The following is a 40,780-nucleotide window of genomic DNA, read 5'->3' as shown; positions in this document are numbered from 1 at the left end:
TGGCTTCGGCAGCGAAGCCGGCGCCGGCGCGACGGCCGGCGCGCAAGCCCAGCGCAACGTGAAGTCGGGCTCGGCCGATGACGCCGCCTTCCTGATGGGCAATGCGGAGACGGTCATCATTGTGCCTGGCTACGGCCTGGCGGTCGCGCGCGCCCAGCATGCGCTCAAGGAGTTGACCGAGGCCCTCACGGAAAAGGGCGTAACCGTGAAATACGCGATCCATCCGGTGGCGGGCCGCATGCCGGGCCACATGAACGTGCTGCTGGCCGAGGCCGAGGTGCCGTACGATCAGGTCTTCGAGATGGAAGACATCAACAGCGAGTTCGGCCAGGCCGACGTGGTGCTGGTGCTGGGCGCCAACGACGTGGTCAACCCGGCGGCCAAGACCGACCCCAAGTCGCCGATCGCCGGCATGCCGATCCTGGAGGCGTACAAGGCCAAAACCATCATCGTCAACAAGCGCTCGATGGCCGCCGGCTACGCCGGTCTGGACAACGAGCTGTTCTATATGGACAAGACCATGATGGTGTTCGGCGACGCCAAGAAGGTGGTAGAGGACATGCTCAAGGCCGCCTGAGCCGCAGCATTCGCAGCAATACAGAGGAGACAAGCAAATGAACCAGCAAGGACGCGAGCTCGGCCTGTTTGCCGATCTGGACGGCAAGGTAGCGCTGGTAACCGGGGCCTTTGGCGGCCTGGGCCTGCACTTTGCGCAGACGCTGGCGCGCGCAGGCTGCAAGGTGGCACTGGCTGGCCGGCGCGTGGCCGAAGGCGAGGCCGTGCTGGCCGACCTGCGCAGGCAGGGCGGGCAAGGCTGCGTGGTGCCGCTCGACGTCAGGGATCCGGCATCGGTCGGTGCCGCGTTCGAGGCGGCGCACCAGCAGCTGGGACCGGTCCAGGTAGTCGTCAACAGCGCCGGCATCGCCACCACCGGGCCCGCCATGGAGGTAGAGGAGGGCGCCTGGCAAAGCGTGATCGACACCAACCTGAACGGCGCCTGGCGCGTGGCGCAGTGCGCGGCGCGGATGATGCGCGCAGCCGGCGGCGGCAGCATCGTCAATATCGCGTCGATCCTCGGCCTGCGCGTGGCACAACAGGTGCCCGCATACACCGCCGCGAAGGCAGGCCTGATCCACCTGACGCGCTCGCTGGCGCTGGAATGGGCGCGTTACGGCATCCGCGTCAACGCGCTGGCGCCGGGCTACTTCGAGACCGACATCAACCGCAGCTTCTTCGAGAGCGACAGCGGCCGGGCCATGATCGGGCGCATTCCGCAGCGCCGGCTCGGCCGGCCCGACCAGCTCGATGGCGCGCTGCTGTTGCTGGCCTCGGATGCGTCCGACTACATGACAGGCACGGTCCTGCCGGTTGACGGCGGCCATTCCATCAACTCGCTCTGAGACAAATGCCCATGTTCACTCCCTGTCCCACCGAACGCAGCCGGGCCATCGCCGATCGCGTCGAGTCCTTTGTGCGCAAAGTCGTCGCGCCCTACGAGCGCGACCCCCGTTACGGTGCCCATGGCCCGTCGGCGGACCTGGTCGACGAACTGCGCGCCAAGGCGCGCGAGGCGGGCGTCATGACGCCGCACATCCTCGATGATGGCAGCCACCTGACGCAGCTGGAGACCGCAGCCGTGCTCAAGCGCTCCGGGCTGTCGCCGCTGGGTCCTGTGGCCGTCAATACCATGGCCCCCGACGAGGGCAATATGTTCCTGCTCGGCAAAGTCGCCACCCCGGAACAAAAGCGGCGCTTCCTCGACCAGCTTGTCAGTGGCGCAGCCCGCTCGGCCTTCTTCATGACCGAGCCTGCCGAAGATGGCGGCGCCGGCTCGGATCCGTCAATGCTGCAGACCACCGCGGTGAAGCGAGGCGACGAGTGGGTCATCAACGGGCGCAAGATGTTCATCACTGGCGCGGAAGGTGCTTCGGTCGGCATTGTGATGGCGCGCACGGGCGAGGAGGGTAAGGTCCAGTCCACCATGTTCCTGGTGGACCTGCCCGATCCCGCCATTCGGATCGAGCGTGTGCTGGACACCATCGACAACTCGATGCCCGGCGGGCATGCCTTGATCGTCATCGACAACCTGCGGGTGCCGGCCAGCCAGGTGCTTGGCGAGATCAACGAAGGCTTCCGCTATGCCCAGGTCAGGTTGTCGCCAGCCCGCCTTTCGCATTGCATGCGCTGGCACGGCTGCGCCACGCGTGCGCATGAGATCGCCGCGGCCTACGCGACCACGCGCAAGGCATTTGGCAAGCTGCTGATCGACCATGAAGGCGTAGGATTCATGCTGGCCGAGAACCTGATCGACCTGCAGCAGGCGGCATTGATGATCGACTGGTGCGCCGGCGTGCTCGATGGCGGTGCCGTGGGAACCAACGAGAGCTCGATGACCAAGGTGGCGGTGTCCGAGGCGGTGTTCCGCGTGGCCGACCGTTGCGTGCAGATCATGGGCGGCTCGGGGGTCTCGCGCGACTCCATCGTCGAGCAGGTGTTCCGTGAAGTCCGCGCCTTCCGCATCTACGACGGCCCCACCGAGGTACACAAATGGTCGCTGGCAAAGATGATCAAGCGTAAGACCCTGAGCGGGGAGGCGAGCCATGGCTAGCGCGCAGGCGTTCGCCGGCACAGGGCCGGTGCGCGACCAGCATCGCTTCGAACAGGCTGCGCTGGAGCGCTGGATGGCGCGAAACGTGGCGGGATACGCCGGACCGCTGACGATCGACCAGTTCAAGGGCGGGCAGTCCAATCCTACCTATCGCCTGCGTACGCCCGGGCGCAGCTATGTGCTGCGACGCAAGCCCCCCGGCGAGCTGATCAAAGGCGCCCACGCCGTGGAACGCGAAGCAAGGGTGATGGCGGCGCTGGGCCAGGCGGGCTTTCCGGTACCCCGGATCCACGGGCTTTGCACCGACGACGCGGTGATCGGCAGTTGGTTCTTCGTCATGGATCTCGTTGAGGGCCGGATCTTCTGGGATGCCGGTTTTTCCGATGTGGCGCCGGGCGAACGTGCGGCCTACATGGACGCCATGAACGCAACCCTGGCCAGCCTCCACACCATCGATCCGGCAGCCATCGGCCTGGGTGACTACGGCAAGCCTGGCGGGTACGTAGCCCGTCAGGTCGCGCGCTGGTCGGCGCAGTACCGCAGCGACGAACTGGCCGGCCGGCATCCTGCGATGGACCAACTGGTCGACTGGTTGCCCCGGCATCTGCCCGCCGCCGATGAGGTTGCCATCACCCACGGCGATTTCCGCGCCGACAACCTGATCTTCCATCCCACTGAGCCGCGGGTGCTGGCGGTGCTGGACTGGGAACTGTCGACGCTGGGCGATCCGCTTGCCGACTTTGCCTATCACGCCATGATGTTCCGCATGCCGCCCGATATCCTGGGCGGCATCGCGGGGCGGGACCTGGCGGCGGCGGGATTGCCCGACGAGGCTGCCTATGTCGAAGCCTACTGCCGCCGTACCGGGCGCCAGGGCATTGGCAATCTGGATTTCTACATCGCTTTTAACATGTTCCGCTTTGCAGCGATTCTCCATGGCATCAAGGCCCGCGCCGCACGCGGCACGGCGTCCAGCGCCGACGCGCGTGCCATGGGCGAGCGCTTCGCGCGGGTGGCTGATCTCGCTTGGATGCAGGCGCAGCGGGTTATGGCTTGAGCAGGCGGCGTGAGAGCCTATGGTGGCTGCCGAACGGCTGGCAGCCACCTCCGGAATCTACTTGATTTGACATAACACTTATTATGCGAAAGTCCGCTGTTAGACCCAAATAGTAATGTCGTACTTGAGCCAAATAGAAATGTCGTACCCCCTTGCCAAGGCTGGCATGCTGGCGGCATTCCGTCCATCCGAGACCCCCCATCCTCAAAGACACTACAGCCGAACGATTACCGACTTCAACTGTGTATAGTGCGCAAGCGCCTCCATGCCCTGTTCGCGCCCATAGCCGCTCTGCTTGAAGCCACCGCATGGCGTCTGCACGAAGCCGCCGCTGTACTCGTTCACGACGATCCGGCCGGCGTCAAGGGCAGCGGCGACGCGATGGACGCGGCCGATGTCGCGGCTCCAGATACCGGCAGCCAGTCCATAGTCCGAATCGTTGGCAATGCGGATGGCGTCCGCCTCGTCCTCGAACTGGATGACACAGAGTACGGGTCCAAAGATTTCTTCGCGCGCTATCTCCATGTCATTGGTGACGCCCAGGTAGACGGTCGGCTCGATGAACCAGCCCTCCCCGGTCTGCGGCGCCTGCGCCATGCTGCCGCCAACGGCCGGTACAAGCCCGAGGCGGTGGGCCAGGTCAAAGCTTTGCTGGACCTTGTCAAACTGGGCGCGTGTAGTCATTGGCCCATAGGACGCTTCGGAGTCGGCCCCAACGCGCACGCCGGCGACTGCAGCCAGCAGCTTGTCGACAAAGGCGTCGTGGACCGACGACTGGACCAGCAAGCGCGTGCCTGCCGCGCACCACTGTCCGCCATTCCAGGTGAAGGCCGTAGTGCATCCCTTTGCCGCGGCATCCAGATCGGCGTCCGCGAAAACGATATTGGCCGATTTTCCGCCCAACTCGAGCGTCAGCGGCAGGATGCGGTCAGCGGCGATCCGGCCCAATTCCCGGCCCGCGCGCGTGCTGCCCGTGAATGAAATCTTGCGCACGTCGCGATGTCCGGCCATTGCCGGTCCGAGCGCTGGCCCGGTCCCGACCACGACGTTCAGGACGCCAGGCGGCAATCCGGCCGCTTCAGCCAGCTTCGCAAAGGCAATCAGCGAACCGGAAGTGAATTCCGATGGCTTGGCAACGACCGCGTTGCCAGTGGCAAGCGCGGGCGCGATGGCGCGGGCGGCCTGATGCAAGGGCGCATTCCAGGGGAGGATCACGCCGATCACGCCGAACGGATCGCGTCGTGTGTAGACATGATAGTCCGGTCCGGCGTTGATCACTTCACCGTCCATCGTATTGACGATGCCACCGTAGTACTCGAAGTACTGCGCGATCAGCGCCATCAGTTGCGGCATCTCGCGCCCTGGCTTGCCGGTCTCCGCGCTTTCGATGCCGCCCAGGGTGTCGATGCTGTTGCGCACCGCGCGGCCGATCTCGACCAGGATGCGGCCGCGCTCGGCGGGTCGCATTGCCCGCCAGCAAGGCAGCGCTGCCGTCGCCGCGGCAACGGCAGCGTCGACATCTGGTTCGCCGCTATCCGCCACCTCGGACAGCGCGATGCCAGTGCGCGGGTCTGTCTTCTCGATATACCGGCCGGTCGACGGCGGCACATCGTTTCCACTGATGTAGTTCAGCACTCTGTTCATATGCTTCCTCGATAAAGACTCAGGCGGTTGGTGTTGCGGTCGCTTCAGCGCTGCTCATGGCGGCCCTGGACCTTCCCGATGGTGGCGCCGGCCAGCTTCTCGAGCTGATGGACGACGCGGGTCATGTCGTCGCCCCCGGCACCGTCGGCAACGGCCGTATCAAAGAACTGCTTGACGACGGCGGACGCGAACATCGGCGCGCCTACGGCCTCGGCTTCGCCGAGCGCCAGCCGCAGGTCTTTGCGCATCAGGTCCATGCGAAAGCCGAAGTCGAACTTGCGCGACAGCACCTTGTCGGCAAGCAGGGTCTGGACCGCAAAGCCACGCGCCGTGGCGCTTTTGGAGAGGACTTCGAGGATGGTGTCCGCAGGGATGCCGGCCTTCACACCGAACAGCACGGCCTCGGCCGCCGTCACCAGCGCTGAGCCGGCGATCATGTTGTTGACCAGCTTGAGGGTCTGACCCAGCCCCGGCCGCGCGCCGAGATATGCGATGTCGCCCGCGAATGCCTCGAGCGCCGGCCGCGCAGTGGCGAAGGCGCTGGCATCGCCGGACACCATCACGCTCAGGGAGCCCGACTCAGCGCGTGCCACGCCACCGGCGAGCGGTGCATCCAATGCCTGGATGCCATGCTGCGCCATTGCGGCGGCGAGCCTGCGCGTGACGGTCGGTCCCGTGGTCGAATGGTCGACGAACACTTTCACGGCGCTTGCGCCCGCGACCCCACCTGCACCGGTTGCTACCCCTTCGACGATATCGGGCGTCGGCAAGCAAACCATCACCACCTCGGCGTGGTCGCCAACGTCGCGGGCGCTGACACCGCGCGCAGCGCCGATACGCACCAGTTCATCGACCGCCTGGACATTGCTGTCGAATACCGTCACGGGCAGTCCGTGTTGCACCAGGTGCCGCGCCATGTGCCTTCCCATGGCACCCAGGCCGATAAAACCGAACGTCGTCATGCCGAGTCTCCTTGCCGCTGCGGGGCGGCCCTGTTGTGGTAAATGGCGTGAGGCGCCACCTGTGTGCCACGGATACTAGGGGCCCTGCCGCGCCGCTTCAATCGACATTTCTTACTGGGTCGATTGAGTTTTCCTCAAGCTCGCTTTGCCCGGCTTTGTGGGTTACATCGGTTGCAGAAAACTCAAGCGTCCGCTCAAAAAAAGTCGTTTGAGCCGGTCTCGTCCCGCCACCTACGATGCCCAACGTGCCGGGCTCTGTCGATCCGGACATGCGAATGCGCCAAGCCGCTGGCGGCGCGAGAACCACAACAGATGATTCAAGGAGACGGCATGGAAACGACCCTGCCAGTAGATGTAGTCGAACGCCCGCTTCCCCTCACCCGTGCGCAGAAGAAGGCAATTGCGGCGGCGACACTCGGTACGATCGTGGAATTCGCCGACTGGGTGATCTACGCCACCTTTGCCTCAGTGTTCTCGCGGCACTTCTTTCCCGCCAACAATGAAATGGCGTCGCTGCTGTCCGCGTTCGCCGTGTTCGCGGTCGGCTTCATCATGCGGCCGGTCGGTGGCGCCGTGCTTGGTGCGTACGCCGACCGGCATGGACGCAAGAAAGGCCTGACGCTCTCCGTGGCGCTGATGTCTGGCAGCACCGTGGTGATAGCGCTATGCCCGACCTACGCCACCATAGGCATGACCGCGCCCGTCATTTTGGTGATGGCGCGACTGGTGCAGGGATTCGCGGCCGGGGGCGAATTCGGCTCGGCCTCGACCTATCTCGTCGAGACGGCGGCGCCATCGCGCCGGGCCTTCGCCGGGTCATGGCAGTACTTCGGCATCAATGCCGGCGTGCTGGTGGCAGCCCTGATCGGGTTCATGCTGACGCGCTGGCTCGATACCGAGCAAATGGCGGCGTGGGGCTGGCGGCTCGGATTCGCTGTCGCCGGCCTCATGGGCGTGGTTGCGCTATGGATCCGGGTATCAGTGGCGGAAACCGGGGCCTTTCAGCGCAAGGTCGCTCACCGCGCTGCCGCGCATCCCTCGCTACTGGTCGTCACCAGGCACTGGCGCGCGTCGTTGCGCGTGATCGGAATCGCCATGGCGGGCAACCTGTCGCTCTACCTCTGGCTGGTGTTGTTCCCGACCCTCGCCCATGTACGAACCGGCCTCAGCCTGCAGGACGCCTTCAGTGCCAGCGTGATCTCCATCTTCCTGTCGCTGCTGGCGATCCCGTTGCTTGGCAAGCTGGCCGACAGGATCGGACGCAAGCCTGTGCTGCTGGTATTCGCGGGCGGCTCAGCCCTGTTCGCCTGGCCCGGCTTGCATTTTCTCGCCAACGACTTCTGGCTTGCGACCGCGATCGTCAGCGTGGGGATGCTGCTGTCGTGCGGTTTTTCCGCCACGGCGGCTGCGGTCATGGCGGAGCAGTTTCCGGCCGAGGTGCGCGCAACCGGCGTGGCGCTTCCTTATGCCATTTCGGTGACGATTTTCGGCGGCTCGCTGCCGTACATCATGACATCGATGTCGAATGCGGGCTGGGCCAACTATAGCTGGGCCTATATCGCCGCGGTCTGCGCAGCGGGTTGCCTCGTGTACGCCTTCATGCCGGAGACCAAGGGAAAAACCCTCGACTAACCATGCCGCCCTCGGAAGCGCATCCGGATATGGGTGCGATGGAGCGGCGGCGATGGCGTCAGATGTGGTCGGTGAACGAATCGGGCTCGCCCATGCGCGCACCGTCCGCATAGGGGTCGTACTTGCCGCTGCGGGTGCCATCCGTGTACATATCGAATGTCCTGGCACGCGCACCGTCCGTGAAGACATCCAACTGGCGGGTGGGCGATGCGGAAACCCCTGTGTGGTCCATGCCAGCGACCACAACATCTGCTGCGTGGGCGTAGCCAGGCAGCGCGGATCCAGTGGCCAGTACCATCGAAGCAACAACAGCAGCACGGGTGAGTTCGGAAATCATGATTGGCTCCTGATCTTGGTGAGAGAACGCTCGTTTGCGGCTTCGCTGGTTGGGGTGCGTCGCCGTTGAGTCGAATATAGGAGCCTGCAGTTCATCGCACTAGAGTGAGGAACTGAGATTGAATATCAACTTTCCGTTGTTAATTCAGGAATCGGCATGGCAAGCCGAAGTCAAGCACTTTATCCGGCGTGCCCAGGCGATCCAGCGCCGGGGCCTGAATGAGCCAGCACGCATCCGATGAGACGGCAGACGCTAGGCCTGCCCCGCCCCCGCCCGCAAGTCCGTCATGATCTGCTCGGCAAGGAAATCACAGGGCGGCCGCTTCGACTTCGCGCTGCGGGCGAGGATAAGCTCGAGCGGCGGCAGGTCAGGCAGGCCATGGGCCTGGCCGAGGACAGTCAACTGCGGCGGGATCGCGCAGCGGGCCAGCGCGGCGACGGCCAGGCCGGCTTCGACCATGCTGAGCAGGCCCAGCAGGCTCGGGCTCTCGTAAGAGGTTCGATGCGCGATCCGCGCGCGGTCGAGGCTGCGTATCGCGTTCTCGCGGGCCACGCTGCCCGGCATGAACACGGCGATGGGCAGCGGCCGGTCCTCCCAGACTTGCGGCCCGTTGGTCATGGCGGCCCATGCCATCGGCTCATGGCGAATGAAGTCGCCGGACAGGCCCTTCACGCGCGTGCCGCAGACCAGGTCGACGGTGCCGTCCTTGACCAGTGGCGCGAGCGCGCTGCTAGGCAGGCCGACGACCTGGATCTCCACTTTCGGGTACGTGGTCGAGAATTTCTTCAGCACCGACGGCAGCAGCGATGACGCGTAGTCGTCGGGCACGCCGATCGCCACCTTGCCCGTCACCTCGGGCCGCACCACCGCCGCCCAGGCTTCGTCGCGCAGCGCCAGCATGCGCCGGGCGAAGCCCAGCAGCACTTCGCCCTCGTGCGTCAGCACAATGCTGCGCGGCCGCCGCACGAACAGCGGCCGGCCCAGCGCTTCCTCCAGCGCCTTGATCTGCATGCTGACCGCGGATTGCGAACGGTTCACGGCCTCAGCGGCGCGCGTCATGTTGCCGGTCTCGGCGACGGCGATCACCGTGGCCAGCACATCGTGGTCGAGCATCTTCATGGCTATCAGGAAAACTGAACGCAACAATCAATATTATGCGTTTTTCTTCTGGAAAACGGCGTGCGATATTTGCCGGCAACGAACAAGAACACCTGGACAGCAAACCGGCGCCGCGTCCTCATCGCGGGATTCCGGGATTCGCCCTTCTCGCATGGACAACAACGCCGCTTCGCTACTGGTCGACCACCCGCTACGCGCCTCCCTGGTCGCGGAATTGCATGCCCGCCCTTTTCTCCGGCTCAGCGGCAGCGTGTCACTGACCCACTACGCCATTTACTCGGACGAAGATCCTGCGATCCACGAGTATCTGGTGCGCACCCTGTGTGAACAGACCGGCATGGCGCTCCCGGCGGACGGCGTCACGCACTACGCCATGCAGTCTCCGTTCGGCTGGCATCTGAAGTGGGAGCGTCACACCGAATTCTCCACATTCACGTTCGTCAGTCCGCGCGACGACACCGACTACTTCAACGACCTCGCTATCCACGGCGTTCCGGCGGACTGGCTGACGCTGCTGGCCGGCAAACGCTTCCATGCGGTCAGGATGGAGTTGCTATCTGGCCAGGCGGCGGCAGCCGTGGGCGGTAACCTGCGCGCCTGGCTCGACGGACCGGTTCTGGTCGGCAGCGATGTCCTGGGCGGCGGCAAAGTCTACTGCGACTGGAACGTGCGGGCCGACGGCTATATGCGCATCCTGGCGATCGACGAGGATTTCCGCGAGGAACAGGGCGGCAGGTTGCTGCAACGGCTCTATGAGATCGAGACGTACCGGATGATGGCGTTGCTGGCGTTGCCGGTCGCCCGCCAGCTCGGGCGCGAACTCGACGACATCCACGCATCGCTGCAGGCACTGATGCGGGCCATGGACGCACGTCGCGCCGGTGATGACGATGCCGGACTGCTGGACCGGCTTACCGAACTGGCCGTGCGTGTGGAATCGCTGTCCGGGCACAGCGGGCGCTTCAGCGCATCGCGCGCCTATGAGCGCATCGTGCTGGCGCGCATCCATGAATTGCGCGAACAGCGCATCGAAGGCATGCCGACCATCTCAGAATTCATGGAGCGGCGTTTTGGTCCCGCCATGGAGACGTGCCGCAGCGTCTGGTCGCGCCACGAACAGATCGCGGCACGGGTTGCGCGCGCGGTCGACCTGCTGCGCACCCGCGTCAACCTGGCGCAGGAGCGGGATGTCACCAGACTGCTGGCTGGGCTGGAGCGCACCGCGCGCAACCAGCTGCATCTGCAACATGCCGTCGAGGGGCTGTCCGTTGCGGCGATCTCCTATTACGTTTTGTCGATCGCGGCAGCGGGATTGAAGGCGTTGCATGTCATCAGACTGCCGGTGGATCCCGAACTGGCCGAAGGCCTGTTGATCCTGCCGGTGGTGCTGATTGTGTTCGGCGTCATCAAGCGCAGCCGGAACCGGACATCCCACGACGGCCCTGTCCCGGCGGGCCACGCCTGAGGCATCGCAGACCTGCATTGCATACCATCGAGACGCTTATGAACGCCATCACCACCATTGCCCCGTCTCCAGCATCGTTGCCTGGCGCGGTCCGGCAAACGCCGCTGCCCGGCCCGATTCGCGCGGGCAAGCCAAAGACCCCCACGCAAGTGCTGACGGATAACTCGAACGACCGCCCAGACGTCGCGACGATCGCGGTGCTCGGCTACAACTGAGGCAAGACCACGCCCGCCCGGATCCGGGCGGCCAGCCCCCCCAACTCAAAACCCTGCGGACAGTTCCGTCCCACTACCTCCCTGCCCCATCCTCGCGGCCATCCTGCCAGGTGCTACCATTGCGCGGCATGGTGCACAGAACGACGGCTAGCCAATCCGTCCATCGCCACGGCAATCGCGCAACGCGATGCCATCGAACCTTCCATGGAACTGCGTCAACTCCGCTACTTCACCAAGGTCTGCGAACTCGGCAGCTTCGGCAAGGCAGCGCTGGAACTGGGGCTTGCGACCTCCGCGCTCAGCCAGCAGATCAGCCGGCTCGAAAGCGAACTGTCGACGCGCCTGCTGCAGCGCCAGTCCACCGGCGTGGTGCCAACCGATGCCGGACTTGCCTTCCTGCGGCAGGCCCAGCTGACGCTGCGCCACGCCGACGATGCGGTGCGCGCGGCGCAGCAGGCGCGGCTGTCCGGTCATGTCAGCATCGGCCTGGCTTCGACTACCGCCGCGGTGCTGGGCGTGCCGCTGCTGCGTGCAATGGCTGCGCGCTATCCCGACGTGCGCGTCCATGTGGTCGAGGCGCTGTCCGGGCATCTGAGCGAGATGCTCAATGCGCGGCGGCTGGACCTGGCCATCGTGTTCCGCACCGAGACCGCGCGCCGCTGGAGCGTGACGCCGCTGCTCGATGAAAAGCTTTATGTCCTTGGAGCGGCAGGCTTGCCGGGGCTGCCGGTTAGCGAGCGTGCCCGTCTTGCCCAACTGGGTGAGTTGCCGCTGATCCTGCCGAGCGCCACCCATGGCCTGCGCGCCCTGCTCGATGCGGCCTTTGCGCGGGTGCGCGTGACGCCGAACGTGGTGGCGGAGATCGATGGCCTGTCGATGCTGATGGATGCCGTGCGCGCGGGCCTTGGCGCCACCATCCAGCCGGGCGCGGCCACCTCGCGCCTCAATGATCCGACGCTGGTGCGCTCGCGGGTGGCCGACGCCCAGGTCGGGCGGCACAACCTGCTGGCCAGCCTTTCCGATGATGAGCTGTCGCCTGCGGCGCTGGCGGCGCGGGTCGTTCTGGCCGATACCGCGCGCGGCCTGGTGCGCGACGGCGCGTGGTTCGGTGCCACGTTGCACAAGGATTGAGGCCGGAACGGCGGCGGCGCTGCCACCAGCCTGATCGCCGGCCTCAATCGACCGTGATCTTCCGCTCCCTGACGATCGCGCTCCACTTTGCGCTCTCCTTCTTCATGAACGCGAGCAGTTCGGGCCGCGTGGTCGGCTGCGGGGTCAGGCCATGCTTGGTCAGGGCATCCTTCACGCCGGCGTCGTTCAGCACCTTGACGATCTCCTGGTTCCAGCGATCGAGCACCGGCGCCGGCGTCTTGCCGGGCGCCACGAAGGCATACCAGTTCAGCGCCTCGAAACCGGGGTAGCCGGATTCCGCCACGGTGGGCACGTTGGGCAGGTACGCCGGCCGCACCGGCCCGGTGGTGGCCAGCGGCACCAGCTTGCCGGCCTCGACCTGCGGCATCGCGGTCGGCGGTGCGGCAAAGTACGAGGTCACGCGCTGGCCAAGCAGATCCTGCAGCGCCGGCGCACCGCCCTTGTAGGGAATATGGACCATCTCGATGCCGGCACGCTGGTTGAACAGTTCGCCGGCAAGATGGGAAGCGGAGCCCGCGCCAGTCGACGCGTAGTCCACCGCCCCCGGCTTCTTCTTTGCCAGCGCGACCAGCTCGGCCAGCGTCTTCACGCCGGCGCCCTTGTGCACCACCAGCATATTGGGGAAGTTCACGCCGCCAGAAACTGGAGCGAGGTCCTTGAACGGATCGTAAGGCAGCTTCATCAGGTGCGGCGCGATGGTCAGCGGGCCGATCGAGCCGAACAGCAGCATGCTGCCATCGGCCGGACCGCGCGCCACCAGCTGATGGGCAATATTGCCGCCGGCACCGCCGCGGTTGTCGACGACGACCGGCTGGCCCAGGTTGTCCGCCAGTTTCTTGGCGATCAGCCGCGCGGCCGCATCGGCGGCGCCGCCGGCGGCGAAGCCAACCACCAGCGTGACCGGCTTGCCGCCGGCGATAGGTTGCGCTTGCGCAGAGCCCGATGAGAAGGAAAAGCAGAGCGCGGCCAGCAAGGGTGCGCGCAGGATCAGTCGACGGTCCATTGAATCGGTCTCCGTATTGTCGTTCTGGAAAGGGTCTATGGAAGGGCGTGGGGATTGGCCAAGCCTCGGCCGCTCAGTCCGCCCCGAGCCCGACCGGGTTCGGCCGGCGCTTTTCCACTGCATGGCGCAGCAGCGCGGCACTGCGGAACACACCGTGCGCAAACTTGCCGTAGGGCATGGTGGCGAACAGCGCCATCACCGCGCCCAGGTGCAGGCACAAGAGCATGGCCAGCGCCGGCGTGCCGCGGCCCAGCCACAGCGCCAGGCCGCTGGTGGCGGTCAGGAACAGCAAGGCGATGAAGCCCAGGTCCATCGGCCGCTGGCCGTGAGCGAGGTGCAGGCGGTGACGTTGCAAGTTGAGCCAGCCGAGCCCCGCGCTGCCGATCGCGAGACTGGCGCCGCCGAGGGCACCGAGCACCTTGGGCAGGCTCGGCAACTCGTATGGCGCATGCCAGCCGAGCGCATAGTGATAGATCGTCGCCACGGCGGTGGCGGCAAAGCACAGCACGAAGCCATAGAACGTCAGGTGATGGAAACGCCGGCGCGACAGCGTGAAGGCGTCGTCGGCATTGTTGCAGCCGGCACCGTGGCCGCCGTCGAGGTATTTCAACCGCAGCACCGCGGCTCCCGCCTCTGCCGCCGCCGGTGCGCTCACTGGCGCGCCGCTGGTCGCCGGGGTGACTTCGCGCCAGAACCTGCGCACGCCCATCGCCAGCGCAAGCACGACGAAGCCGAACACTGGTGCAAACATCGACACCAGCAGGTTGTGCGGGAACAGCGCGTAGAAATTGCCGCTGGCGGGACCGCCCCACAGCGTACCGTTGAGCGCCACGGCCAGCAGCAGGAACAGGGTCAGCGCGAGCGCCAGGGCCAGCGACACGGTCAGGCCATTGCGCCGGTACAGCTTGCCCAGCGCTGGTGGCCAGGCATAGTCCTGGTAGGTCTGGCCACGGACCTGCGCCATGGCCACCGGGATATTGACGGCGAACTCGTGCGGCGGCGCGTACTGGCAGGCATGCAGGCATGCGCCGCAGTTGTGGCACAGGTTGGCCATATAGTGCACGTCGGCGCGGCCGAACTCGAGCCGCCGCGTCATCGCGGGGAAGACCGCGCAGAAGCCTTCGCAATAGCGGCAGGCATTGCAGATCTGCAGGATGCGCGCGACTTCGCCTTCGGCAGCCGTCAGCGGCAGGACGGGGTGGATCGGAATCACGCGCCGGTCAGTGCTGCCCACGCCTTGCGCGTCGGCACGAGCCTGATCGACCAGTTCAGCCAGCGATGGCATTGGACTGCTCCATTTCGAAATCGGGATGTCGGAAGCCGCAGGCCCGCGCGGCGCCCACGCCGGCGACGCGGCCAAAGGCCGTGCCGATCGCCATGCCGACGCCGGCGGTATAGCCCTTGCCCAGCACGTTGCCGGCCATCATCTCGCCGGCGACGAACAGGTTCGGGCTGGGCCTGCCATCAAAGTGGACCTGAGCGCTCTCGTTGACCTTGAGGCCCAGGTAAGTGAAGGTCACGCCGGGACGCAGCGCGTAGCCGACGTAGGGCGGCGTGTCGAGCGGCCGCGCCCAGTGCGTCTTGGCCGGCGCGATGCCCGCGGTGGCGCAGTCGTCCAGCATCGTGTGGTCGAAGGTGCCGGGCCGGCAGGCGGCGTTGAAGGCTTCGACGGTCCGCACGAAGGTGGCTTCCGGCAGGCCGAGCTTGCGCGCCAGTTCGCCAAACGTATTGGCGCTGGTGCCAGGGAACACCGGGGGCATGAAGCGGCCGATAGCCTTCTGGTCGATGATCGAGTAGCCGATCTGGCCCGGCTGCTGCGCGACCAGGCGTCCCCAGATGGCGTAGCGCTTGGGCCAGAAGTCCTCGCCCTCGTCGTAGAAGCGCTCGCCGTCGCGATTGACGACCACGCCGAGCGAGACACAGTCGATCCGCGTGCAGATGCCGCCGTCATAGAGCGGAGCGCGCGCGTCGATCGCCACCATATGCGCCTGGGTCGGATCGCCGATCGCATCGGCGCCCGCGTCGATCATATGGCGCAGCAGCACGCCCTGGTTGAAGCGCGTGCCCCGGATCAGGAAGTTGTCGGACGGCCACTCGCCGCGTTCGTTCTGGCCCCAGGCTTCGCGCAGCCAGTCCCGGTTCGACTCGAAGCCGCCGGCGGCCAGCACGCAGGTCCTGGCCTCGATGCGTTCGCCCGCAGCGGTCATGGCCGCGACGAAACGGTCGCCGTCGCGCTCGATCGCAACCACCTCGGTGTCGTAGCGGATCTCGACACCAAGTGCCCCGGCACTGCGGAAATAGGCGTTGACGAGCGCCTTGCCGCCGCCCATGAAGAACGCATTGGTGCGCGCAACATGCAACGCCCCAGACAGCGGCGGCTGGAAATGGACGCCGTGCCGGCGCATCCAGCCCCGGCAGCGCGACGATGCACGGATCGTCATGCGCGCCAGCCGCTCGTTGGTGATGCCACCCGTCACCTTCAGCAGGTCCTGCCAGTATTCTTCTTCCGGGTAGGCGTCGACCAGCACATCCTGCGGCGCATCATGCATGCAGCGCAGGTTGCGGGTGTGCTGCGAATTGCCGCCGCGCCATTCCCGCGGCGAGCCCTCCAGCAGCAGCACCGAGGCACCCGCCTCGCGCGCCATCAACGCGGCGCACAGCGCGGCATTGCCGCCGCCGATCACCAGCACATCTTTCATGGGGGAATCTCCTTGTGGGCTCGACTGTAAGCAAGGCCCGAAGGAGACGAAAGATGGTGGTGATTAAGGCGTGTTCAGTTTTTGTGAAGGGTCGGGGGCAGTCAAACGCCAACAGCAGGGACGGCCGAAACCGTACCCCGCTGCCCTCTTCCTGCCGTAACCCCCTCAGGGCTTGACCGCGATCGCCCCGATCTCGACGGCAACGTCGCGCGGCAGGCGCGCGACCTGGACCGTCGCCCGTGCCGGCGCGACGCCGGTGAAGTAGGTCCCGTAGACCTCGTTCATCTTGCCGAAGTCGTTCAGGTCCTTCATGTAGACGGTGGTGGAGACAACGTCGGCCATGGTCATGCCGTCGGCCGCGAGTACTGCCTTCAGGTTGTCGAGCACCAGCCGGGTCTGGGCTTCGATGGGTGCGTCCTTGAGCAGCTCGCCTGTCTTCGGGTGGATCGGAATCTGCCCGGCAAGATACAGCACGTTGCCGGCGCGGATGGCCTGGGAGTATGGACCGATGGCCTTGGGGGCCTCGGCCGACGCGACGGCGCGCAGCGTGCCGCCGTGCTGGGCGCAGGCCGACAGCGAGGCCACGCCGCAAAGGGCCGCGGCAATCAGGGTGACGGATCGTTTCATGGGCTTGGCTCTTGTCGTGTTGAACGGGACCGGTTACGCCATGGCGCCGGACAGGGTCCACATCGATTCCACCAGCCGGTCGATGTCGTTCGCGTCGTGCCACAGGTGCGTCGAGATGCGGACGCCGTAGTGCTGGGCCGGCGCGCCGATCACGTCGAAATTCACTGAACGGATCACGAAACCCGGCGCAAAATCGCTCAGCATGCGGTTCACGAACAGCGTGGTCTTTTGCTGGTTCATGACATCGTCGCGATTGCGGAACGGGTTGAAGCAGGTCAGCGCGGACAGCAGCTTCGGATCGTCCTTGGGCGAATACAGCGACTCGACGCCCCAGCGCTCGACGATCTTTTCCTTCAGGTACGACGACAGCGTCAGGTCGTAGGTCTCGATCTTCTTCCGGCCGATGGTGTCCCACATCTCGCAGGCGCGCGCCAGTGCGCGGAACATCGGCACGTGCAGGCTGCCGCAGGACGTCACCGTGGCGGCGATGTCGTAGGTGCCGCGCGCCTGCCTGACGTAGGAGCTGGTATGGATCGGATACCACTCCGGCAGCGGCAGCGGATTGGACGGGCGCATCTTGTTGCGGATCACCAGGATGCCGGTGGAACCGGGGCCGCACTGCCACTTGTGGCCGGCGCCGGACATGAAGTCCATGCCCAGCGCGCCGTAGTCGTACGCCATCATGCCAGGCAGGTGGGCACCGTCGACGATGCTGATCAGGCCATGGGTCTTCACCACCTGCATCAGGTCGGCGATCGGCAGCATGGTGCCAGTCTTGTAGGTGGGCGACGACCACATCATCGCGCGTACCCGCTTGCCCTGCCCCTTGAGCGCGCGGATGCGTTCGTCGAACAGCTGGACATAGGTGCTGGCGGTCTGGTTGTTGCCAACCGGCAGTGCAATGGTCGAGACCTCGATGCCGTAGCGGTCCACCGCAATGTTCAGCGGGGTCAGGCCGCCGCCGTGTTCGTGGTTGGTGGTGACCACCACATCGCCCGGCTCCCACTTGATACCGAGGATCGCATGGCACATGCCCGACGAGGTATTGCCGGAGAATGCCACTTCATCGCCATCGACGCCGAAGCCCTTGGCCACCGCGGCGCGCAGGTCGGCCAGGTTGCCGTAGCCGCTCGATGAATCGGCGGCCTTGGCGAGGTTTTCCTGGCCGAAGACATCGAGCACTACCTTGGGCATCGAGCCGCCGGTGCCGATGTTCATGTAGACCTTCTCGGGCTTGAGCACGAACATGCCCTGCACCTCGGTCCAGAAGGCTTCGTCCTGTGCCAGCTGCGAGCGCAGGTCCGACGATGCCGCCGCGGCGTCGTCCGAGCAGGCGCTGATCAGCGGCGCCAGCGCCAGCGAGCCGGCGCCGTAGGCCAGCATGCGCAGGAATTCGCGCCGCTTTGGCGTCCAGGTCGCCTGGTCTTCCGGATGCGGTGGCGTCGCGACAGCCGCTCTCTGCTTTTGCTTCAGCTCGTCCATGGTGCTCTCCCGTTGTGTCCTACGATCGGCGCATCGGCCCTTCTGCGGGCCCTGCATGCCTGGCGCCTGTTCTGGAAAAAAGTCTACGCAAACAACGGCCGCGACAGCAGCACGACTTTCCCCTACGCAGTAATACAGAGAGCGCATGCCGCGCCCCAATGATGGTGCGCACCACCGCCCTGCCGCGGTGCAACCGCACCAGGCATGGACACATCGCACGGGCAAGGGGCAATCAGCAATCCGCGGCCAGGGCCGCGTCGGCCAGCTGGATCGCGTGCAGGTCGGAGAAGTGGACCGCGTACTTCACCAGCTCGGCGCGGCCGCCAACCTGGAGTTTGCGGCGCAGGTGCAGCCGGTGCGTTTCGACGGTGCGCACCGAGGTGCCTAGCCGCTCGGCGATCTCCTTGTTGGAGCGGCCCTCGGCCAGCAGCTTCAGCACCGTGGCTTCCTTCGGCGTCAGCGCGCGGCGCGAAGACGGCGGGGGCTGGTCGGTCTGCAGGAAGGCCTGTAGTTCGGCGTTGAGGTAGGTACCGCCGGCCGCGACCGTGCGGATCGCGGTCACCAGCTCGTGCGCGGGCGCTTCCTTGAGGACGTAGGCGGCGACGCCCAGGGCAAAGGCGCGCCGCACGTATTCGGGGTCCTTATGCATCGACAGCGCGATCACGCGCACCGACGGAAAGCGCTCGGCAAAGCGCGTGGCAAGCTGCAGGCCGTTGGCATCGGGCATGTGGATGTCCGACACCACCAGGTCCGGGTCGTGCTGACCGGCCAGGATGATGGCCTCGTCCACGCTCGCTGCCTGGCCCACCACCGTCATTTCCCCGGTAGCTTCCAGGCGCAGGCGGACGCCGTCCAGCACGAACGGATGGTCATCGACCAGCAGCACACGAAGGTTTGGGGTCATGCGGCAGGCCTCCTAGCCGGGGAATGATGGCCCAGGCCTCGTCCGGGCCGGGTCCTGGTCTGTGTTTCGGGCGCCGGCGCGGGCAGGCGCAGGCGGGCCTCGACGCGCGTGCCGCCGGGGCCGGTGTGCACGGCGAAATCGCTGCCTTCCAGGCTTTCGATGCGCTCGCGCATATTGCGCAGGCCGATGCCGCCATTGCCGTCGGCGCGGACCTTGTTCAGGGCGAAGCCGCGGCCGTTGTCCTCGATCGTCAGCGCCACGTGATGGCCGCTGCCGGCCAGCGTGACCTGGACCCAGCCGGCCTGCGCGTGCGTGAGGGCGTTGTTCAAGGCCTCTTGCGCGACCCGGAACAGCGCGGTGCGCTGGGCCTGCGACAGCGTGGGGATGGTCCCCTGCTCGCTGAAGCGCACCTCCACGGCACGCTGCGGGTGCAGTTGCTCGACCAGCATGCGCAGCGCGGCGGCCAGCCCCAGGTCGCTCAGCAAGGCCGGATGCAGCCCGTGCGAGACCCGCCGGATCTCGACCAGGGCTTCCTGCAGCCGGCCCAGGCCTTGTGCCAGCAGTGCCTGCGGCGCGTGGCGACGCGCTGGCGGACGCTCCTTGTCCGGGTCGGTTCCGGGCTCCTGCTCGAGATGTACCTGGGCGGTTTCGAGCAGGTACTTGGACGACACCAGCACCTGCACCACGCCGTCATGCAGTTCGCGTGCCACGCGGGCGCGTTCCTCTTCCTGCGAGCTCACCACGCGGCGCGCCAGGCGCCGCAGCTTCTCGCCCGAGATGCGCGAGTTGCGCAGGTTCCAGGCCAGTCCGGCCAGGCTGATCAGCATGACCGAGCCGATCGCGAAGGCGGTGAGGCGTATCTGCGTATCGCGCAGCGTGCGCGCGGCGTTGGCATCGAACGCGGCCAGTTCGCGCTCGATGTCGTCCACATAGAGACCGGCGCCGATGACCCACCCCCATTTGTCGGCGGTCCTCACATACGACATCTTGGGTGCCTCGGTGCGGGACGACGGCTTGATCCAGTTGTATCGGACAATGCCGCCGCCGGCTTGCGCCTGCCTGATCAGCATCCTCGCCTGGTCGCTGCCGGTATCGGCCGGGTCGCAGAAATCGACCCCGTCAATGCCCATGCTGCCGGGATTCAGCAGCACGTTGCCAAGGCGGTCGTAGACGAAGAAGTAGCCGTCATTGCCGAAATGCATGCGCGAAAGCGCGGCAAGCACCTGTTGCTGCAGCGCGGCCTCCTCGCCGCTGCCCTGGGCGATGCGAACCAGCGTCGCGTGACCGAGTTCGACGTAGTGGCGCAGCTCCTTTTCCTTGCTGGCCACGTAGACGGCCTGGACCTGTTTGCGGTCCTGGCGGGAATGGCTGACCATCTGGTACGAGACCATCCAGGTCACCAGCAGAAACACCACCAGCATGAAGGCCGCCGACAAGGCGACCGTTCTCATGCGGATCGTCATGCTTTGCACGCGCGGGGGCAATTGGATCATCGCGGGGCCCAGGGGAGCCGGTCATACTCGGGCTGGCGGGCCGACTGCAAGGCCGCCGACGAAAACACCGAGGCGGCGTTGGCGAGAATGCCGACGCCGCCACGACAAATCGATTCCTCCCAGTTCGATTTATCGAAACCGTGCTGTGCGCGCGTTTTGGTCCGGGATTTTGGTCCCGCGTTATGTTGCCGCGCTTTGCCAGCCGGTTTCCCGACCCCTGCTGCAGCCGGCGAACCAAGGGCTCAACCGATATGCATGAGGAAACCTATGTCGTTTTGTGGCAAAAAGCAAGCAGCGTGCCGGAACCGGCAACGCATTATGCAAGCGCGCCGGAACGTCGATTGGGGCGATTACCGATAACAATGCAGACATGGGGTGCAGGCGCGCCAGTCAATGCACCAGAAATATGTGCTGGCGTACTAAACCGCGCCCGGAAAGCTGCCAAAGTCCAAACCTGGCGAATCTTTGCGCCCCACGATTTTCCTTTGCGCCGCATAGAGACTGATGCCTGGGAAACGCTTGCCATCGCACCACACTGCCATGCGTCGGGCCGTGAACCTGACGCGGGCTGGCTGCGCCGTGGTGCTGGCGCTGGCGGGCTGCGAACGCGACGCGGAGCGCCGCACCACGGCGCCGGTGCCGTCGGGCACCGCATCGGTGGCGGTGGCCGCCAAGCCGGTGCCCGCGCAAGTGCCCGCGGAACGCCCGCCCCCCGCACCGGCAGTACCGGCAGCTCCGCCGCGGCCATGGTTCGACGACATCCTCGACGCCGACGGCAAGCTGGTGCGGGAAGCCTATCTGGCCATCGCCTCCGATTACAGCAGCGACGAGGCCATCGCCTATCGTTACGGCCCGGCCAATACCCGGCCGGTGGCGACCGCGCCAACCCACTGGCAGCCGGGCGACAAGACCTTCTACCCGCACGGCAATGCCTGCTATCAGAAGGAGTTTCCCAAGTCCGAGCTCGATCACAACCTGAAGATCATCTATCAGCTGGGCCAGCTGGACTGCTCCCGCAACGATTACGGCAGCAATATGGGGGATGTCATTTATCGCGCCGACGCGGCGTCGGACCCTGGCGTCACCTCGCTGCTGACGCTGGCGCTGAGTGCCGGGACGGTTGCCGAGAAACCGCAGCTGCCCTGGGTTTACGGGCATGTCGCGACCGACCCCCAGTTGAACAACCATATCGCGGCCAACGGCGGCGAATTGCCCAGGCGCCCGATTGCCATGGGCCGCTGCAGCGAACACGATTGCGCCCAGGCTTTGATCGCATTCCAGAACGGGCTGATTGCCTCGGTCGGCAGCAATACTGCATCGCACTCGGCGGCGGTGAAATTGCCTGCGGGCAAGGTGCCCACGGCGATCGCGATCACGACCAATTCGGAATTCGCGCTGGTGACGGTCTGGGATACCGTCAGCTTCAAGGGCCAGGTGGCGGTGCTGGCGCTGGGCAGCCTGGCCGATGGCAGCAAGGTGGGCGGGCCCTATGATCCCAGCGCGGGCTCGTGGCCAGGCCTTTACCCCGGCCTGCGCAATATGTCCAACTTTGTCTTTATCAAGCTGCTGGGCTTTATCGACTTGCCCGGGATGTTGGCGCCGACGGATGTATCGGCGGTCACGGATTTTGGCGTGATGCAGGATAACAGCACGCAGGGCTGGCTGATCGACCCGGTCGGCCGCCGCGGCGCCAGCCGGACCAAGACTGAGGTAAACCCGGCCACCAGCAGCGTCAACCAGAAGAGCTTCACGCGCACGGGCATCAACGGCAAGCTGGTGTCCCGGGCCGGCGTGGCGGCGGTGATTTCGAAGTCCGAGAAAAAGGTAATCTTCCTCGACCTGAAGCCGCTGTTCGACAAGGTCAACCGGGCCTACTTCGAAGGCAGCCATGCCGCGCTGCAAGCGACGCTGGCCAACACCGGCCTGGGCGATACCCAGTGGCCGCCGGTATTTGCCGTGGACAATTACGCGCCGACCATCGTCAAGTCGGTCCGCCTGCCGCAAAAGCCTACGGCCGTCAGGATCTCGATCCTGCCGATTCCGGGCCGCGCCTGGGTCGCCACGGAAGAAGGCAAGATCCGCGCGTTCTCCGTGGCGGGCCTGCAGTCCGGCCGCAACCCGGACCCCCGGCTGATCGAGGAGATGCTCAGCGTGCAGGTCGGCAAGAATCCCACCAGCATGAAGCACCATGTCAACGTGGGACTGGGCAATTCCAACACCAGGCTGTGGGTGGTCTCGCGTGGCGCGCAGAAGATCCAGCTGGTCGACATGGTGGGCCTGACCGTGGAGAAGACGCTGCAGGATTCGCGCATCGTCGACCCCATCACGGTGGACGAGACCCAGCAGAACCCGCTGCTGACCAGCGTGATCACCATTGCGGATTACACCGGCAGGCAGGTGATGAACTACCGCTACGCGCCGATTGCGCTGCAAGGCGGCAATACGCCGCTGCATATCGGCGTCGGCAAGTCGGGCAATGCGCCGTTCGAGTTCGGCGGCGCCTATGATTTGCCCGGCAAGCCGTTCGATTTCACGCAGAGCAACGTGCCGTGAGGATCCTGCGCCGTGCTGCTCCGCCGCTTGCGACCGCGCTCACGGCGCGCTGACCAGTACCGCGCTGGCCGGGTCCGGCGGCGCGCTGCCCTCCATCACCACCAGCTGCACCGGTGATGGCGCCTGCGGCGACAGCGTCGGCACGACCTCCCGCAGCGGCCCGATCGCGGTGCCGTTGGCCATGCCGGCCGGGTTGGTCCTGAAGCTTGCCACCGGCGTCTTCTGCCCGCCCACATAGACGCTGTATTGGGTTTCCGGCTTCAGCTTGAACAGCGAGACCTCGAGCGCGTCGACCACGCCCAGGTTGCGCGCCACGACAAAGCCTTTGGCGTCGCCGCCGCGGACCGGCTTGAGCGCAACGTTGAGCGGCTCGGTGTTCGCTCTGGGCACCAGGTTGCCGGTGCCGGCGCCGCCTGGCACCGCGTTGCTGACATAGACCAGCGCCTGCGGCGCCTGGCCCACCGGCACGCGCGCGATCACGCGGTTATCCGCGGTGTCGATCACGTCCACCGCGTCCCCGTTCTCCAGGCCGACATAAACGCGCGAGCCGTCGTCGGCGGACCAGATGCCATGCGGCAGCGCGCCGACCGGAATGGTTGCGACCAGCGTGGGGGTGGCGTCGGTAGTGAACACCTTCACCACGTTCTCGCCACCGACCGTGACGTAGGCAAACGTGCCGCGCGCGGTGCGGGCAAAGGCCAGGTGGTTGGTGATGAAGCCGGTATCGAACACGCCCTTCACGGCGAGCTTCTCGGTATCGATGCGCGTGACCTTGCCCACGTCCTTGTGCGTCATCCAGACTTCCTTGAAGTCGGGCGTGAACTGCAGGAACGGCGAGAACGGGCTGGCCACGTCCAGCCGCTTCACCACCTTGCGGGCCCTGACGTCGATCACGTCGACCACCGGATTGAAACTGGACACGACGAAGGCGAGCTTGCCCGCCGGGTGGAACAGCACCATGCCCGGTCCCGCCGTGGTCTGGATGCGGCGGGTTTCACGGAACGTGGCGGGATCGATGACCGAGATGTAGTCCTCGCCGCGCACCACCACCCATACCTCCTTGCCGTCGGCGGTAAAGAAGCCCTCGTGCGGCGAGCGGCCGATATAGGCGATGCCCTTGACCCGATTGGTGGCGGTATCGATGAACGCGACCGAGTTGGAGCCATTGGAGATCGCGACCAGGGTCCGGTGGTCCGGGGAAAAACCCAGGCCGTGTACGTTGAGCTCGCCCTTGTACAGCGGCGACAACACGTCGGGCCGTGCATTGCCCAGCCGGATCTGACCCAGCAGCCGGTTGGCGACGGGGTCGATCACCGACACGGTGTTGCTGTTCTGGTCCGCGGTGTAGACGCGGTCCTGCGGTTGTGGGGCGGCGCCGGCCAGTGGTGCGCCGAGGGAAAGGGCCAGGGCGACAAGCGTGTTCTTCTTCATGGCGATAAGGAGGCTGGATGCGGTTGGCATGAGGCGCGCGACAGGCATGGGCCGGTCAACGCGGCGGCGTGGATTGGGAGGGCTGGGGCTGGTGGCGCTGCAGCCACGCCTGCATCAGCCGTATCTCGTTCTGCTGCTCGGTGATGATGCCCTGCGCAAGGTTGCGCAGCGCCGGATCCTTGCCGTACAGCAGCAGCGCCTTGGCCATGTCGATCGCGCCCTGGTGGTGCGGGATCATCATGGCGACGAAGTCATGGTCGGGGATGCCGTTGGTGGGGGCATGCGTCATGCCGTGGTGCATCACGCCCATGGCGTCATCGATCAGGCCGGCATAGGGCTTGGCGGTACTGGCGACGAAGGGCGGCGGCGCCGCCTGGCCCGGGTGCTGGTGCGCGTCCTGGGCCGGCGCGGCCAGGCTTGCGGCCAACAGGCACAGTGCCGCCAGCGCGCGTGCCGCGGTGCCGGCGCCATGGCGTGGGGATCTCTGTTGCATCGCAGGGTCTCCGGTTGGCCCGGCCAAGGTGTGCCCGGACCGGGATAGTTTCCTGCGTATACACGCGAGGCGCCAGGACTATTCCGTCGCCGGTGAAAAATTCTGGCTCTTCAAAGTTCTGCAGCGCTGAATTGCGTTGTCGCTGGCGATCCCTCTGGCTTTTCTGGCCCGCGTGTTTGCTCCCCTCTCCCGCTTGCGGGAGAGGGGCGGGGGTGAGGGTCGGCGCCTCCACGAAGTCAATCGCACCAGACATCGCTTCAAGGCTTGCCCTCCCCCGGCGCATGTCCGTCCAGATACTGCAGCACCTTGAACGCCGCCTTCACCCGCTCCGCGACCGGGTAGTTCTTGTTCGCCAGCATCACGATGCCGATGCGCTGCGACGGCACGTAGGCGACATAGGCGCCGAAGCCATTGGTCGAGCCCGTCTTGTTGACCAGCATGCCGCTGCGCGCCGCCTGCGGCGGCTCCAGCCGCACCACCGGGTTGGCCTCGAACACCACCTGCGGCGAGCTGCCCGCCAGCACGCTGTCGCGCTGCGCCGGCCAGGGGTACATTTCCCACGCCAGCCCCTGCACCATGTCGCCGACCTTGAAATAGCCGGTGCGGGTCGTGGCCAGCGCGCGCCGCATGGTGTCGTCCAGCCCGCTGCTGTCGATGTTGGCCATGACGAAGCGCATCATGTCGGCCGCCGTGGTCTTCACGCCGTAGGCCTCGGCATCCAGCACGCCCGGCGTCACGCGGACCGGCTTGCCGTCCTTCGCGTAGCCATAGGCATAATCGCGCATGCGCGTCTTCGGCACCGTGATGTAGGTGCTGCGCAGACCCAGCGCGGGAAACAGGGTCTTCTCCATCAGCGCGTCGAAGGGCTGCCCCATGCTGCGCGCGGCCAGATAGCCGAACAGTCCGATGCTCGGATTCGAGTATTGCCGGTGGGTCCCGGCGGCATAGCGGGGGTGCCAGTTGCGGAAATAGTCGACCATCTTGCCGGTATCGGTGACGCCCTCCGGAAACTGCAGCGGCAGCCCGCCGGCCGCATACGTGCCCAGGTCCAGCAGGCTGGTTGCGCCCACGCTGCCGCCCGCGAGTTGCGGCAGGTATTTCGCGGCAGGGTCGGTCAGCGACAGGTCGCCCCGTGCCTGCGCATACGCGCCCAGCGTCGCGGTGAAGGTCTTGCTGACCGAGCCGATCTCGAACAGCGTATCGGCGTCGACCTTGCGGCCGCCGGCTTTCGCCGCGACGCCGTAGTGGAATTCATACTGCTTGCCGCCGGCCGTGACGGCCACGGCCATGCCCGGCACATCGTGCGCCTGCATCACCGGCCGGATCGCCGCGTCGACGATGCGCTCGAGCGTGGCCGCATCGACTTCGGCGGCATGGGCCGTGGCACCGCAAAGCAGCGCCGCGGCGGCGGCAATGCCCCGCATTGCCCTTTCTAGCGTTTTGTTCATATCAGACCGTCGGGATCATGGTGTGCCGGCAACCCGGCGCGGCCGGCAAGGGGAAATAAGCAAGACTTTACCGGCTCGCCGGCCTGGCCCGCCGAAACCGGTGTCCGATGACCCGGATCGTTGCGCCGGTCATCGTTCTGTCATCCACCCCCGCCAGAATGCGCAGGTCATTCAAGTCAGGGGAGTCGACATGACGCACGCAATTGAAGTCCGCGGCTTGAGCAAATCGTTCCGTGCGGACCGCAAGGCGCTTGACGATGTCACGCTGCAGATCGCACCGGGCGAGATGGTCGCGCTGCTGGGCGCGTCCGGATCCGGCAAGTCTACGCTGCTGCGCCACGTGGCCGGATTCGTCACCGGCGACGCCGGCGCCGGCGAGATCCTGGTCAACGGCCGCCACGTGCAGCGCAGCGGCCGCCTGGCCGGCAACGTACGCCAGGTGCGGCGCGAGATCGGATTCGTGTTCCAGCAGTTCAACCTGGTGGGACGCCTGCCGGTTATCACCAATGTTCTGGTCGGCATGCTGGCGCGCGTACCCAGGTGGCGCGGCTTGCTGCGCCTGTTCAGGGCCGGCGAAATCCGCAGCGGGCTCGATGCGCTTGCGCAGGTTGGTATAGACGACTATGCCTTTCAACGCGCCTCGACGCTGTCGGGTGGCCAGCAGCAGCGCGCCGCGATTGCGCGCACGCTGGTGCAGAACGCCAGCGTGATCCTGGCCGACGAGCCGATCGCCTCGCTCGATCCGGAATCCTCGCGCCGCGTGATGTCGCTGCTCAGGCAGATCAACCGCACCCGCAAGGTGGCGGTGGTGGTGTCGCTGCACCAGGTGGACGTGGCCATGCGCTACTGCCCGCGCGTGGTCGCGCTGCGCCATGGCAAGTTGGTCTATGACGGCCCCTCGGCCGCGCTGACGCCGGCCATGCTGCGCGACCTTTACGGCACCGAAGCCGGCGAACTGCTGCGCGATGCCGCGCCCGAAGACGACGAAAGCGCCGCGCCCATGCCGGCCCCGGCGCTGGTCACGATGAACCTGGCTGCCGCCTGAGCGGTTGCCCGCAGACCCATTCAACCCAAAAGCGCTTTCCACCGGAGTTGCCCATGCTTCGCAGAACCTTCATCGCCGTGGTGGCCTCTGCCGCGGTTGCCCTGCCCACCCTGCCCGCCTTTGCCCAGGAGGCCAGGAGCCTGAACATCGGCTTTATCTCGACCGAATCGTCGTCGAACCTGAAGAGCGCCTGGCAGCCGCTGATCGACGACCTGAGCAAGACCCTGGGCGTGCCGGTGAAGCCGTTCTTTGCCTCGGACTATGCCGGCATCATCGAAGGCATGCGCTTCAACAAGGTGCAGATCGCCTGGTTTGGCAACAAGTCGGCCATGGAAGCCGTGGACCGCGCCAGCGGCGAGGTCTTCGCGTCGGTGATCGACAAGGACGGCAACCCGGGCTACTGGTCGGTGCTGGTGGTCAACAAGGATAGCGACCTGAAGAGTGTCGAGGACGTGATCAAGCGCGGCAAGGACCTGACCTACGGCGCCGGCGACCCCAACTCCACCTCGGGCACGGCGGTGCCGGGCTTCTACCTGTGGAGCGCCAACAAGGTCGAGCCGAAGACGCTGTTCAAGGCCGTGCGCATCGGCAACCATGAAACCAACCTGCTGTCGGTGCTGAACAAGCAGGTGGACGCGGCCGTCAACAACACCGAGAACATGGAGCGCTACCGCATCAACACGGGCAAGAACGCCTATGACCAGGTGCGCGTGCTGTGGAAGTCGCCGCTGATCCCGGCCGACCCGATGGTCTACCGCAAGGACCTGGCGCCCGAACTGAAGAAGAAGATCCAGACCTTCTTCGTCAACTACGGCAAGGGCACCGACGCGGCGCGCGAGAAGCAGGTGCTGGCAACCCTGACCTACCAGGGCTTCCGCGCCTCGAGCGATGCGCAACTGGTGCCGATCCGCCAGATCGAGCTGGCGCGCGAAAAGGCCAAGATCGAATCCGACACCACGCTGGCCGCCGCCGACAAGGAAAAGCGCTTGTCCGACGTGACCCGCCGCCTGGCAGAGCTGGACAAGGCCGCCGGCAGCACCAGCAGCAGCACGCAGTAACCAGCCCGCTGTTCCTCACGCTGTTCGACTTGTCCCACCGAGGCCGGTGGCCCGTCGCCGCCTGCCTCGCCCCGATTTCATTTCTCCGCTGTATCCGGACCGCTCCATGACCGTCACCGCCACGCCCGGCCTGCCTCCCACGCCCCGAAGCCATGTGCGCCCGCCGCGCACGCCCCTTGCCGTGCCGCTGACCTGGGCGGTGCTGCTGGCGATGCTGGCCCTGTCGTGGCAAGGCGCCGACATGCGCCCGCTCGACCTGCTGCGCGATTCCGACAACATGGCCAGGTTCGCGGCGGATTTCTTCCCGCCCGATTTCCGCGACTGGCGCCACTACCTGGACGAGATGCTGGTCACCGTGCAGATCGCGCTATGGGGCACGGCACTAGCCGTGGTGATGGCGGTGCCGCTGGGGCTGCTGTGCGCGGCCAACATCGTGCCGGCCTGGGTCTACCAGCCCGCGCGCCGCGTCATGGACGCGTGCCGCGCCATCAATGAAATGGTGTTCGCCATGCTGTTTATCGTCGCTGTCGGGCTGGGCCCGTTCGCCGGCGTGCTGGCGATCTGGATCCACACCACCGGCGTGCTGGCCAAGCTGTTTGCCGAAGCGGTCGAAGCCATCGACCCGCGCCCGGTCGAAGGCGTGCGTGCCACCGGCGCCGGCCCGGTCGAGGAAATCGTCTATGGCGTGATTCCGCAGGTGCTGCCGCTGTGGCTGTCGTTCGCGCTGTACCGCTTCGAATCCAACGTGCGCTCGGCGTCAGTGGTGGGCATCGTCGGCGCCGGCGGCATCGGCACCGTGCTGTGGGAAATCATCCGCAGTTTCCAGTATGGGCAGACCTGTGCCGTGATGATCATCATCATCGTGTTCGTCTCGGCCATCGACATCCTGTCCGCCCAGATCCGCAAGGTGCTGGTCTGAACGCCATGCCGACCACCGAAGTCTCTCTCGCGCTGCGCGAAGTGCGCGGCTCCGACGCGGAGCTGCTGCACCTGTCCGCGCTGCTGGCCGCGATGGACGGCGAGGCGCCGCTGCCGCTCGCTACCATGCGCGAGCGCTATGCCACCATGCGCCGCTATCCGGACTACCGTTGCTACATGATGGTGGGTACGGATGAGGTGCCGCTGGGCACCTTCAGCTTGCTGGTGTTTCCTGTGATGGTCCACGACGGGCGCCCCGAGGCCATCGTCGAGGCCGTGGTGGTGGCGCCGGCCGCGCGCGGCATGGGCATCGGCAAGGCCATGATGCGCGAGGCGATGCGGCTGGCGCGGGAAGCCGGCGCGGCCAAGCTGGCGCTGTCATCCAATGCGCGACGCCTGCGCGCCCACCAGTTCTATCGCCAGCTCGGCTTTACCGAGCATGGCATCAGCTTCAGCATCGGGCTCTGAACTCAGGCCCGCAGTGCCGCTGGAGGTGCAGCGCCCACCAGTTGCGCCAGGGCCGCCACCGCGGTATCCAGCCCACCGCTGTTGTCGATCTCGACCAGCCGGCATCCTGGCGGCACGGCGAATGCCTGCCGTGCGCGGGCCAGCCGTTTTGCAATCGCCTCTTCCGCCTCGCGTCCGCGCAGGCGCAGCCGCGCGGCCAGCACTTCCGGCCGCACCCGTACGTGCACCGCGCATAGCTTCGGGTAGCGTGCCACCGCTTGCGGCAGGTACTCGCGCGAGCCGTTGACGATGACCGTCAGCCCGCGCGCCAGCCACTGCTCGATCTCGATGCCGATGCCGTAGTGCAGGCCGTGGCTATGCCAGTCCAGCGCCAGGCAGCCCAGCGCGCGGCGGCGGTGGAACTCTTCGGGCGTCAGCGCCACCGAGGCCTCGTTGGCGTCGGCGGCGCGGGTGATGTAGCGATGCGCGATGATAATGCGGTGGTCCGTCCCCAGGCGCTCGCGCAGCGCGCGCAGCAGCGAGTCCTTGCCGCTGCCGGACGGGCCCATCAGGTAGAACAGGCCGTGTCCGTCGGCCACGGTTGCCGCGCTCATGCGCCCAGATACGCCGCGCCGGCGCCGTCCGCGGTGCTGCCGTCGAAGCCGTAATGGCGGGCGACCACAAAGTCCTCCCCCTGGGCCGGCTGCACGAACACGCTGATGCGGTCTACATGCATCGGCGCTTGCAGCAGCTTGCCGCTGGCCGCCTCGAGCTGCGCCATCGCGGCGCGCTGGCCGGCAGCATCGAGCATGCCGGTCAGGGTGATATGGAACACGAAGGTGCCGAACACATAGGGGTAGCCCCATGCGTCGAGCATGCGGCGCTCTTCTGCGCTCAGCTGGTCCGCGGTGCGCCTGGCCAGTTCCTGTGCCGAAGGCGGCGCGCGCAAGGGGTCGAAGGCCAGCACGCAGGCATCGGCCAGTGCCTGCATCGGCGGCGAGCCGCCAGCGGCGAGCGTCCATGCGACAAAACCACGCAGCGCGCACAAGGCCAGCGCTGCGTCGAACGGCGCCTGCCGGCGCGCAAGATCGCGGGCGGCGGCATCGAGCATCGCCCCGTTGGCGCCGTCGGCAAGCCGGAACGGCGGCTTCAGGGTGGCGTGCAGGCCGTAATGTGCCGGCGCCCTGGTCCAGTCCGCCGGCGCGGCGGGCATGTCGGGGGGCGGCGGCAGCGTGGCCCCGGTGTCGGCGTCGCGGCCCAGCCAGTGGCTGCCGAAGGTGCGCAGCGGGCCGGATGGCGACAGGTAGATGGCGTAGCGGTACGCGGCTTGAGTCATGCGGCAAGGTTACCAGCGGCATCACGCGCGCGCAGGCGCATACTGCCCTGGTTTGGTGGGGTTGACCGCAGACAGTAGCGCAGGCAGGTGACAGCCGGATGTCTAGACCAATCCCGCGCGGCAGCGTCAGTCACGGTCGGACACCGTCAGCTGCACCCAGTCGCCGGCGAAGCGCACCACGCTGTACTGCACCGGGTTGCCGTCGATATCGACGTTCAGCGCCTCGACCTGCAGCACCGGGCGCGACTTGGGCTGGTTCAGCATCCGCGCCACCGGCGCGCTCGGCATCGCCGCGGTAATGCGCGACCACTTGCGGGTGTAATCGGCAATGCCAAAATGCGCCAGTGCGCGCGACACGGACTGCCTGGCGCGCAGCACTTCGTCGATGCCGGGAAAGCGCTTGAGGTCGAAGTAGTGCTCGGCCACGTCGATGGTGCGTGCCTCGGCCTTGCCGATCATCTGCGCATGGAGCAGCTCCGCGGTGCGCGCCAGCCCGAGCTGTTTGGCCACCTCCGGCGCGCGCACCACCTGGCTGGCGACGACTTCGGTATGGCCGCGCACGCCTTGCGCCGCCAGGTTCTGCGAGAAGCGCGTGCGGCGCCCGATGGCGTAGTCGATGGCGTGCTCCTGCACGAAGGTGCCGCGTCCTTGCTCGATCCGCACCAGCCCGCTCAGTTCCAGCTCGCCCATGGCGCGGCGGATGGTATGGCGGTTCACGGCGAAGCGGTTGGCGAGCTCCGGCTCCGGTGGCAATTGCTCGCCCGGCAGGTACAGCTTCTTGCGGATGTCCTCCGCCAGCGCCTCGCCAATCTGGCGCCACACCGCGACGCCCGAACCCCGTTCCACTTCCCGATCAGACATCGTGCGCTGTCCTCTTGTCATCAAGCGTTAACCCATCTCGTGCGATTGTGCCCCAGCCATGCCGCGCTGGCAGCGTGCCCGAGCAATCCCCTGCCCCGTCATGAAACGTTCATTTGCCTGTGGTCTAGTGGCTGCGAGTTCCGGCAACGACATCTAAACGTATAGACGTATAGGGGTGATGATGCAAAGCGAAACCGCGCGTCCCGATGTGCCCGCCGCCCATGGCGCCCGCGCCGCCTGGATGCGGATCCTGGCCACTGCGCCGACCGATGCGCTCGACGGCGCCTACCAACGGCTTGCGCAAGCGCAGGCCCTGCCCGCCTACCGGTTGCTGCGCAAGCCCGAGCCCGGCATGGCGATGGTGCGGGGCCGCGCGGGCGGCACCGGCGCCCAGTTCAACCTTGGGGAAATCACGGTAACGCGCTGCGCGGTGGTGCTGGAGGATGGCGCCCCCGACGCTGCTGCCGGCGTCGCCTATGTCCAGGGGCGCAGCGTGCGCCATGCCGAGCAGGCCGCGGTGCTGGATGCGCTGCTGCAGCGTCCGGCCTGGCACCAGCGCGTGCAGGCGCTGGTGCTCGCGCCGCTGGCCGACGCCCACGCGAGCCGCGCAGCGCAGGCGGCAGCCACGGCCGCGCAGACGCGCGTCGAGTTCTTCACCATGGTCCGCGGAGAAGACTGAGATGCCCGCCGCTCAACCCATGCTGTCCGCGCCGGCCGCCGCGCTGCTGCCCGGCTTCAACGATCCGGTCGACGACGCCCAGCAGGTGTTCCGCGCCGCGCTGCAGGCGTTTTCACATCCGGGCCAGCTGCAGACGCTGCCGGCCCGCAGCGGCTTGCCCGAGGGACTGTCGCCGGCGCTGGCCGCGCTGCTGCTGACGCTGGCCGATGCCGATACGCCGGTCTGGCTGCCTGCCGCCGTGCCGGCCGCGGCGCGTGCCTTCCTGCGCTTTCACTGCGGCTGCCGGCTGACGGAAGCGCCCGCCGCCGCGGCCTTTGTCTGCGTGCCGGCCGGCCATGCCATGCCGGCGCTCACGGACTGCGCGCAGGGCGACCCGGCCTTCCCGGACCGCTCGGCCACGCTGCTGGTGGAAGTGGCCTCGCTCACCGACGGCGAAGCCCTGACGCTGCGCGGCCCCGGCATCGAGCACACGCAAGCGCTGCGTGTTGCCGGCCTGCCGGCGGGCTTTCGCGCGGCCTGGCGCGCCAACAACGCCGGCTTCCCGCTCGGCGTGGACCTGCTGCTGTGCAGCGGCGACCGGTTCTGCGCGCTGACGCGCACCACCATCGTGGAGGACTGACATGTACGTAGCTGTCAAAGGGGGTGAGCGCGCCATCCTCAATTCTTACCGGATGCTCGACGCCTATCGCCGCGGCGACACCGCGGTGCCGGAACTGACGCTGGCACAGATCCGCGAGCAGATGCCGCTGGCTGTGTCGCGCGTGATGGCCGAGGGCTCGCTGTACGACCCGCACCTGGCGGCGCTGGCGCTCAAGCAGGCCGCCGGCGACCAGATCGAGGCGATCTTCCTGCTGCGCGCGTACCGCACCACGCTGGCGCGCTTCGGCTATACGCAGCCGCTCGATACCGGCGCGATGCGCCTGCAGCGCCGGATCTCGTCGACCTTCAAGGACGTGCCGGGCGGCCAGGTGCTGGGGCCCACCTATGACTACACGCAGCGGCTGCTGGATTTCTCGCTCGAAACCGGCCGCGCGCCGCAGCCTTTGCCCGCTGATCAGGAACCGCTCGCCGCCGCGATGCCGCGCGTGACCAGCCTGCTGGAAGCGGACGACCTGGTCGAAGCCGACGCGATTCCCGCCGGCGACCCCACGCCGCCCGACCTGACGCGCGAGCCGCTGACCTTCCCCGCCGGCCGCGCCGCGCGCCTGCAGAACCTGGCGCGCGCCGACGAGGGCTTCCTGCTGTCGATGGGCTACTCGACCCAGCGCGGCTACGGCAACTCGCACCCGTTCGCGGCCGAGATCCGCTACGGCACCGCCGAGGTGGAGCTGTTCGTCGAAGAGCTCGGCTTTGCCGTCACCATCGGCGTGATCGAGCTGACCGAATGCCAGATGGTGAGCCAGTTCGCCGGCAATGCCGACGAGGCGCCGCGCTTTACGCGCGGCTACGGGCTGGTGTTCGGCTACAACGAGCGCAAGGCCATGTCGATGGCCCTGGCCGACCGCGCCATGCGCGCCGAAGCGCTCGGCGAGGCCGCCGACGCGCCCGCCAACGATATCGAGTTCATGCTGTACCACAGCGACAACGTCGAGGCTTCTGGCTTCGTGCAGCACCTGAAGCTGCCGCACTATGTGGACTTCCAGGCCAACCTGGAACTGCTGCGCCGGCTGCGCGCGGAGCCGGCCGACGCGCCGCACAGCGCCGTGCCCGCGGCGGTCGCGCCACCATCGCCGCCACCATCGCAGCCACAGCCGCAAGAGGAGACGCTGGCATGAGCGCCGCCGACACCACCATGGCCGCGGGCATCGCCCGCGACGAGCACTACAACTTCGGCTATCTCGACGAATCGACCAAGCGCATGCTGCGCCGCGCATTGCTGAAGGCGGTGGCGATTCCCGGCTACCAGGTGCCGTTCGGCAGCCGCGAGATGCCCTTGCCGTATGGCTGGGGCACCGGCGGCATCCAGGTGACGGCCGCCATCATCGGCAAGGACGACGTGCTCAAGGTGATCGACCAGGGCTCGGACGACACCACCAACGCCATCAATATCCGCCGCTTCTTCGCCCGCGTCACCGGCGTGCCGACCACCGAGCGCACCACCGCGGCCAGCATCGTCCAGACCCGCCACCGGATTCCCGAAACGCCGCTGCGCGCGGGGCAGACCGTGGTGTTCCAGGTGCCGATTCCCGAGCCGCTGCGCTGGCTGGAGCCCAGCGAAGGCGAGACCCGCACCATGCACGCGCTGGCGGAATACGGCGCGATGCACGTCAAGCTGTACGAGGACATCGCCCGCCACGGCCACATCGCCACCACCTACGACTACCCCGTGATCGTCAACCAGCGCTACATGATGCGGCCCTCGCCCATCCCCAAGTTCGACAACCCCAAGCTGGACCGCAGCCCGGCGCTGATGCTGTTCGGCGCGGGCCGCGAAAAGCGCGTCTACGCGGTGCCGCCCTACACCGCGGTCAAGAGCCTGGACTTTGCCGACCACCCCTTCACGGTGGAGTCATGGTCCAACTGCTGCGCGCAGTGCGGCGCCACCGACAGCTACCTGGACGAGATCATCACCGACGATGCCGGCACGCGCCGCTTCGTGTGCTCGGATACCGAGTACTGCGCCGGGCGCCAGGCCGCGCAAGCCGTCGACACCGCGGCCGGAGGCGCGCAATGAGCCCCGTCCCGCTGCTGTCGGTGCGCAACCTGACGCGCACCTGGGACGGCCTGCACGGCTGCCATGATGTCAGCTTCGACCTCTATCCTGGCGAAGTGCTGTGCGTGGTGGGCGAGTCGGGCTCCGGCAAGAGCACGCTGCTGCAGGCGCTGTCGATGCAGGCGCCGGCGCAGCGCGGCACGGTCAGCTACGCCATGCGCGAGTCCGGCCTGACCGACCTGGCCACGCTGTCCAGCGCACGCCTGCGGCTGCTGGCGCGCACCGACTGGGGCTTCGTGCGCCAGCACGCCCGCGATGGCCTGCGCATGCAGGTCAGCGCCGGCGCCAATATCGCCGAACGGCTGATGGCCGTGGGCCAGCGCCACTACGGCAACCTGCGCGAAGTCGCCGGCAACTGGCTGGAGAAGATGGAGATCGACCTGGCGCGGCTGGACGACGTGCCCGGCACGTTTTCCGGAGGCATGCAGCAGCGCCTGCAGATCGCGCGCAACCTGGTCACGCATCCGCGCCTGGTGTTCATGGACGAGCCCACGGCGTCGCTCGACGTGTCGGTGCAGGCGCGGCTGCTGGACCTGCTGCGCCGCCTGGTGGCCGACCTGGACCTGGCCGCGGTGCTGGTCACCCACGACCTGGCGGTGGCCAGGTTGCTGGCGCACCGCACCCTGGTGATGCAGGGCGGGCGCGTAGTCGAGCAGGGCCTGACCGACCAGATCCTCGACGACCCCCAGCATCCGTACACGCAGTTGCTGGTTTCTTCCATTTTGCAGGGCTGAGCACGATGCACGCAGGACAACCACAGAAGCTGGTCGAGGTGCGCGGCCTCGGCAAGATGTTTACGTTGCACAACCAGGGCGGCATCCGTCTGCCGGTGTTGCGCGCGATCGATTTCGATGCCGCGCGCGGTGAATGCCTGGTCCTGTCGGGGCAGTCCGGCACCGGCAAAAGCACGCTGCTGCGCTGCCTGTACGGCAACTACCTGGCCACCGAGGGCAGCATCCGGCTGCGCGATACCAGCACCGACGGCGCGCCGTGGGTGGAGCTGGGCGATGCCACCGAACAGCGCGTGCTGCAGCTGCGCCGCGACGTGATCGGCTATGTCAGCCAGTTCCTGCGAGCGATCCCGCGCGTGGGCGCGCTCGACGTGGTGGCCGATCCGCTGCGGCAGCGCGGCGCCGGCGAGGACGAGGCGCGCGCACGCGCGGCCGAACTGCTGGCGCGGCTGAACCTGCCGCGCCGGTTGTGGGATCTGCCGCCCGCCACCTTCTCGGGCGGCGAGCAGCAGCGCGTCAATATCGCGCGCGGCCTGATCGGCGGCCATCCGATCCTGCTGCTGGACGAGCCCACCGCCTCGCTGGACCCCGACAACCGCGCCGTGGTGGTCGCGCTGATCCGATCAGCGCTGGCCGAGGGCCGCGCGCTGATCGGCATTTTCCACGACGAAGCCGTGCGCGACGCCGTGGCCACGCGCCTGCTGCCGCTGCACCCTGCTACCGCCCTCGCCTGAACCGAACCGCCCCGAACGGAGCCAGACATGCCTGCGACCTACCTGACCCACGCCACCCTGGTGCTGCCCGACCGCGTGCTGCACGACAGCGCGCTGCTGATCGAGGATGGCCGCATCGCCGCGATCGAGCCGGCACCCGCGGCCGTGCCCGCGCACGCCACCGTGGTCGGACTGCATGGCCACACCGTGATGCCCGGCCTGGTGGACGTGCATTGCGACGCGATCGAGAAAGAGGTGGAGCCACGCGCCAGCGTGCTGTTCCCGCTGGATTTCGCCGTGGCGCAGGTCGACCGCCGCAACGCCGCGGCCGGCATCACCACGCCCTATCACGCGCTGTCGTTCGCCGGCAACCAGTTCGGCGTGCGCAACGTCGACACCGCGGCCACGGTGGTGCGCACGATCGCCGCCTACCGTCAGCACAGCCTAGTCGACAACCGCATCCACTGCCGCTACGAGGTCACCGACGCCGGCGCCGTGCCGGTGCTGGAAGCGCTGATGGCAGAAGGCGTGATCGACCTGCTCTCGGTGATGGACCACTCGCCCGGCCAGGGCCAGTTCAAGACCCTGGACGCCTATCTGGCCTACATGATGGGCAACCACGGCATGAGCCGCGACGCGGCCGCCGATGCCGCCCGTCAGAAGGCCGCCGCGCTGGAGGGCGCGCACGAGCGCGTCAACCGGCTGGTGGCGGCGGCCCACGCGCTGGGCATTCCCACCGCCAGCCACGACGACGATTCGCCGCAGCGCATCGCCGCCATGCACGCGCTGGGCGTGCGCATGAGCGAGTTCCCGATCAACCTGGAGACCGCGCAGGCCGCCTGCGCCCGTGCGCTGCCGACCATCCTGGGCGCGCCCAACGTGCTGCGCGGCAAGAGCCAGAGCGGATCGATGCGCGCCATCGATGCGATCCGGGCGGGCGCCGGCACCATCCTGTGCTCGGACTACCAGCCCTCCACCCTGATCGCCGCCGCGTATGCCGCCGGACGCCAGGCCGGGCTGCCGCTGAACCAGGCGCTGGCGCTGGTCACCGCCCACCCCGCCGATGCCTGCCAGCTGGACGACCGCGGCCGCCTGGCGCCGGGCCTGCGTGCCGACGTGATCGCGGTTTCCGAGGTGGCGGGCCAGCCGATGGTCACGCACACCTGGTCGGGCGGCCGGCTGGTGTTTGCGGCGGGGTATCCGTCGTTGCGGCCCGCCGGGGACGCGGCCAGGCCGCGCCGGCCCGGTGCCGCGCGAGAGTACTCGACCGTCTGACGGCTCAGCCCTGCGGGTTGAATCCCAGCGCCGCGCTGACCGCGCGCGCCTCGCGCCGCACGGCGCTGCCGATGGGCCCGTCGATGGCGGGGTCGAAGCCGCCGGTGGCGCCCAGCGCGGTGAGCACCGCGCAGACCCGGCCGGTGTAGTCGCGCACCGGCGCGGCCACCGCGCTGATGCCGGTCAGGTTGGTGTCGCGCACCCAGGCGCAGTCGTCGGACTGCACCGCGCGGCGCAATGCGCCGATGGGGTCGCCGGCATCGAGCTGCGCCAGCCGTGCCGGGCTGGCGGCCGCCAGCTCTTCCCTGGCCTGCGCCAGGACTCCCTTTTCATCGAGCAAGCCCAGGAACACGCGCCCGGTGGCGGACCACAGCAGCGGCATCACCGAGCCCGCGCGCACGTTCACCGTCACCGGCAGGCCCGGTTCCTCGAAACGCATGATGGTCGGGCCCTTGTTGCCCATCACCGCGATGAAGCAGGTCACCTCCAGGGTTTCGCGCAGGCGCACCAGCGAGGCCTCGGCCAGACGGATCGGATCGGCCTGGCGCATTGCGGCCATGCCGATCTGCAGCGCCTCGAAGCCAAGGTGGTACTGCTGCGTGCCCGGCTCCTGCGCCACCAGGTCTTCTTCCAGCAGACTGACCAGGTAGCGGTGCACCTTGGCCGGGCTTTCGTCGATATGCGCTGCCAGCGCGGTCAGGCTGGCACGCCCGCCCAGGCGCGCCAGGCCTTTCAGTACGGCCATGCCGGTGACGGCCGACTGCACGCGCTGGCGTCGTTCCCGGGTGCGGGTCGTGCCGGCTTCAATGGCGGTTTCAGGTGCGGATGCAGGAGCTTTGGATCGGGGCATGGCGGGACGGAGCTACGCGACGTATGCGGGTCTTCACGGCGACAGCGGACGATGCCACACCGTGGCGGCGGGCGGTTCAAGGTTAACCCGCATTCAATCGTTACGCAATGCGTATATGATTTACGCAAAATAGAAAACACCGGGCCAGGATCCGGTCCATCCTTCAGGAGACAAAAACCATGCCCCGCCCCCGCCTTGCCATTGCCGTGCGTCTCGCCATCGGTGCGCTGACCTTGCCGATGCTGGCCGCGAGCCCTGCCCACGCCGCCGACCCCTATCCCGCCAAGCCGATTCGCTGGATCGTCCCGTACGCCGCGGGCGGCGGTTCCGACTTCCTCGCGCGCACCATCGGCCAGGGGCTGTCGGCCAAGGTCGGGCAACCGGTGGTGGTAGACAACAAGCCTGGCGGCAATACCGCCATCGGCGCCACCGAGACCGCGCGCGCGGCGGCCGACGGCTATACCGTGCTGTCGGCCGACAACGGCACGCTGGTGTTCAATCCCGTGCTGTACAAGTCGCTGTCCTACCATCCCGCCAAGGACCTCGCCCCCGTGACGCTGCTGGGCCGCTTCCCGATGATCCTGGTGGTGGGCGCCGCCAGCCCCGCCAAGAGCGCCAAGGATTTCATCGCGCAGGCCAAGGCCACGCAGGGCGGCATCAACTACGGCTCGGCCGGCGCGGGCAGCCCGCACCACCTGGCGATGGAACTGCTGAAGGTGGAGGCCGGCCTGTCGATGACGCATGCCCCGTACCGCGGCGCCGCGCCGGCGCTATCCGACGTGGCCGCCGGCCAGGTCGCCGCGATGATGGTGGACTACGCCGCCGGCGCCGGCTTCATCAAGGGCGGCAAGGTGCGCCCGCTGGCCGTGGCCAATGCCACCCGCCTGCCGCAGCTGCCCGACGTGCCGACCTTTGCCGAGCTGGGCTACGCGCGCGTCGAAGCCGCCGCGCTGGTAGGCATGGTGGTGCCGGCCGGCACCCCGCCGGAGGTGATCAACACGCTCAACAAGGACGTGGTCGCGGCCATCCGCGAGCCGGCGGTCAACAAGCGGCTGGTGGACTTTGGCGTCGAGCCCGTGGGCAACACGCCGGCACAATTCAGCGAACTGCTGCGCAGCGAGTCCGGGCGCTGGAGCAAGCTGATCCGCGACCTGAAGATCACGCTGGACAACTGAATCCGGCCGCAACACCGATTGGCCGTCCGGCGCGCCCGGGCGGCAGCGCTTTTTGCCAGGCATCGATGCCTGCCAGGAGTACGTAGCATGACCCTCCCCTCTCCCGGCGCCGCGCGCGGCTGCCCGATCGACCACAACACCCTCACCGCACCCAACGGCTGCCCGGTCAGCCACAATGCGGCGCAGTTCGACCCCTTCGGCGACGGCTACCAGCAGGACCCGCCCGCATACGTGCGCTGGTCGCGCGAGCAGGAGCCGGTGTTCTACAGCCCGCAGCTGGGCTACTGGGTGGTCACGCGCTACGACGACATCAAGGCGATCTTCCGCGACAACCTGACCTTCAGCCCGTCGATCGCGCTGGAGAAGATCACCCCCACCGGCGACGAGGCCAACGCCGTGCTGGCCAGCTACGGCTACGCCATGAACCGCACCCTGGTGAACGAGGACGAGCCCGCCCACATGCCGCGCCGGCGCGCGCTGATGGCCCCGTTCACGCCGGCCGAGCTGGCGCACCACGAGCCGCTGGTGCGGCGCCTCTCGCGCGAGTATGTCGACCGCTTTATCGACGACGGCCGCGCCGACCTGGTCGACCAGATGCTGTGGGAAGTGCCGCTGACGGTGGCGCTGCATTTCCTGGGCGTTCCCGAAGAGGACA

General features: G+C 67.3%; 39 protein-coding genes and 1 pseudogene (1 of these 40 only partly in view). 22 read left to right on the top strand and 18 right to left on the bottom strand.

The window, feature by feature from the left end; genetic code table 11:
- The 4 genes from MKD50_RS10605 to MKD50_RS10590 all read left to right on the top strand — a co-directional run.
- The coding region (locus MKD50_RS10605) for an NAD(P)(+) transhydrogenase (Re/Si-specific) subunit beta (RefSeq protein WP_252667101.1) at positions 1 to 577 on the top strand (577 nt) is incomplete at its 5' end.
- 37 nt (positions 578 to 614) lie between these two features.
- Positions 615 to 1,400, top strand: a complete 786-nt coding sequence (locus MKD50_RS10600; RefSeq protein WP_240070670.1) for an SDR family NAD(P)-dependent oxidoreductase — start codon at positions 615 to 617, stop codon at positions 1,398 to 1,400.
- A gap of 11 nt (positions 1,401 to 1,411) precedes the next feature.
- Complete coding sequence (locus MKD50_RS10595) at positions 1,412 to 2,608, top strand: acyl-CoA dehydrogenase family protein (RefSeq protein WP_252667100.1); 1,197 nt, start codon at positions 1,412 to 1,414, stop codon at positions 2,606 to 2,608.
- Complete coding sequence (locus MKD50_RS10590) at positions 2,601 to 3,665, top strand: phosphotransferase (RefSeq protein ID WP_252667099.1); 1,065 nt, start codon at positions 2,601 to 2,603, stop codon at positions 3,663 to 3,665. The genes MKD50_RS10595 and MKD50_RS10590 overlap by 8 nt, the downstream gene beginning before the upstream one ends.
- 213 nt (positions 3,666 to 3,878) lie before the next feature.
- On the opposite strand, the gene MKD50_RS10585 is transcribed toward MKD50_RS10590, so the two are convergent.
- Both MKD50_RS10585 and MKD50_RS10580 read right to left on the bottom strand, forming a co-directional pair.
- Positions 3,879 to 5,309, bottom strand: a complete 1,431-nt coding sequence (locus tag MKD50_RS10585) for an aldehyde dehydrogenase family protein (RefSeq protein ID WP_252667098.1) — start codon at positions 5,307 to 5,309, stop codon at positions 3,879 to 3,881.
- 44 nt (positions 5,310 to 5,353) lie between these two features.
- Positions 5,354 to 6,277 (bottom strand): annotated as a pseudogene (locus MKD50_RS10580) (NAD(P)-dependent oxidoreductase); the annotation flags it as partial.
- 324 nt (positions 6,278 to 6,601) lie between these two features.
- Here MKD50_RS10580 and MKD50_RS10575 point away from each other — a divergent pair.
- A complete protein-coding gene (locus MKD50_RS10575) occupies positions 6,602 to 7,903 on the top strand; it encodes an MFS transporter (RefSeq protein ID WP_252667097.1) in 1,302 nt (433 codons plus the stop codon).
- Between the two features lie 58 nt (positions 7,904 to 7,961).
- Here the strand turns inward: MKD50_RS10575 and MKD50_RS10570 are convergent, their stop codons facing one another.
- Together MKD50_RS10570 and MKD50_RS10565 are read right to left on the bottom strand one after the other, a co-directional pair.
- Positions 7,962 to 8,240, bottom strand: coding sequence for a hypothetical protein (locus tag MKD50_RS10570; protein WP_147299782.1), 279 nt, complete (start codon positions 8,238 to 8,240; stop codon positions 7,962 to 7,964).
- A 252-nt stretch (positions 8,241 to 8,492) separates the two neighbouring features.
- Positions 8,493 to 9,359 carry a LysR family transcriptional regulator gene (locus tag MKD50_RS10565; RefSeq protein WP_252667096.1) on the bottom strand — a complete coding sequence of 289 codons (867 nt, stop codon included), beginning with the start codon at positions 9,357 to 9,359 and terminating at the stop codon, positions 8,493 to 8,495.
- Between the two features lie 175 nt (positions 9,360 to 9,534).
- Here MKD50_RS10565 and MKD50_RS10560 point away from each other — a divergent pair, with 175 nt between their 5' ends.
- The 3 genes from MKD50_RS10560 (at position 9,535) to MKD50_RS10550 (ending at position 12,170) form a co-directional block, all read left to right on the top strand.
- Complete coding sequence (locus MKD50_RS10560) at positions 9,535 to 10,824, top strand: DUF3422 family protein (RefSeq protein WP_252667112.1); 1,290 nt, start codon at positions 9,535 to 9,537, stop codon at positions 10,822 to 10,824.
- 38 nt (positions 10,825 to 10,862) lie between these two features.
- Positions 10,863 to 11,039, top strand: a complete 177-nt coding sequence (locus MKD50_RS10555; RefSeq protein WP_252667095.1) for a hypothetical protein — start codon at positions 10,863 to 10,865, stop codon at positions 11,037 to 11,039.
- A gap of 204 nt (positions 11,040 to 11,243) precedes the next feature.
- On the top strand, positions 11,244 to 12,170 hold the full coding sequence (locus MKD50_RS10550) for a LysR family transcriptional regulator (protein WP_115700529.1): 927 nt from the start codon (positions 11,244 to 11,246) through the stop codon (positions 12,168 to 12,170).
- A 43-nt stretch (positions 12,171 to 12,213) separates the two neighbouring features.
- Here the strand turns inward: MKD50_RS10550 and MKD50_RS10545 are convergent, their stop codons facing one another.
- The 7 genes from MKD50_RS10545 to MKD50_RS10515 form a co-directional block, all read right to left on the bottom strand.
- Positions 12,214 to 13,194: a Bug family tripartite tricarboxylate transporter substrate binding protein gene (locus MKD50_RS10545; RefSeq protein ID WP_252667094.1), complete on the bottom strand. Its 981-nt coding sequence runs from the start codon at positions 13,192 to 13,194 to the stop codon at positions 12,214 to 12,216.
- 73 nt (positions 13,195 to 13,267) lie between these two features.
- Entirely contained in the window at positions 13,268 to 14,479 is a 1,212-nt protein-coding gene (gene tcuB, locus MKD50_RS10540) for a tricarballylate utilization 4Fe-4S protein TcuB (RefSeq protein WP_252667093.1), read from the bottom strand.
- Entirely contained in the window at positions 14,463 to 15,893 is a 1,431-nt protein-coding gene (tcuA, locus tag MKD50_RS10535) for an FAD-dependent tricarballylate dehydrogenase TcuA (RefSeq protein WP_252667092.1), read from the bottom strand. Before tcuA ends, tcuB begins: the two co-directional genes overlap by 17 nt.
- Before the next feature lie 165 nt (positions 15,894 to 16,058).
- Positions 16,059 to 16,520, bottom strand: coding sequence for a RidA family protein (locus tag MKD50_RS10530; protein WP_115700521.1), 462 nt, complete (start codon positions 16,518 to 16,520; stop codon positions 16,059 to 16,061).
- 33 nt (positions 16,521 to 16,553) lie between these two features.
- Positions 16,554 to 18,002: an aminotransferase class V-fold PLP-dependent enzyme gene (locus MKD50_RS10525; RefSeq protein WP_115700519.1), complete on the bottom strand. Its 1,449-nt coding sequence runs from the start codon at positions 18,000 to 18,002 to the stop codon at positions 16,554 to 16,556.
- A gap of 232 nt (positions 18,003 to 18,234) precedes the next feature.
- Positions 18,235 to 18,906, bottom strand: coding sequence for a response regulator (locus tag MKD50_RS10520; RefSeq protein ID WP_115700517.1), 672 nt, complete (start codon positions 18,904 to 18,906; stop codon positions 18,235 to 18,237).
- The gene (locus tag MKD50_RS10515; protein WP_252667091.1) at positions 18,903 to 20,357 is read right to left on the bottom strand and encodes a cache domain-containing protein; all 1,455 of its coding nucleotides are present in this window, start codon (positions 20,355 to 20,357) and stop codon (positions 18,903 to 18,905) included. The genes MKD50_RS10520 and MKD50_RS10515 overlap by 4 nt, the downstream gene beginning before the upstream one ends.
- Positions 20,358 to 20,939: 582 nt before the next feature.
- On the opposite strand from MKD50_RS10515, the gene MKD50_RS10510 reads away from it, so the two are divergent.
- Complete coding sequence (locus MKD50_RS10510; RefSeq protein ID WP_252667090.1) at positions 20,940 to 22,952, top strand: hypothetical protein; 2,013 nt, start codon at positions 20,940 to 20,942, stop codon at positions 22,950 to 22,952.
- A 39-nt stretch (positions 22,953 to 22,991) separates the two neighbouring features.
- Here MKD50_RS10510 and MKD50_RS10505 read toward each other — a convergent pair whose 3' ends face one another.
- The 3 genes from MKD50_RS10505 to ampC form a co-directional block, all read right to left on the bottom strand.
- The gene (locus MKD50_RS10505) at positions 22,992 to 24,383 is read right to left on the bottom strand and encodes a YncE family protein (RefSeq protein WP_252667111.1); all 1,392 of its coding nucleotides are present in this window, start codon (positions 24,381 to 24,383) and stop codon (positions 22,992 to 22,994) included.
- Positions 24,384 to 24,438: 55 nt separating this feature from the next.
- The gene (copM, locus tag MKD50_RS10500) at positions 24,439 to 24,876 is read right to left on the bottom strand and encodes a CopM family metallochaperone (RefSeq protein WP_252667089.1); all 438 of its coding nucleotides are present in this window, start codon (positions 24,874 to 24,876) and stop codon (positions 24,439 to 24,441) included.
- A gap of 257 nt (positions 24,877 to 25,133) precedes the next feature.
- Positions 25,134 to 26,324, bottom strand: coding sequence for a class C beta-lactamase (ampC, locus tag MKD50_RS10495; protein WP_371925324.1), 1,191 nt, complete (start codon positions 26,322 to 26,324; stop codon positions 25,134 to 25,136).
- A gap of 190 nt (positions 26,325 to 26,514) precedes the next feature.
- Here ampC and phnC point away from each other — a divergent pair, with 190 nt between their 5' ends.
- From phnC to MKD50_RS10475, 4 genes are all read left to right on the top strand, one after another.
- Positions 26,515 to 27,369: a phosphonate ABC transporter ATP-binding protein gene (gene phnC, locus MKD50_RS10490; protein ID WP_252667087.1), complete on the top strand. Its 855-nt coding sequence runs from the start codon at positions 26,515 to 26,517 to the stop codon at positions 27,367 to 27,369.
- Between the two features lie 53 nt (positions 27,370 to 27,422).
- A complete protein-coding gene (gene phnD / locus MKD50_RS10485; RefSeq protein WP_252667086.1) occupies positions 27,423 to 28,427 on the top strand; it encodes a phosphonate ABC transporter substrate-binding protein in 1,005 nt (334 codons plus the stop codon).
- Between the two features lie 106 nt (positions 28,428 to 28,533).
- The gene (gene phnE, locus MKD50_RS10480; RefSeq protein ID WP_252667085.1) at positions 28,534 to 29,346 is read left to right on the top strand and encodes a phosphonate ABC transporter, permease protein PhnE; all 813 of its coding nucleotides are present in this window, start codon (positions 28,534 to 28,536) and stop codon (positions 29,344 to 29,346) included.
- A gap of 5 nt (positions 29,347 to 29,351) precedes the next feature.
- Positions 29,352 to 29,813, top strand: coding sequence for a GNAT family N-acetyltransferase (locus MKD50_RS10475; protein WP_240070657.1), 462 nt, complete (start codon positions 29,352 to 29,354; stop codon positions 29,811 to 29,813).
- A gap of 2 nt (positions 29,814 to 29,815) precedes the next feature.
- On the opposite strand, the gene phnN is transcribed toward MKD50_RS10475, so the two are convergent.
- The 3 genes from phnN to phnF form a co-directional block, all read right to left on the bottom strand.
- Entirely contained in the window at positions 29,816 to 30,406 is a 591-nt protein-coding gene (gene phnN / locus MKD50_RS10470; RefSeq protein ID WP_115700500.1) for a phosphonate metabolism protein/1,5-bisphosphokinase (PRPP-forming) PhnN, read from the bottom strand.
- Positions 30,403 to 31,128, bottom strand: coding sequence for a DUF1045 domain-containing protein (locus tag MKD50_RS10465; RefSeq protein ID WP_252667084.1), 726 nt, complete (start codon positions 31,126 to 31,128; stop codon positions 30,403 to 30,405). Before MKD50_RS10465 ends, phnN begins: the two co-directional genes overlap by 4 nt.
- A gap of 126 nt (positions 31,129 to 31,254) precedes the next feature.
- Positions 31,255 to 31,989, bottom strand: a complete 735-nt coding sequence (gene phnF / locus MKD50_RS10460; RefSeq protein WP_252667083.1) for a phosphonate metabolism transcriptional regulator PhnF — start codon at positions 31,987 to 31,989, stop codon at positions 31,255 to 31,257.
- Between the two features lie 178 nt (positions 31,990 to 32,167).
- On the opposite strand from phnF, the gene phnG reads away from it, so the two are divergent.
- The 7 genes from phnG to MKD50_RS10425 are packed head-to-tail and all read left to right on the top strand — an operon-like array spanning position 32,168 to position 38,100.
- Positions 32,168 to 32,668, top strand: coding sequence for a phosphonate C-P lyase system protein PhnG (gene phnG, locus MKD50_RS10455; protein ID WP_240070654.1), 501 nt, complete (start codon positions 32,168 to 32,170; stop codon positions 32,666 to 32,668).
- 1 nt (position 32,669) lies between these two features.
- Positions 32,670 to 33,287, top strand: a complete 618-nt coding sequence (gene phnH / locus MKD50_RS10450) for a phosphonate C-P lyase system protein PhnH (protein WP_252667082.1) — start codon at positions 32,670 to 32,672, stop codon at positions 33,285 to 33,287.
- Between the two features lies 1 nt (position 33,288).
- Positions 33,289 to 34,443, top strand: coding sequence for a carbon-phosphorus lyase complex subunit (locus MKD50_RS10445; RefSeq protein WP_252667081.1), 1,155 nt, complete (start codon positions 33,289 to 33,291; stop codon positions 34,441 to 34,443).
- Entirely contained in the window at positions 34,440 to 35,342 is a 903-nt protein-coding gene (locus MKD50_RS10440; protein WP_252667080.1) for an alpha-D-ribose 1-methylphosphonate 5-phosphate C-P-lyase PhnJ, read from the top strand. The genes MKD50_RS10445 and MKD50_RS10440 overlap by 4 nt, the downstream gene beginning before the upstream one ends.
- Complete coding sequence (gene phnK, locus MKD50_RS10435) at positions 35,339 to 36,115, top strand: phosphonate C-P lyase system protein PhnK (protein ID WP_115700480.1); 777 nt, start codon at positions 35,339 to 35,341, stop codon at positions 36,113 to 36,115. The genes MKD50_RS10440 and phnK overlap by 4 nt, the downstream gene beginning before the upstream one ends.
- 5 nt (positions 36,116 to 36,120) lie before the next feature.
- Positions 36,121 to 36,846, top strand: coding sequence for a phosphonate C-P lyase system protein PhnL (gene phnL / locus MKD50_RS10430; RefSeq protein ID WP_252667079.1), 726 nt, complete (start codon positions 36,121 to 36,123; stop codon positions 36,844 to 36,846).
- A 27-nt stretch (positions 36,847 to 36,873) separates the two neighbouring features.
- Positions 36,874 to 38,100 carry an alpha-D-ribose 1-methylphosphonate 5-triphosphate diphosphatase gene (locus MKD50_RS10425; RefSeq protein ID WP_252667078.1) on the top strand — a complete coding sequence of 409 codons (1,227 nt, stop codon included), beginning with the start codon at positions 36,874 to 36,876 and terminating at the stop codon, positions 38,098 to 38,100.
- Positions 38,101 to 38,104: 4 nt separating this feature from the next.
- Here the strand turns inward: MKD50_RS10425 and MKD50_RS10420 are convergent, their stop codons facing one another.
- Positions 38,105 to 38,950 (bottom strand): IclR family transcriptional regulator, encoded by an 846-nt coding sequence (locus MKD50_RS10420; RefSeq protein ID WP_252667077.1) that lies wholly within the window; start codon positions 38,948 to 38,950, stop codon positions 38,105 to 38,107.
- Positions 38,951 to 39,129: 179 nt separating this feature from the next.
- On the opposite strand from MKD50_RS10420, the gene MKD50_RS10415 reads away from it, so the two are divergent.
- Entirely contained in the window at positions 39,130 to 40,125 is a 996-nt protein-coding gene (locus tag MKD50_RS10415; RefSeq protein ID WP_371925322.1) for a Bug family tripartite tricarboxylate transporter substrate binding protein, read from the top strand.
- Between the two features lie 87 nt (positions 40,126 to 40,212).
- Positions 40,213 to 40,780 carry the beginning of a cytochrome P450/oxidoreductase gene (locus MKD50_RS10410; RefSeq protein ID WP_252667076.1) on the top strand. 1,772 nt of this gene lie beyond the right edge of the window, so only the first 568 of its 2,340 coding nucleotides appear in the window; its start codon is at positions 40,213 to 40,215; its stop codon lies beyond the right edge, outside the window.

Source organism: Cupriavidus mimosae (assembly GCF_023952485.1).
In the GTDB taxonomy this organism is placed as follows: Bacteria; Pseudomonadota; Gammaproteobacteria; order Burkholderiales; family Burkholderiaceae; genus Cupriavidus; species Cupriavidus taiwanensis_C.
This window is presented reverse-complemented; position numbering and strand designations above follow the sequence as displayed.

Coding starts and splice junctions, on each gene's coding strand:
- MKD50_RS10600 (WP_240070670.1), top strand. CDS start 615: ATGAACCAGCAAGGACGCGAGCTCGGCCTGTTTGCCGATCTGGACGGC.
- MKD50_RS10595 (WP_252667100.1), top strand. CDS start 1,412: ATGTTCACTCCCTGTCCCACCGAACGCAGCCGGGCCATCGCCGATCGC.
- MKD50_RS10590 (WP_252667099.1), top strand. CDS start 2,601: ATGGCTAGCGCGCAGGCGTTCGCCGGCACAGGGCCGGTGCGCGACCAG.
- MKD50_RS10585 (WP_252667098.1), bottom strand. CDS start 5,309: ATGAACAGAGTGCTGAACTACATCAGTGGAAACGATGTGCCGCCGTCG.
- MKD50_RS10575 (WP_252667097.1), top strand. CDS start 6,602: ATGGAAACGACCCTGCCAGTAGATGTAGTCGAACGCCCGCTTCCCCTC.
- MKD50_RS10570 (WP_147299782.1), bottom strand. CDS start 8,240: ATGATTTCCGAACTCACCCGTGCTGCTGTTGTTGCTTCGATGGTACTG.
- MKD50_RS10565 (WP_252667096.1), bottom strand. CDS start 9,359: ATGAAGATGCTCGACCACGATGTGCTGGCCACGGTGATCGCCGTCGCC.
- MKD50_RS10555 (WP_252667095.1), top strand. CDS start 10,863: ATGAACGCCATCACCACCATTGCCCCGTCTCCAGCATCGTTGCCTGGC.
- MKD50_RS10550 (WP_115700529.1), top strand. CDS start 11,244: ATGGAACTGCGTCAACTCCGCTACTTCACCAAGGTCTGCGAACTCGGC.
- MKD50_RS10545 (WP_252667094.1), bottom strand. CDS start 13,194: ATGGACCGTCGACTGATCCTGCGCGCACCCTTGCTGGCCGCGCTCTGC.
- tcuB (WP_252667093.1), bottom strand. CDS start 14,479: ATGCCATCGCTGGCTGAACTGGTCGATCAGGCTCGTGCCGACGCGCAA.
- tcuA (WP_252667092.1), bottom strand. CDS start 15,893: ATGAAAGATGTGCTGGTGATCGGCGGCGGCAATGCCGCGCTGTGCGCC.
- MKD50_RS10530 (WP_115700521.1), bottom strand. CDS start 16,520: ATGAAACGATCCGTCACCCTGATTGCCGCGGCCCTTTGCGGCGTGGCC.
- MKD50_RS10525 (WP_115700519.1), bottom strand. CDS start 18,002: ATGGACGAGCTGAAGCAAAAGCAGAGAGCGGCTGTCGCGACGCCACCG.
- MKD50_RS10520 (WP_115700517.1), bottom strand. CDS start 18,906: ATGACCCCAAACCTTCGTGTGCTGCTGGTCGATGACCATCCGTTCGTG.
- MKD50_RS10515 (WP_252667091.1), bottom strand. CDS start 20,357: ATGAGAACGGTCGCCTTGTCGGCGGCCTTCATGCTGGTGGTGTTTCTG.
- MKD50_RS10510 (WP_252667090.1), top strand. CDS start 20,940: ATGCGTCGGGCCGTGAACCTGACGCGGGCTGGCTGCGCCGTGGTGCTG.
- MKD50_RS10505 (WP_252667111.1), bottom strand. CDS start 24,383: ATGAAGAAGAACACGCTTGTCGCCCTGGCCCTTTCCCTCGGCGCACCA.
- copM (WP_252667089.1), bottom strand. CDS start 24,876: ATGCAACAGAGATCCCCACGCCATGGCGCCGGCACCGCGGCACGCGCG.
- ampC (WP_371925324.1), bottom strand. CDS start 26,324: ATGAACAAAACGCTAGAAAGGGCAATGCGGGGCATTGCCGCCGCCGCG.
- phnC (WP_252667087.1), top strand. CDS start 26,515: ATGACGCACGCAATTGAAGTCCGCGGCTTGAGCAAATCGTTCCGTGCG.
- phnD (WP_252667086.1), top strand. CDS start 27,423: ATGCTTCGCAGAACCTTCATCGCCGTGGTGGCCTCTGCCGCGGTTGCC.
- phnE (WP_252667085.1), top strand. CDS start 28,534: ATGACCGTCACCGCCACGCCCGGCCTGCCTCCCACGCCCCGAAGCCAT.
- MKD50_RS10475 (WP_240070657.1), top strand. CDS start 29,352: ATGCCGACCACCGAAGTCTCTCTCGCGCTGCGCGAAGTGCGCGGCTCC.
- phnN (WP_115700500.1), bottom strand. CDS start 30,406: ATGAGCGCGGCAACCGTGGCCGACGGACACGGCCTGTTCTACCTGATG.
- MKD50_RS10465 (WP_252667084.1), bottom strand. CDS start 31,128: ATGACTCAAGCCGCGTACCGCTACGCCATCTACCTGTCGCCATCCGGC.
- phnF (WP_252667083.1), bottom strand. CDS start 31,989: ATGTCTGATCGGGAAGTGGAACGGGGTTCGGGCGTCGCGGTGTGGCGC.
- phnG (WP_240070654.1), top strand. CDS start 32,168: ATGATGCAAAGCGAAACCGCGCGTCCCGATGTGCCCGCCGCCCATGGC.
- phnH (WP_252667082.1), top strand. CDS start 32,670: ATGCCCGCCGCTCAACCCATGCTGTCCGCGCCGGCCGCCGCGCTGCTG.
- MKD50_RS10445 (WP_252667081.1), top strand. CDS start 33,289: ATGTACGTAGCTGTCAAAGGGGGTGAGCGCGCCATCCTCAATTCTTAC.
- MKD50_RS10440 (WP_252667080.1), top strand. CDS start 34,440: ATGAGCGCCGCCGACACCACCATGGCCGCGGGCATCGCCCGCGACGAG.
- phnK (WP_115700480.1), top strand. CDS start 35,339: ATGAGCCCCGTCCCGCTGCTGTCGGTGCGCAACCTGACGCGCACCTGG.
- phnL (WP_252667079.1), top strand. CDS start 36,121: ATGCACGCAGGACAACCACAGAAGCTGGTCGAGGTGCGCGGCCTCGGC.
- MKD50_RS10425 (WP_252667078.1), top strand. CDS start 36,874: ATGCCTGCGACCTACCTGACCCACGCCACCCTGGTGCTGCCCGACCGC.
- MKD50_RS10420 (WP_252667077.1), bottom strand. CDS start 38,950: ATGCCCCGATCCAAAGCTCCTGCATCCGCACCTGAAACCGCCATTGAA.
- MKD50_RS10415 (WP_371925322.1), top strand. CDS start 39,130: ATGCCCCGCCCCCGCCTTGCCATTGCCGTGCGTCTCGCCATCGGTGCG.